Origin of the sequence: Neochlamydia sp. EPS4, assembly GCF_000813665.1 — a bacterium.
Taxonomy (GTDB): Bacteria; Chlamydiota; Chlamydiia; order Chlamydiales; family Parachlamydiaceae; genus Neochlamydia.
In genome coordinates this window covers 1-55,831 of record NZ_JSDQ01000098.1, presented here as the reverse complement: position 1 = coordinate 55,831, position 55,831 = coordinate 1, and the positions used below count along the sequence as shown (strand labels likewise).

Genomic DNA, 55,831 nt, shown 5'->3' with positions numbered 1-55,831 from the left:
TTCAATCTTCCTTGTTTTCCAAAGCTTGTGTTAAAAGAAGAGGAAAAACATTTCCTGCACCTTTTGCAGCTTTTTCTGCTTCTAGCACATGCTTTTCAAATAAGGCGTAAACTTCTTTAAAGCTTGGGATGAAATCTATGCGTTGATCTAATTCATACTCAAGATCGATTTTCTCTACTTCTAGAATATTTAATTGATCCACAGGATTATTAAGGTCAAGATCAATAGCAAGCCTTGTTCTTGGAGAACCCCTTTGATTCTTGATGAAAAAATGTTTATATTTATGGTAATATTCTAAGCATTTATTTTTTAGCTCTGGCCTTTCGTTTATAAAGGTATCCAGGAGAAAGGTTTTTCGCTTTAATTCTTCAATCTCAGGTCTAAGCCTTTCACATTCTATTCTTGCCTCGGTGTCAAGCGGATCTTCTTTTTCCACCCATAAATTAGAAAAATATTTTTTAAAATCATTAGATATATTTTGGAAAAGGGCAAACATATAAGTTCCTCTTCTGGCATAGTTAGGAGAAAGCAAATTTATCTTTTAACTGAAGGAGAAAAGTAGCTATATCTACGCCTTCTATAATAAAAGCTTGTTGTGGAAACAAAGCTTGGTTAACTAAAAAATGCTGCTGTAGCGTTCTAAATAAATCAACCGAACATTCTTCATCTTTTTCTAATTCCTGAAGCTCTTTTAACACCCGTGCGGCGCTCAATTCTAAATGTACTTGCATGTTCTCTAACCTATTTTTTTCAGCTAGGTCTATGGATTGAATCCACTTTAATCGATGTGTACTTCCTTCGCGCAAAATAAAAGTGTCCACTAGCTTTCGTGCAGAAAAGCTACTTCCTAACAACCCGCATGCAAAAGTTATTGTTCCGGCGGGCACTGCACCTATACCTCCTCCCGCCAAAGCTCCTCCCAGTGCTCCTGTACCGCCTAAAACAACAGCTCCTGCGACTGCTATTTTGACCCATGTCCATTGATGTCGGCTTCTTAATTTTTTTAAATTGTTAGTATCTGAGCCGGAAGCATCTTTTAAAGTCTTTATATAGTGATCAATAGCATTTCTATAAATTCGGTCGAGCATTGAAATTTCTGGTGATAATTTTTTTGGATCTAAGCCTGCTAAGGCAGAAGGCAATAGAGAGTCTCCTTGAAGAATTGCCATAATATGCTCAAAGTTTATGGCTCTCTTTTCTTCGGCAGTCATCAAAACGGGATTTTTTTTCCAGTTCAATTTTGAATTTTTTTTAACTAAAGAAAGCTTTTTTCCGTCATATTTAGCACGGATACGAGTGCAAGAAAAAGAAACGGTAAGAGACATAAAATTATTTCCTTATATAATGAGTTAAATTTTTTTTATCCTATATATATGCTTAAGCACCATCTGAACAGTGAATTATACTGGGTCAAACTCTGAAAATTTCTTCAGCCTTTATTTAAATTTGCTTCGCCTATTTTCCTTTCTTTTCTTATAAAAAAGTGTTTTTCTTATTAATTATTTTATGTTTATATAAGCATAAAGAGAGGTAGCTAGGGTAATGTTGAATAGGGTGTTTGTCCTTAAATTATGCAGTGCTATTTCCCTTATATATTTTAACCTAATAGCCTTAACTTACTGATTTCATCTCTCGTCTTTTAACAGCCAATTATCTTGTTGCTTTTGTTTTATCCAAGTGGCCAGCGTGTTATATATTAGCCTAAAATTAAGCCTGGCAATTGTACTTAAGTTTCCTCTTTTAATAGCCTTAGGTTTTTTTAGTTATATTAGAGGTCCTATTTTATGAAGGAATTTTTTGGCCTCATTATTTAATAAATTTAAAAGTTTTTCCTTTCCCTCAAAGTTTATTTTCTCTACCTGTTGGATAATATTTAAGGCCGAAATATCTGGATATAATGCATGAGCTCCTGCCTTAATGAGTAATTTGGCGATATCAAAATGTTGTTTTTGCACACAGGCATACCATAAAGGCGTACGGTAGTGTTTATCACAAATATCCACATCAATATTAACAGGTGATTGAGAGTGCAAAAGGCGGCGCACAGATTCTGTTTGTCCTTTTCTTACAGCTAAATGTAAAGCAGAACTGCCTTCACTGTCTTGTTCGTTGATATATTGTGTACGAGATAAGAGAGGAATAGCTAGCGGGTAATTACTTCTTACGGCTCGATGTAAAAGTGTTTCATTTTTCTTCTTTTTTCTATCCAACTTTTGATATTTTTTGAAGACACGACGTAAGGTATGGTTATCTTCGGCAACCAAATCAATAGGACGTTTGCCTTCAACATTGCAAATTTCTTGATTTGCACCGCAAGTTAATAGTAAGCGAACAATCTCTACCTGGCCTTTTTGAGCTGCACTATGTAAGGGAGTTAATCCGGTATCATCTTGGATGTCTAAGTTGGCATGATTTAAAATTAAAATTACGATATGGTTGAAGTTTCTAGCTGTGGCAGCTAAATGCATCAATGTTTTACCTTCGTGATTAGTTTCATCTAAATCCGGCCGTGCAAATCCAATCAAAAGTCGAAAGTGTGTATAAGAGCCATTTTCTGCCGCTAATTCAAAAGCATTTTTGTTTAGAGGACCATTTGCCCATGGATCCGCACCATTCTGTAAGAGCCATGCTGTGCTTTGCAAGGCTCCTTGCATGCAAGCAATATGCAAGCCTGTATGATAGGGCTTTAATAAAGTATTAGGAGTGATACCATGCTGATAGAGATAAATGACGGCCTCAATATTATCCTGAGAGATTGCTATTCGAGCAGCTTGATTGAGGCTTTCAACATTTTTTGAAATACGATATTTATAGAATATCTCTAAGAGCGGCTTGGCAGCTTTGTTCATAGCAGCAAATGATAAAACATCTAAGCCTTGATCAGTTTTTGATTGGACTTGAACTTGCTGTTTTAGTAGCCATCTGGCAGTTTCTGCTTGGCCATTAAAGATGGCCAAATGAAGGGGAGTGGCTCCTTGAAGAAGGCTGTCATTATCAGGCAAATCATTTAAATTTTCTGATGCTTGTAATTCTACGCGGGTATCTAAAGAAACACCTAATTGTTTTAAGTTGGATAAAATATCTGTTTGGCCATGATAAGCTGCAAGATGGGCAGGTTCTAGGCTTGAGCGAGAGGTATTATTACATGCCTCTTGGCGTGCCATCAATAGCTTGAGCACTCGCTTTGCTCCTGGAAGAGTAATAATGTTAATTTCCTTTTCATCTATAATATGAGGATTGGCCCCCTTGAGAAGGAGATGGCGAGCGATTTCCTCTCTTTCTAAGGCCAAAGAGATAGATAAAGGCGTTACCTTTTCTAACGTTCCTATTTGATTGGGGCAAGCTCCATATTTTAAGAGAGCATTAACGGCAAGGGATTTATTACGCTTGCATGCAAAAATCAGTGGTGTTATCCGCTCAAAGTCATAATGTTCAAGATTGGCTCCAAATTCAGCAAGTATACGAATGTTTTCTTTACTAGTTGGAGTATTGTTCCGTATAGCATAAAAGAGGGGGGTACGCCCCTCATTATCTTTTCTATTTAAATCTTTCTTTTTAAGCTGTTGAATAAGTGTTTTTAACTCTACAAGATTGCAGTATTCCGCTGCTAAATGGAGAGGGGTGCTTCCTTTATGGTTTTTTATAGTTAATTCATTAGCAGGAATGCTCAAAAGAGATAGATTGTTTTTGGCAAGCAGGTGGGCGACTGTATCTCCATTACTATCACTTACTTTATGTATAAGAACGGGATATTTTAATAATTCGCTTATAAGAAAGCGAACATTATCCTTTTTAGAAAATTGAAGAATACAATGTAGATAAGTTCCCCAATAATTAGAAAAGTTATCAGGCGAGAAGATTATCTCCTTAGAATCAAACTGAGGGAAAATTTCTAGTAAACCATTGACATCATCATTATTCAACATTTGATAAAACTTACTAACCCTTAAATCTCTTTCGGCTGTCTTATTGTTTAAAATAGCAACTACACCTGGATGCTTGCAAGCAAGCTCTAGATTAGATTTACCAGATTTGTGGCCTTCATTCAGAAATCCCGCATTTAGAAGAAGCTGAACACTGTGAGGATTTCCCTGTGAACAAGCTAGATGCAAAGCATTATAATCAGAATGAGTAGTTCTCTTATCTAGAAAGCCTGTATGTAAGATGGCTTCAAGAATTTCCTTATCTCCTCGAAATGCAGCTAACATTGTAGGAGTCCATCCATAGGGGTTAGCATAGTTAAAGGAGGCAAAATTCTTGCGTAAGAGAAAAAAAGCTTTCTTAGAATGATGAAGAATGGCCTCATATAAAGCATCGTCTAAAACAGCTTGTGGAGGCTTGGTAAGCATTAATAAATCAAAAATTCTTTCATCATCTTTTCGTGCAGCTTCACATAAATCCTCTCCACTTATAAGGATTTTGTGCTTGAGTAGGAATGTGACTAATTCTAAGCTATTGGATCGAATAGCATAAAATAAGGGAGAATAGTTCTTATCGTCTATTTTTGAAAGGTTGGCACCTTTTTCTACCAATAACTGTACTAATGCCTGTGAACCTGTTTGAGCAGCTAAATGAGAAGCACAGCAATTACGATCATCAAGAGGAATGTTGACTAAATCGATGGTTGTAAAGCTCTTCAACAGCAGTTCAATGCAAGCCTGCTGCCCTGATTTCATAGCTGCATAGAAAAGGTGTTTTTTTCCATAATGATTTTCTAAAGAAATATTGTTTTTCTTTACTATCTGAATAAGGAAATGCAATACACGCAAGCTTCCATTTTCTGCAGCAATATAAGCAAGTGTTTTACCATATTCTTTTTCTAACGGTTGCATTCTATCTTTTACCTTATAAATCAAACTTCTAAAAAGAAAGATACCATCAGCCTTTGCAAGATAATGTAACAGCTTCCATCCGTTAGGTCCTTCGATGGCTTCTAAATTTGCTCCCATAGGTTTGAAAATGAGTGAAATAATCTCATAACTTCCTGCCTGCGCGGCTAATAGCGTATACTTATCTAGCTCCTCGGAAGATATATCTATAGAATTAAATATTTTTTTTATGCAGGCGTTATAGGTGCTTGCTAATAAGGGCCGTGGGTAGATGGAGGCATGTTTTTTGAAAAGTTCTTTGACAATAGACCAAGCTCCTAGGGAAGCAGCTATGCTGAAAGGTGTTTCATTTTCTATATTAACGCTATTTAAATCTTCTGTAAAATTGATTAAGAGCTGTGCTGCAGAAAGATTGCCATAACGGAGTGCAATATGTAAGGGAGTATCGCCACAGCAGCTTTTATATTGGCTAAATTTAGGAGTATTAAGTGCTACAAACTCTATAACTTCAGAGGATCCTTCTTGCGCGGCTGCTTCAATGGCAAGAGAAGAGGGTTGGGTGGCTTGAAAAAGTAATTTAAGGATAGGAAGGCAATTATTCCTTATAGCAATTTCTATAGCTGTAACGCCATCTTGGCGCTTAATAGATGGATCGGCTCCTTTTTCAAGTAAAATGCTTGCTACTTCCACTAAATTATGCTCGCAAGCCATCATCAGGGGAGTTCCTCCTTCAGCAGAGCAAATGTTTATGCAAGAATTGACGATAGATTTACTTTCCAATAGCCTGTGAATGATTGAAAGGTCTCCCTCATGTAAGGCGCAATGCAATTCTGTATATCCGCCAGTGAGAGTAGCTAAGACAGTTTTCCGTTTTAATAAATGATGTATGAACTCTAGCTGTTGATGTTGAATAGCGACAATTAAAGCAGTCGATCCATTATTGCTTGCTGCAGAGAGCAAATTTGCATTCTTTTTTAATAATAACTCTAGGTGTTTTACATTTCCTGCCATAGCAGCATAGTGGATAGGTAAATAGCCGTGCACATCCTTTAACTCACAGGCTAGAGTTTGACTCAATAAAGTGTCCAAATAAAAAGGATTTCTAGCTAAAGCAGCAATATGGAGAAGTGTTCTTTTATATCTATCGACCATTTTATGCAAAGGCGGCTTTGTTGCCATTAATTTCATAAATTCATCTTTTTGGTCTGCCTGGATAGCTTCTTCAAGCTTTTGCCTTTGCTCTACCACTTTCCAGTCACTTCCTTTAGGGACTAGAAGATAGGATTCCATCCAACTGTAGTTTTGAATCCATTCTAGGGGAGCATCTTCATGCATTAAACTAAAAGCAGCTCCTTGGAAATTTTCGCTTTTTATTTTAGTCCATGTCTCGGGAATTAATTCATGTAATTTGCTCCAGTTATCGTGGACAATGGTATTGGCCAGGGGAGAACCTTGTATCTGCTCGGTGGCTAGCTCCATTCCGCAACCTCCTACCACTCTTTTGGACTTTTCTTTGATCTCTTTGCTAACCTGGGGTGAAGTATGAATTTGTTCATATTGAAGTTTATTAAGAGTAACAGAGTTATTGCTAATTTTACTTATATCAAAAATCCACTCAAAAAGTTTGGCATATAAAAGGGCTCTAGCCTTTGGCTCACTAAGTTTCAAGGAGTAATAATTGTTTTTTAAATTTTTTAAAATTTCAACGTAGTCTGATAGAATTTGCTCAAAATAAAGAGAAGCTACTCGTTTATAAGTAGGTTGGAATAGATCATTTTGATTTAAAAAAGTTTGAACCGACAAATTAGCATGTTGAAAAGCATTTTTTTTGACGATTTCTTGTAAGAGATCAAGGAGGACTGTTTTTTGATCTAAAAAAAACTTTTTTTCTAAATTTTCTTCTTCTCTATGAAGTAGCATTAGCTCGCTAAGGTTTTTAAAGTAGTTTTTTAGCTTTCCTTCGTGGCTTTTCAAAAATTGACGCATGATCTCACGTTTATTAACTTCAAGCTTTTCTGTATGGTGTATAGAGATAGGAAGATAAGGAAATAAGGGAGGGCATCCGTGCGCAAGAGATTGCTCACATGATGGTAAGATAGGAATTTTGCCATATTTTTTTAATGTGGAAAAATAACTAGAAAAAAAATTGATGATCCCAAGCATAGAAAAATAATGGCGACAAAGAGGCATCTTGACCATATGATTGTGAATTCTTTCTGACATGAGTTCATAAGCATTTTCCAAATCGGTATAGGCTGCAGGCATACATCCATATTTTCTCACATGCTTTGCGAGCGCTTCATTGTAGGCTGGAGAAGGTTCTATGGTATAGCGAACCTCAAAATCTGTATCTATTAAGAATAAGTTTTCTTCTTTACGATAACTATTTTGTTTGGCAATAATTCTAAATGAATTTTTGAATCCCTCCTGACTTTCAAAAATTTTTTCGTGGGGCTCATCTACAAAAAGAGCATCATGGATTTTATCCCATAATCTTTTACTTTTAATTAAATGAGTTAAGCCATTAACCGCAAAATAATTTTTATCTCCATCTTTTAAATAAGCTTTGCAGTATTCTTCGAAGCTTATAAGCTTTTCTAAAGCAGAAGACGACTTTTTATTCCAGTCTGGATTTTTATACCATTCATCTACGAACTCTTCGGAATAAATGCCCCCATTTAGGTAACCCTTCATCATATAATCTAGCATGCTGATTACACGACCTACGAGAGTATTTTCATAAGCTGGATGAATGACGGGAAATAGATCAGCTGTTCCCTGTTTGAAATGTAAGCTGAAAAAAGGTATAGCATTATCTACATAAATCCCTAAAGCTAGCTCTCGCAAAATGTGCTGAAGCTCTTCATTTGAAAAAGGAAATTCTCCTTCAGGGAGTTGGGGGGTGCAGAAAAAGTGAATGTTCTCAAATAAAGCGTCCGGTGAATCGAATAAGCCTTCAATATATTCCATACTACAGGCTACTCCGCCAATCTCTCCTTCTGCTCCACCTTTAGCAGGAATAGGAGAATGGGGATGGGTAGAGTTATAAGAACTTGTCAGCCGCGTTTGTTGCAAGGTTTGATAGAATTGCTTATGGGCTGGAGTGGCTGCTTTAGTGGTAAATTTGTATGAATCATCTAAAATTCTACTTGTTTTAGCTAAAATACTTTCAAGCTCTTTTCTCTCATCGGCTGTAAGATCATCAAAACGCAAGCGTAACCTGATATCTCTTATAAGGTTTTTTCCACCTTCTTGGTAGCCTTCAACATCTTTTATATGATCATAAGGTTTACCGTTTTTGCGGTTTATGAGAGGTTTGCCTTCTCTGTTTAATAGTACTATGCCTTGTGCTTCTTTTCGATAAGCTGTATAGTGATAACGATTCAAGGCTCCATTCTCAGTCAGGTTTATTAAGCGCTTATACGCATCCTTAATTACTTCCTGAGGAGGGACCTGATCATATTTTTTTCTATCAATCTTTCCCGTTAAAGTATAATTGTGCTTACCTGCTGCTTCAAGATGGGGCCAGATAGAAAGGCTTAGGGTATTAACATCATAGGCGATATCCCACTTACGCAAGCTACAGCTTGTTAAACGAGTAATAAGTTTAGCCGGTGGCTCCTGGGAGTTTAAAGAATTAATGATCTTTTTTTCAGGTACAATCACCAACTGTCCTTCTCTATCTAACACAGCTCCTATCATTTTATCATCCATTTTCCAAAGCTGAATGAGGCGGCCCTCAATATCATAAAAGGGAAGTATTAGGGGAATTAATTTTTGCTTTAAAAAATGCACCTTATCGTAGTTGATAGGTTGAATACGTTTATTTGTAAACCCTTCCCGGATAGAGAGATTCAAAGGAAGATGCAAAGTAGATTGTGAAGGCGAGTTAACCATTTTTTATTCTTCCTTTATTAGAAAGGTAATTAAAATTTTTGCTGGAGCCTTTGGCGAGCTTTTTTTAGCACACTTAAATCTAAAAGCTCCATTTGACCGTTGAGGAGGCAATTTTCTATATCATCAGTATCTAAAATTTCATCGTATTTTTTTCCCGAAGCGATAGCTAAAGCTTTAAAGGCGCAGCTTTGTATGAATTCACGGGCATATTCTCTTTGCTCTTGCAGGCTATCCAATTTTCCTAGCTTCTCAAAGACATCTAATAAAAGCTGTAAAAGCTCTGGATCATAATGTTCTTTAAGAAAATCTCCGGCAATGCTTAACGCCCATAAGCGTATATCATCATGAGGATCCCATTCTACACCTCTAATAAACATTTTAAGTTCTTTTAAGTAATCTTGAGTGTACTCCCAGTAAGTGCACAGGGCTCTTAAAGCTTGTATGCATACCCATGGTTCCATTTGATGATAAAGAAATTTTTCCAGTAAAGGGCGGTGACGTATCAATGCTAATCTGCCTACAATAAATATCCATGTAGGTAAATCCTCATCTTCATCAGCCTTCTTATCTTGAAGTTTTTGTTCCACATAGGCAATTTCTTCAGGTGTTAGTCTACCCCATTTTGCTTCATGGGATAAATCGCTTGCTCTGCGCATTTTTTTTGACATGTCTTTGTTGATCCCCTAATAAGCGTTATAAGATTAAAGTTAGCCTAATTTTCATATAAGATAATACATTATATAAATACGAATCTTATTGTTTTAGGTAAAATAAAACAAGTATTACTTTTACTAATATTTGTTTTTATTAGTTTTCCCTCTGAAAAAAAACTAAACAGCGTGTTTATTTGATAATAGAATGATTTATAGTTTATCAAAGAAGATTGTTAAAAGAGTTGGGTTAATAGGTAGCTGGCAACTAACGTTTTAGATTCTATGGTGCAGCTAAAAAGCGAAGGTGTGCAAGATGAGTAACTTTTAAGCTAGAAAGGTTTAATATGATTTATTAATACGCTTTAAGAAAAACAACTCTATGCTTTCAAGACGGAATTTAAACCTTTTATAGCTAACTCTCTTAAATTAAGGTTATAGTTTTTTTTAAGCACATGATTATATAAAGAGCTGCTTAAAAAAATATAACCGATATGCCAAAGAGCAAAATAAAATGATTAGTGGCCGATTTTAAGAAGCGCTTTCTTAATTTAATCTTATTCTTCTTTCTAACCCGATTATCCTACTTGGATTATAGCTGCATTGCTAGAGAGGCAGTTTAACTTAAGAAAAAAGCTTTAAGCCCTACCTTCTTGTTCACGGGAAAGCACTTTAAGAAATGAGCGGCTTTCAGCGATCACTACTTTTGACAAGGCACAGAGGCCAATTAAGTTTGGAAAAGCCATTAAGCCATTGCATATATCAGAGATTTTCCAAACGACATCAAGCTCTAAGATGGCGCCAGGAATGACTACTAATGTAAAAATAGCCCTATAAAAAGGGACGGATTTAGAGCCTAGTAGATATTCTACACATTTTTCTCCATAATAAGCCCATCCTAAGAGAGTGGTAAAAGCAAAGAGCACAAGGCCTAGAGTTACCACATAAGCTCCTCCCGAAAATGTTTGGTTAAAAGCTGCGACGGTCATCGAAGCTCCATTGAGGAGCTTGCCCTCTGCATCTAAACTACCAAAAACTTCGGTGACCCCTAGGACCAAGGCCGTGGCGCTACACATTACAATGGTGGCTAAAAAGCATCCTGTCATAGAAACTAAAGCTTGGCGTCCTGGTAAATCTGTTTTGGCGGCAGCGGCAGCAATCGATGCTGTTCCTAATCCTGCTTCGCTAGTCATGAGGCCACGGCTGACACCCACCTGAATAGCCATTAACATGGTCGAACCTGCAAATCCCCCAAAGGCGGCTTGCCCTGAAAAGGCATACTGGAAAATGTGTGATAAAGCGGCAGGTAAGCGATCATAATATTTACACAGTATCACGCCTGCACCGCCAATATAAATGATGGCCATGAAAGGAACTAATAAACCGGCCACCTTACCAATCGATTTAATTCCTCCCAAGAGAGTAGCCCCTGTTAAAAGTGCTACAATGAAGCCAGTCACCCAGGGCTCGATGTGAAAGACATTTTTCATTACATCTGCCACAGAGTTGGCTTGAAGCATATTACCGCCTCCAAACGTTCCAATGGCTCCAAAAATTGCAAATAACACCGAAAGCCACTTCCATCCTAATCCATATTCGATGAAATACATGGGCCCGCCACACATTTCGCCTCGTCCATCCACCTTGCGATATTTAACAGCTAAAATGGCTTCAGCATATTTAATGGCCATACCTATCAGTGCGGTGACCCACATCCAGAAAAGTGCCCCTAAGCCGCCTATGGCAATAGCTGTGGCTACACCCGCAATATTTCCTATTCCTATGGTAGCTGCTAAAGCCGTCATTAAAGACTCAAAATGGCTAATATCACCTTGACCTGATACATCTTTTTGTCTGCCAAAAGCTATTTTTAAGGCATAGGGGAGGTAGCGAAATTGTAAGCCTTTTAAGGCTATTGTAAGATAGAGTCCAACTCCTACCAACAAGATCAATAGGGGCGCCCCCCATATCCAACTGTAAATATTATCTAAAGTATGCAGAAGCAAAGAGCTTAATTCTAAATCTGTGGTTGCCATTTCTATGAAGTCCTAGTTATTGCTTCGATTCAAAGGTTTTTTGTAAGGCTAATCTTTCTTTTTGAACTAAAGCTAAGAAACGTTCATTTTCTGCCACAACCACTGCCGATAAACCTATCAAGGAAATTAGATTAGGGATGACCATTAATCCATTGGTAATATCTGCTAAATACCAAGCGATTTCCATCTTGGTTACAGCACTTGGAATAATAATCAAGGTGAATAAAATGCGATAAACATTTACAGAATTAATGCCAAAAATGTATTCAAAGCATTTTTCTCCATAGTAGGCCCAAGCCAGTACGGTAGAAAAAGCAAATAAAATAAGGCCAATAGAAACGATATAACTGCCGCCAGGGATGGTGGATTCAAAGGCTGCAAATGCCATCGCAGCCCCATTTAAAACCTCTCCTGAATCGTTGATAGCTCCTTGCACCTGGGTAACAGCTAATACAAGGCCCGTTACTGTGCAAACAATCACTGTAGAAATTAAAGCGCCTGTCATCGTAATCATGCCTTGACGCCCAGGGCTATCGGTTTTGGCAGCCGCCGCCGCTATAGATGAAATCCCTAAACCTGCTTCATTGGAAAATACGCTACGCGAGACCCCTGATTGTATAGCCATCATAAGAGTAGCTCCTACAAATCCACCGGTTGCCCCTTGCCCTGTAAAAGCAGTTTTAATGATGAGTCCAAAAGCATGGGGAATTTTATCAAAATGAAAAGTAATCACAATAAGACCGCCGATAATATAAAATAAAGCCATAATAGGGACTAATACTCCGGCAACATGGCCAATACTTTTAACTCCTCCAATAATGACTAATCCTGTAATGCCGGCTAGTACAATTCCTGTCCAAAAAGGATCCACCGCTTTAAGATGTTGAATAGCCTCGGTAATAGCATTAACTTGTACTAGATTGCCAGTGGTGATTGCTGCTAAAGCTCCTAAAAGAGCAAACAGGAGAGCCATCCATTTCCAGCCCAACCCTTTCTCAATATACTGCATGGGGCCACCCATCATCTCGCCACGGTCATCTTTTATCCGATATTTTACGGCTAATATAGATTCTGCATATTTAGTAGCCATTCCTACAAATGCTGTTATCCACATCCAAAAAATTGAACCTAAGCCACCGACAGCTAAACCTGTAGCTACTCCCACAATTGCTCCTGTTCCAATAGCGCCTGCTAAAGAGGTCATTAAAGCCTCAAAAGGGCTAATATCTCCTTGAGAATTTTGGCGCGTGCGGGCAAATACTTGTTTGATTGCATAACCGAGATAACGAAACTGCACACCTTTCAAAATAATGGTCAAGTAAGCTCCGGTGCCGATAAGAAAAATAAGAAGAGGTGCACTCCAGATAGCGTTTTTAAAGTTACTCAGAAAAATATCCACATTTTCCATCAGGAAGTCCTTTGTTTGGGGAAGGAAAAGGATATCTTAAAAAAGCTTTTTATTAAAGTCTAAAGCGGTTAGCAGTAGCTAAGCGATTAAACTAAAAATTATATTAAAGGCTTTTCATATGAGTTAATCTCTTTAGATTTTAAGGCCACTTTAGAAGAGTGGGTAAAGAAGTTAAAAAAGAAATTCCTTTCCTTGCTTTTGCTCATGCAGCAGGCGATGTTTTGAGCGCTGCTCTAAAGAGCCTTTCATATCTTTTTCTTTAAGTGAATGAGGAAGTGATAGGTTAAGGTCGGGGAGAATCTGCAAAATAATAAAACGAGCATCTTCAGCGAAAAATTTGAAGTATTCTCCAAGAGGGGTATTTTCACTTTTTTGTAAGCATTTTCTTTCTTCTCTATCCATTCTACTGATAAGGGCATCGATCTGGATAAGAAGAGAATCTATAAATAAGCGGCACTCCTGGCTAGATAGATGACCGGCACTTTGTTGCTTAGCCAAAGAACGCAGTAGGCTTAGCTGTTTTGATAATAAGCCTATTTGGCACAAAAAAGGGGCATAAAAATTGTAATTCCAATCAGGACGATGAGCGGAAAACCATGTTTCTACCCACATAAAGGCAGGTATCTGGGCGTTCCACATCATTTGGGAAGCTGTCCATAGGTTACAGTGGTGAATTCCTTTTTTAGCGGGCAGTTGATTAGCTACGCATAAGACTCCTAAAAAACCTTCATTTTGGCAACGTAACATGTATTCATCAATTAAATCATCAACTAAAAGAGGCCATAAGCCCTTACTTTGAGGCACTTGCCCTACATTGAGGATAGGCATTAAAGGGGAGAAAGATTTCTCAATTTGATGACGGAGTTGATTCCAAAAAGGATGTGGGGATTGATTATTAAGCAAGCAATCTCCAGCAGTCGCAGAATAAGCTAAAATAGTGTTCTGTCGTAAATCGATAGCTAGACGTGACATCCAGATAGCACTTTGCTGAGCAGATTCTTCTTCATCTGCAGGCACATAGAAAATTAAAGTTTTAGATTTTTCTAAAATATTTTCCAATAAGTGGGCTTCTTCTAAGACTACTTCGGGTAGAGTATAAAAATCCACACCTGGGGCTTCTAAAAATTCAGGACGCTGCCATTGACTTTCCCAAAAAAGAAAATCATAATGGGCATTTTGAGAGGAGATTTGGCTAATGTAGCTTTTAACTTTATCGCTATAATCTGGGATTAAAGGTGAGCAAATAGCTTGGTGCTGAGCTTGAAAATGCGAAAGCTTTAGAACAACTTTTAGTCCATAACTTTGCAAAGCTGCACAAAGGCTCGTAAGATTTATTTGATCATTAGACTGATCAACAATAATGGTATTATATCCTAATTCCAACACGGCTGTAGCAAATGCTTCTATTTTATGAGGCTCGCCTAAAAGAGCTTTAACAGAATCTTCTATCCATAAAGGGCGAATATTAAATCGAGGTTTAATATGCCCTAAAAAATCGGCAAGATGGCCGCTGCGTATTCCAGTATGAATTTGTTGGAGAGCATAAATCGCGCCTAGATAGCCTTGAGCTTTTATTGTTATCCTTCCTGCAGCATAATTAGCACTAAAGTTTTCCGAGCCACTACTTTCAATAGGGAGCCAATCAATTTCAGGGTAAGGCTTAAGGGCTTTAATAGAAGAATATTGTTTTCGCAGCTTTTCGAAGACTAACTTAAGTTTTTGCATTTTTAAGAAGTAGGGGGTTTGTTCATTATAAAAAGTTTTAAATTTTTTTATTAGTAAATGTTTTTAAAAATATTATATAGCTTATAAAAAAGAAAAAGTCTGTGATCAGGCTTTGTATCCTAGTTGGTATTTAATCTTGCTTTTTGCTAACCTTCAGCTTTTCAATCTACCTTTAATTTAATAAGAGCTTATGCTTCATTATAAACCACTTCCGTCGCCGAGGGAGTTAAAAACATTATATCCTTTAGATGCTGAAGCCATCCTCTTTATAGAAAATGCACGAAAAGAAATTTCTAATATTTTGGAAGGGAAAGATCGAAGGCATCTGATTATTGTGGGACCTTGTTCTATTCATGATATGAATTCTATACGTGAATATGCTTTTAAATTAAAACTTTTAATGCATGAAGTTGCCGACCAATTTTTACTTGTCATGCGCACCTATTTTGAGAAACCTCGTACTGTTGTGGGCTGGAAAGGTTTTTTACATGATCCTGAACTTAACAATAGCAATAATATCGAACAGGGCCTTAAATTAACAAGGCAACTTTTAATAGATCTTGCCCGTTTAAAAATTCCCACGGCTGCAGAATTTCTTGAGCCTCATTCTTGTGCTTATCTTGAGGATCTAATTGCATGGGGATGTATTGGAGCGCGCACTTCAGCTTCTCAGACACATCGCCAAATGGCTTCTGGCTTGCCTATGCCAGTAGCATTTAAAAATAGTGTAGAAGGAAATGTAGAAGTTGCTATTCATGGTGTTATTTCTTCTGCTCAGCCCCACTCTTATATGGGAATAAATCAGGAGGGCCAAATCTCTGTTATGCATACACAAGGTAATTTTAAAGGGCATGTAGTTTTAAGGGGAAGTGATTCGGGTACCAATTTTGACTCTGCATCTCTTGCGCAGGTTATAAAATCTTTGACAAAATTTAATTTACCTTTAAATTTTCTTATCGATTGCTCACATGGTAACTCTAAGCGTCTGCATGAGCAGCAATGCCAGGTGTTTCATTCAGTCATTGATCAAATTATCGAGGGCAATGCTTCCATCCGTGGTCTAATGTTAGAAAGCCATCTACATGCAGGTAATCAGCCCATGTTGAAAAACCCTCAGCTTCTACGCTATGCGGTTTCTCTTACAGATCCCTGTATAGACTGGGAGACGACTGCCGCGCTTATTCGTGAGGCTTATAATAAAATGCGCTATGCGCTTCCTATGGAGAACAACTTTAATCAGACCTTGCATTCTGCAAGCTGTAATTTTTAAAGAAGCAGGTAATGTGAGAACCATTTGTTTAGTATTATTTTTATATGTTTTGGGAGGATGTTCTAAGAACGCTTATTTATCCGTCCAATCTTACTATTTTACAAAAGAATCTTTAGCAAGCTATCGTGTAGGAACGCCCGATCCTATGCTTGCCAATCCGCCCGTAGAACAACAACTGCTAATCTCTTGGTCTTTTCCTTATCCCTATTTAAAGAATGAGAATTTGCATTTAGATATCTATATTCAATTACGCAATAAAGAGCAGGTGAAATTAACTCTTCCTTTAAAAAAATCCCATGGCTCATACCTATATGTTTTGGCGAATGAGCGTTACTTTAATACTAAAGGAATATTAACTTATAAAGTTGACTTAATAGCTGATGGCAGGGTTGTAGAAGAGTGGCGGCATCATTTATGGCATGAAATTATTCGAGTAGGAGAAGATGAATCAAACTAAGTAAGGGATATTGGTTATTAATAAGCTCGATTCCTTACTTATAGCTCCAGCCACTATCCGCCAAGGTAGCTAAAATTAAGCTGTCTAGTCATTAAGGCTAATCCATTCAAATAAGGGCCCGAGCAGTCCTGCAAAGGTAGCGATAATGCCTATCTTCTGACATAATTAAAATGCTAATTATTTGAAAATTCAATATCCATAAAAATTGGTATTTAAGTAATAATTTTGCAGCTCTTGCGTGGTCTCAAACTTGGGTTGCATAGCTGCATTTTTAGAAATATATTTATCAAAAATTTCTTTAGTAAGGTAGACAAGCTTAAGCTGATGAGTATCTGAAATTGGAACGATGATTTCTGTAGGACAATAAGAAATCATTTCATCTCTAGTACTAGGGCTTGTCTTAAGTTTGCTCCAAAATCCATGGCCTGTATCTTCCCACTCAATTACTTTTCCTTGATTCTTTATTTGTGGACGTATTGCCAAGGGGTTGATGCCACCTTGTTCGCTTTCCAAAACATAATAAACAGCTGAGTAAGTTGGTACACTCATTTCCACCTCTCCATATTAAAGCTATCATTTATGATAATAAGGTCATTAACTTAAAGTAAGTAAAATTTATTTATACTAAAAAGGGTGCATCTACTTATTTATTTTAAGTCAGTTCAAAATTTTATCTACCTAGTAGGTAGATAAAATTTCTTAAACAATTTTTGATAGGCGTGAATCTTAAGTATTCTTGTATTTATGTCAATTGGCTTAATTTTGTAGTAACTTCCTCTAAGCTTTTCTTGGCTTGTGCCAATTGCTCTGTATGTTTTTGAATCAAGGGGGCAGGAGCTTTGGCTACAAAATCATGATTAGCCAATTGTATATTAATTTTATCAATGGCCAAATTTAAACGCTCTTTTTCTTTCAACAGGCGAGCTTTTTCCTGCTTCATGAGTTCTTCGGGTATAGGAATAATGATTTTAAGACTTTGATAGAAGGTAGAGGAGGAAAGTCCAAATTCTTTTTCCACATAGTGAAGATGAAATTCGTTAATTTTTATCAATGCTTTAATAATGCTTGTATTTTCTTTAATTAAAGGAAGAAGTTTATCGTCTTCTTTTCCTACGATGTGCACATTGGTAACTGTATTAAGAGGTAGCTTCATTTCGCCTCGCAAGTTGCGAATGAGGTAAACAACATTTTCAATAATATTAAAAGCATGATCGATTTCAGCATGGCAATCTAGCTTATTAGTCACTTGGGGATAAGGGGCAACAATACAGGCTGGACTCTGTAATGCCTCTATAGCTTCTTGCGTATAAAGATCCACGTCTGTATGTCTTGGGCTAGTCCCTAGCAGACGCTTGAGTTGCTGAAAGAGTTCTTCACTGATAAAAGGTGCCATAGGATGGATAAGACGCATTGACTGGCAAAGTACAATAGCTAACAGCTTTTGTTTGTTTTTTCGGTCTTCGCTTGTTCCTTGTTTACCAAAAAGTATGGGTTTGGCGATCTCAAGATAATAAGAACAAAACTCTTTCCAGAAAAAATCGTAGGCTTCCAAGGCAGCTTGATCAAATTGATAATGAGCTAATTTAGTATTAACCTTATCGACCACGCGATTAAGTACAGAAAGAATCCAGCGATCTTCTAGAGCAAGGATATTTTTATTAAGTCCTTGAGCGAATTCTTCGGGACTTAAAGAATGCTCTCCCTGAAGATTCATAAAAATAAAGCGGGCCCCATTCCAAATTTTGTTAGCAAAATTACGAAATTCTTCAAAACGTCGTCGATCTAAATCGATCTCGCGCGCTTGATTAGCACTAGCGCATAAAGCCATGCGCATCGCATCCGTGCCATACTCATCGATGATTTCTAAAGGATCAATGACGTTGCCTTTAGTTTTGGACATTTTTTCCCAATTTGATTGGACATCGGGAGGGGTCGGCTTACCTAGATCATACTCTAAGCGTTCTTTATCGGTAAGATAGGAGATTCCTCCTTCTGCTGTCTTTCTCCAATAAGATTTGCCGTAAATCAAGCCATGCAGATAAATATCAGGAAAAGGAACTTGTTCCATCGCCTGCTCACCCATAAAAATCATACGGGCTACCCAAAAGAATAAAATATCATGGCCAGTAATTAACACGGAATTAGGATAAAACTTTTTAAGTACAGCGTTCTGTTCTGGCCATCCTAAGGCTGCAAAGGGCCAAAGGCCTGATGAAAACCAGGTATCCAACACATCTTCTTCCTGGACCCAATCGTATGGATTTTTCTCAATTTCCCGAGGCAATCCTTCTCCTTCATAGCAGATAATATTCTCAGGGTTTTTACGATGATACCATACAGGGATGCGGTGTCCCCACCATAGCTGTCGGCTAATGCACCAATCACGTAAATTATCTATCCAATGGAGATAGGTATTTTCCCAATTTTTAGGAATAAAATGGATGCGCTCTTCGGTTAAAGCAGCACGTAATTTTTTAGCAAAGCCCTCCATCTTGATAAACCATTGCTTAGACATGTAGGGCTGAATAATGGCTTTAGAACGGTAGGAAACTCCTACTCGGTGAAGATGAGGAACTACTTGTTTTAAAAGGCCTTGCTGTTGCATCTCCTCTATCACTGCTTGGCGTGCTTCTTCCATAGATAACCCCGCATACTTTCCGCCTTTTTCGTTAATTTTGCCATCGGGTGTCATGATATTAATAAAAGGAAGATGATGGGATAAACCTATTTGATAGTCGATAGGATCGTGTGCAGGTGTAATTTTGACCACTCCCGTTCCAAAGTCAGGATCTACAAGATGATCGGCAATGAGGGGAATATGTTGCTGAGTTAAAGGGTGATAGACAGTTTTACCTATCCACTGTGCATAGCGTGGATCTTTAGGGGATACGGCAAGAGCTGTATCGCCCAACATAGTTTCTGGACGGGTAGTGGCAAAGCTTACAAAACCAGAAGCGTCGCTTAAAGGATATTGGAAAAACCATAGAAAAGATTGCTTTTCTTCATATTCTACCTCGTCATCCGCAAGAGCGGTTTGGGTTACAGGATCCCAATTTACCAGATAATCTCCGCGATAGATCAACCCCATCTCATAAAGTTTTTTAAACATCGTTTTGACTGCGCGGTTGTTTCCTTCATCGAGGGTAAAGCGTTGACGTGCCCAATCACAAGAACAGCCCATTTTTTTTAACTGGTTGATTATACGGCTTTCATTTTCTTCTTTCCATTTCCAAACATGTTGTAGAAATTCTTCTCGGGAAAAATCTTTACGTTTTTTACCAGTAGTTTTAATTAGATGACGCTCTACCACTGTTTGAGTAGAAATACCTGCATGGTCAGTACCTGGAACCCATAGAGTTTCAAATCCAGACATTCGCTTCCAGCGAATAAGAACATCTTGTAAAGTATTAGTAAGTGCATGCCCCATATGAAGCTGGCCAGTCACGTTAGGGGGAGGGATAACAATGCAAAAAGGCTTTTTGGGAGAGTTTGGATTAGCACTAAAATACCCTTTACTTTCCCAAAATCTAAACCACTTGGCATCAACATTTTTGGCCTCATAAGCTTTAGGTAGTTCGGTAGATTCAAAAGGGAATTGGCTCATCATAAACTCTCAATTTTATAGAAGAGCATGATTATAGCTAAGCCGCGATTTTTTAATAGATGCATTTTATAAGATTTTTAAGGAAGCTAAGCTGTTTTTATTTTAATCTAAGCAACTAGGCAATGTAAGTGGTTAACAAACAATTGTTAAAATATTTAAAATTATTTTTCTATAAATAAGAGGGGAAATTAAAAGTGCCTTTCACAGGATGTGTTTAGCAAGCTGGGTACCCAAGGTTTAAAAAGGGGCTATCGCAATAAAATTTAGAGAATAATGAATTTTTTAGATAAACAAAATTTTAAGAAAAAAGGTGGGTAGATTAAGATAATTAACAGGGCTTAAACGATTAGGTTCGATAAAATTTTTTATGAGCGTTTGATTTTAAAATTATTTATGGGTATTAAATCAATAAACTATAAATTTATAGGGGTCCATTTCTGTAAGCTTGGTTAGCTTAATTGACGCCTATCTTCTTTTAAGAATAATTATTGAAAGATGATGGTTTGCCTAGCTAGCTTAAAGATTTTTAGCGATAGATGAAAAAGAGACTAGCTCTAGACTTTGGCATAAACATATTGCTGGGCTTCAAGGCGAGAGTAATAAGCATGTTTTTCTTGATCGCCAATACAATGGAAAAAAAAGGCGGCTTGTGAATAGAGTTGACGCTTTTCCCAAGCAAAAGCTTTATTCAACCAGGCAGGATTTTCATCGATTTTAAAAGTCATCATATGGCTAAATAGAGTCCACGAACGAGGAAAAGGCGCCTCTAATACTTCTGAAAAGTGTAGGTAGGCTCTTTCTTTGCCTTTAGTCATGTATAGCCATATGCCGTAGAATAGGTGGAGAGGATGCCACTCTTGATTAATAATTTCAAGAGGATATTGTTGCAGCAATTCACCCGCTTTTTCCCAATTTTTTTCAGCAAGATGAGCAAAAATCAAGGCACAATTAAGCCCAATAGAGGTTTCGGTATCTAAGGTAAAGGAATGCATTTTTTTTACGGCTTCGAAAATAAAAGGGTAGTTGTGTTTCTTAATGGCAAATCTGATAAGATGGGTTAAAGCTCGAAGCTCGCTTTTTTCAAGGGAGCGCTTAGGTAATAGTGTAAGTAGCTGATCCAAACATTTTTCGATAGGCTGCTGGTAAACTTTTATAGCAATTGTAAGAAGCTCTGTTTCATGTAAAAGCGCTTGAGAAGAAGAAATTTTTTTATTTAACTCGTTCAACTTAACTTTGGCAAGGGCATAACTGCCAAGCTCGATAAGAGCATAAATAGCGTTAGTGCATAAGGTTAAGGGAATAGGCTCAAGCTTAGTAAGATCATCTAGGATTTCACTTAAGGTATAAGGCTTGGCTGTCCAAAAGGCAAGATGGATAGCAAAGTCAAAATTTTTCAATTTTTCAGATTTAGCAATCTCCTTTTCATTTAACATAAAATGTAAGGGCTCCCAATGCCTTTGCAAGCTATGAAATAGCTTTCTAACATTGTTTTGCGAGATGATAGAAGGAAGGTAGCGTAGAACAAATAATATAAATTGATAGGTAGCTTTACGATTATGCCTGGAACTTTCAAGCATGCGATAAAGGATTTGTTCCTCAAGCACTGGAAGAAGAGGATGTTGAGGGTAGCGACGATACGCTAGCTCAAAACATTTGATTTCTTCATCGGGGTCATCTAACGCCTGATAAACGAGAGCTTTACCTAAATATTCTAGGGGGGCACCAGGAGTAGAATGCAATTTCCAGAATTCTTCTAAAGAGTCTTCATAAAGTTGCTGTTTTTTTTCTGCGCTATGATTGTTGCGAGCTTGCTCAAGAAGTGTTATCCCAGCTCTAAACATAGCTTCTCTGCCTTCAGCCGTTCCCGGAAAGGAGTAGCCGATACGTCGATATTCACTTAAAGCTGTGGTATAATCTTTATGAGCAAGAAACGCATCAGGAACTGCCAGGCAATTAACCCGGATATTAAGGCTTCCTACTGAAATACTAAGAGGTGAAATTTCATAATCAGCGTCGCGCGACAGCAGCCCCAGGTGAGTGCCCGCTAAGGGTAAATGACTTATATATGAAAATTGATGAATGTTATTTAAATAAAAGTGAATATTTTGATCGATTTTTTCGATGCGAATATGGTACCACTCCTCTCCTTGCAAAAAAATATCAGGGTGATGCATCACCTCTACTGCCGAGCGCAGCAGCTTCGTGGAACGATGAGATTGAGAACCTAGCCATAAACAATAGCCATCATTTAGGTGCGCGCGCTCAGCAATTTCTGGAATACTAAGAAGAAAGCCAATGCCGTGGCATTTTTTTCCTAGTTTAACATGCGCTTCAATTTTAGTATTTTCTGCGAAAGAATCTTTAGAAATCATCAAGCTGACCCAATCAGAAATTTCCGTCCCGCGCGTAATGGCAGTATATTCAGCAATTAAAACATTTTCTTGAAATTCCCAGTCGTTTTTATTGCTTATTTGTAATTCTGTTATCTGAAACCATTCTGAACGGCCTTCGAGGTAGGTTTCTAGATCATGAATCACATCATCAACCGTTGAATAACGTTGGTCTAAGGCTACAGCTAGACACTTTAAAGAAATTCTAGAGAGGATACGTGGTACATCACGATAAGGAGCTACTTCCAAAGGATCATACAGCTTTTCTTGAGCCATATTTTTTCTAAAGTCTTTTAAAGAACCTCTTTTGAAAGGATGCCTTAAGGTTAACATCTGATATAAAATCACTCCCAGTGAATAAATATCTGTCTGAAAGGTGGCTGGCTGGCCTAAAGCCCTTTCGGGTGCCATATAAGCGATAGTTCCCACAACTTTTCCAAGGCGCGTAATATGATATAAAGAACCCTGTTTAAGATCTGGCGAAGGCTCTTGATAAACTTCCTCTTCTGCACTTTCTGCTCTTAAAAGATGAGCTAGTCCCCAATCAAGGATCACCGTTTCGCCATATTTTCCTACAATGACATTTTCAAGTTTAAGATCTCTATGGAGAATACCTTTGGAATGAGCATACGCCACTGCTTGGCATAGACTAAGAAAAATGCGCATCAATGAGGGTATTGAACTAGTTTGTCCTGATTTTAGACCTAACTTATCTTGCTTCCTAGCATTCTTTAAAACTTGTTTTAGGGTTTCTCCTTCTACAAAAGGCATGGTGTAGTAAGCCTGGTTTTTCTCTGCATAAATAGAATAAATAGGAATAATAGCAGGATGAGTCAGCTGGCTTGTAATGTGTGCTTCTTTTAAAAAACGATGATGAACTTGAGGATGTTGAAGTAGATCTTCACGAATACGTTTAAGGGCTAGGCGGCGTCCACAGGAGGTATCATAAGCTAAAAAAACTTCTCCCATCCCTCCTTTACCGATACTTTCGAGGATTTTGTAATTACCAATAGAAAATTGAACTTGCTTTTCTTCAGGCAGATGGCTGGAAACAAAAGAAGTGGCTGCTTCCGTTGCCATTGTATCGCCTTCCTCATGAGGCAGCTTATTAGGGGGCAGAGATTTAGCTTGAAGCTTTTTATGAAAGGGCGTTGAGCAGTAAGGGCAAAATTTTGGCCGCCCTTTCTCTGAGGGATTTTCAAGAGAAAATTGATGATGACAATATGAACAGTAAAATTCCACAATATTTTTTAAAGCCTTACGTATAAGAAAAATTTATTTTTTTTAGATTTTTTAGAGTTGCTTAAAAGTCCCCTTGACGAGAAGTAGCTTGCCTATGAACTTTCATCAGCCATAGCAGTAGTCGTATAATGGATATAAGCTTCATCCACTAACCTATTTGCTAGATAAAGCTTAAGTAAAATGGAGCTTGCTGCTAAGTATTATTGATGCTAGGGCCTCTTGCTTCTAAATAGGCTTTTAAATAATTATTCGCTAGCTTCATGGAGCAAAAAGCCCCTACTCTTTTTTATTAAGCTTTTGCGGGCCTGCTGCCACCTACACCTTACCCTTTTTGCTTCTTAAGTAATAGCCACGTGCCTATAGGTAATATAGCCAGCTTAAGTATTATGCCTTGAATGACATTCAAAGGAGTTTATTTAATCTTCCTTGTGCTCGTTAGCCCTATCAGAGCGTTCATCTAGGATCTGCTCTTCTATGATTTCATCTGCATAAAAATATTCTCGGAATATTAGATAAGTGCCCCCGATAACAAATAAAATAGGAATGATGACAGACCAATTTATTTTGATAAAGGAGACTAGGAACAAGCCTAACAGGATAATAGTTGAAATAATTGTATCATAAACTCTTCCTGTTAAATACTGCCTTAATAGAACGGCTACCCATAGGACGAGGAGAATACCTGGCCACCAATCATGAGTGTATAATAAGATGCCAAGTCCTACAAGAAAAGCTCCATTTGAGATTGCATCTGCTTTCTTTTTGGTAACGAGAGGTTTTGCCATACTGTCCTTAGTTGTTTATCTACTTTTATGTTAAGGCTAAATTTATTTCTCTTAATCTAAGGGGAGAAATATTTTCTATCAATAAAAAATTAATGGGTCGCCTTTGCCAAAGAAAAAAACATTTTTTTATACTTTTTTTAAGCTTTTTTCCTTAAAACATAGGGTCGCTTCGGTCCTGGTTAAATAAATGATTAACCATTTTTAATTGAAGCGCTTATTTACCTTTCGAAGGGGAAGAAAGCTTTACTATAGAGGCTTGGGAAGAATTTAAATGCCACACGACTTTATCTCCTACGGTTACTCCCTTTTTTTTGAACCATTCTTTATTCATCTCTAAAATATAATAAGTTCCCGTAGGTAGAGCTTTACTTTTTTGCAAAAAGAATAAATATATTTTATCATCAGCAGGATATTTCCACATCTCGCTTAATTTATTTACAGGTCTATGGGGATCCATCATTTCAGGATAAGATTTTAGCTCGGCTATCTCTAAGATGCTACCTTTGTCATCTAAGAAAGCTGCTGAAAGATCTATTAAAGTATTGAACATCCAAAGATTCCCTTTAGGAAAGTAAAACAACATTCCTTGATTCTCTGGTAGATGGGAGCGTTGCATTAAGCCCCAGGCGCGCTCTTCCTCCGTAAAGGCTATCTCTAATTCGATAGGGATTGTTCCAGCCTTTAAAGGTAAAACTGTATGCATTAATAGCAAAAATAAGAGATAAGCTGAATGCATATTGAAATTAATTTTTAAAATAGTGAACAGCTAATTTATAGTCTTAAATGAATAGGAAAGTCTAAGGCCCTGTGAGCAGAGAGTTAAGGGTAATTTTTTTAAATTAAATTTTTTAAATATTTTCCGGTAATAGAGGTGGGGTTTTGAGCAATTTCTTCGGGGGTACCGATTGCTACAATTTCTCCTCCTCTTTCTCCTGCTTCTGGCCCTAAATCAACGATAAAGTCTCCATTTTTAATGACATCTATATTATGTTCAATGACAATCATCGTGTTGCCTTTATCTACTAACTTATGTAAAACTATCAATAATTTTTTAATGTCATCGCTATGTAGCCCTGTCGTAGGTTCATCTAATAGGTAAAGAGTCTTACCTGTAGAGCGTTTGGTAAGCTCACGACTCAACTTAAGACGTTGGGCCTCTCCACCCGATAAACTTACGGTTTCTTGGCCTAATTTCAAATAGCCTAAACCTACCGCAATTAATGTATCTAAAATCTTAGCAATGCGGGGATGACTTTCGAATACATGGCGTGCTTCGTTAATGGTTAAGCTTAGGTATTGGCCAAAATTTTTTCCTTTATAAGTAATTTCTAAGCTAACAGGATTTAAGCGTTGACCCTGACACTCTTCACACGCTACCCGTATAGGGGGTAAAAAATGCATTTCGATACGTTTATAGCCCATTCCCCAACAATGGGTGCACATACCCCTTCGATGATTATAGCTAAAGTGCTTACCTTGTAATCCTTTGGCCTTGGCAGCAGGAAGAGAGGAAAAGAAATCACGTAAGCGTGCCAGTAGGTCGACGTAAGTTCCTACATCTGAGCGCACGGTATGGCCTAAAGGGTTTTGATCAATAGTAATCACTTTATCAAAATTTTCAATTCCTTCCACTTTTGCTATATCGGCAGAAATTTCATAAGAATTATAAAGGCCTTTTTGGACTGCTGGTTGAATAACTTGGTGCATCAACGTAGATTTACCTGAACCGGAAACCCCTGTTAAAATGGTAAGAGCACCGATAGGGATATCTAACTGGATAGATTTTAAATTGTTGACTTTAGCTTCCCTGATTTGTAGCATGCCATTTTTAAGAGAGCGCCTTTTTGCAAGCATTGGAATAGTGAGCTTGCCGGATAAATACTTACCTGTCAGTGAGCGTGGGTTTTTTATAATCTGTTTAAAAGTTCCTTGTGCCGTGACATGGCCGCCTAAGGCTCCTGCCTGAGGACCAAAATCGAGAATATAATCAGCTTTTGCGATCGTTAAAGGATCATGTTCGACCATTAGTAAAGTGTTACCAAGTTCCTTAAGCTGCTCGAGGGCTAGATTTAAGCGCTCATTATCTCTTGGATGTAAGCCAATCGTAGGCTCATCTAAAACATACAATACTCCTGTTAGTCCACTTCCTAATTGGCGCGCCAGGCGAATACGCTGTGCCTCGCCGCCACTTAAAGTGGGTGCACGCCGATCTAAGGCTATATAGCCTAGACCTACTGCCGCTAGAAAACGTAATCTATTGAGAAGTTGAAGGTGAACTTCTTCCAAAATTTTATTGTCTTGTTGGCTAATGACAAGTTTTTCAATGAAATTAAGAGAGTTATCCACAGGCATACTACATAATTTGCTAATAGATAGGCCTTGAATAGTCACATGGCGAGCTAAAGCGTTGAGTCTATCTCCTTGACAGGAAATGCATTTATGCTCTTCCAAAAGAGGTGTAATAAGTTCGCGTAGTGGAGATTGTGCACTGCGCCCAGCCTTTGCTAATACATGGTTGATTCCTGTCCAGCGGAATTTTAAGCCGTTTGTAGCGGTGTACCACTTATCTTCAGGGGAGCCATTTAAAATCAGGTGGAGCTGTTTAGTAGGTAGCATAAAAAGAGGAGCGAGCAGATCAATACCCTCTGCTTCCAAAAATGCTTCTACCCAAGCAAAGGCAGCAGAGTTATAAAGATCCTGCCATAGATAATACATCAGGCCGGCAACCGATTGTTCCATCATCTCAGGCTTTTGTATTAAATTAGCGCCATATTGGTATCCTAAACCCAAGCACTCCGGGCACATTCCTTCAGCATTGTTAAAAGCAAAGGTATGAGGGGTAATTTCTGGATAAGATTTTCCTGTGCTTTCTACAGCAAATGCTAAATTGAAAAAGACATTTTGCTGGTTTTCACGAAGAATAACAATTTTGCCACCGCTTATATGGGTAGCTGTCTCCACGGCTTCTGCTAGGCGGTTTTTAATCGTGGGATTGATCTTTAAGCGGTCGATAACTAATAATAACTCATTTTTGCGTTTACGATCGAAAGCTAAGCTAAGACCTTCTTGCTCTAGATCAAAAAATTCACCATTTAGGCGCACGCGTAGGAAACCTTGCCGTTGAAGACGAGAGATAACTTCTTCAAATCGTTCATTTTTTTTCCCTTCAATAGGAGCTAAAACTTGGATTTTTTCTCCTAAAGGATAGTTCATTACACGATCCACTACATGATCTTTGCTAATTGCTTTAATCACCTCACCTGTTTCTGGGCAGTGAGGCGTTCCCATGCGTGCATAAAGAATGCGCAGATAGTCATACAACTCAGTCATAGTGCCAATTGTGCTGCGAGGATTACCTGCGTGCGCTTTTTGCTCAATAGCAATGGCGGGTGAAAGCCCTCCTACATAACCTACCTTAGGCTTAGGCATCTGTTTAACAAATTGGCGTGCGTAAGGTGAAAGGGAATCGATATAGCGTCTTTGTCCTTCGGCATAGATAGTGTCAAAGGCTAACGAGGTTTTTCCTGACCCCGAAGGGCCTGTACATATAGTGATTTTTTCTCGAGGAATACTCAACGAAATGCTTTTAAGATTATTTTGCTCCGCATCAGTTACAGTAATTTCTTTGATAAAATGTTTTTGACGTTCTTTGTAGTGGATAAGGTTATGCGTAGAGGCTTGCACAGCTTTGGTGATACGTTCTGCTATATCATGATGCAAGATCTCTTGGAGGGCACGACCTGTAGGGCTCTCTAAACGGGCGATTTGCTCAGGTGTGCCTACAGCAAAGATTTTTCCCCCTTGAATTCCTCCTTCAGGGCCTATGTCAATAATCCAATCCGCCGTTTTGACAATATCCATATTATGTTCAATGACTAAAACAGTGTGGCCGCGGTCTACAAGTTCTTGCAGCACTGTCAGCAAATGCTTAATATCATGAAAATGAAGACCGGTCGTGGGCTCATCAAAAATATAGAAAGTGTGTCCTGAGGTAGGCCTAGCAAGCTCTTTAGCTAATTTGATACGTTGTGCTTCTCCACCTGATAAAGTCGTTGATGATTGGCCTAGCTTAATATATTCCATTCCCACTTTTTGAAGTGTTTCTAGTTTATGGTAAATAGAAGGAATATTAGCAAAAAATTCTAATGCTTCGAGGACCTCCATCTCTAGCACATCATAAATACTTTTACCCTTGTAGAGTACTGAAAGGGTTTCTTGATCAAAACGCCTTTTTTTACACAGCGGGCAATCAATCCAAGCATCTTCCATGAAATCCATATCAATTTTCACCATGCCCATGCCTCCACATTGAGGGCAAGAGCCTTCCTTGACATTAAAGCTGAATCTTCCCGGCTTATATCCACGAGCTTGGCTTTCAGGTAATTGAGTGAATAAATCGCGAATATCATCGAAAAGTTTGATATAGGTAGCGGGGTTAGAACGAGGGTTGCGCCCAATAGGCGATTGATCAATAGCAATGACTTTGTCAATTTTATCTATCCCTACGATTTCTTTATGGCGGCCTACAGGATATTCGCTTTCATGGAGTGCATTCGATAGGGCAGGATAGAGAATATCGGTGATGAGTGAAGACTTTCCAGAGCCGGAGACGCCCGTTACAGCAATGAAAACTCCTAAAGGTATTTTAGCATCTACATTCTTTAAATTGTGATGAGTAGCTCCTTTTATTAAGATATGTTCTTTCTTTATCTTGCGGCGCTTTTTAGGAATTGCAATGGCTAATCTTCCCGATAGATATTGTCCCGTAAGGGATTTTTCGCTCTCTAGCAAGCCTTTAACATCTCCTTTGTAGACAATTTCACCTCCTCGGGTACCTGGCCCAGGTCCAAAGTCTACAATATGATCAGCTTCCCAAATGGTTTCCTCGTCATGCTCCACCACGATAACGGTATTACCCATATCGCGTAGGCGTTTAAGCGTAGCTATCAACTTTTTATTATCACGAGGATGCAAGCCGATCGAAGGTTCATCTAAAACATAAGTAATACCTACTAATCCGCAGCCAATTTGAGAGGCTAGACGTACGCGTTGAGCCTCTCCTCCAGAAAGAGTAGGCGCTGTCCTGTCCAAATTCAAATAGTGTAAACCCACTTCAATCAAAAATTGTAAACGCTCACGAATCTCCTTAATTAATTCAGCAGCTATTAGCTCATCCTGAGCAGACAGGGGAAGATTGCTAAAAAATTCGTAACACTCAGCAATAGTCATAGCTGCTAATTGGCTAATACGCTTGCCGTTGAGTAGGGTCGCAGCAGGATAGGGCTTTAAGCGTTCACCATTGCAAGCAGGACATCTTTGCGTATGCATAAGTTTAAGCATTTTGGTGCGATATGAATCGCTCTTGGCTTCAGCAAAGCGGGTATGCGCTTCATGCAAGACGCCTTTCCATTGAATATTATCTACCCACTTTGCCCCTGTAATAGGATGAACAAAATGCATTCGGGTCCACTTCTTTTCCACACCGTAGAGAAAAACTTTTTTAGCTTTTTCAGACAGCTTTTTCCAAGGAGTATGGACGTTAAAGCTATGCATATTCGCTAGATTGTTATAGATATTACCATAACGTACCGTTTGGTAAGAGCTTGCAATGCTACAACAATCTTGGGCGATACTAAGATTTGGATCCATGATTTGTTCTAAGTCAAATTCATTGACAATTCCTAATCCATTACAACTTGGACAAGCTCCGGAAGGGCTGTTAAAAGAAAAATCGTGTGGCTCTAAGGATGAATAAGAGAGCTCTGATTTAGGGGAATAAGCATGCGTAGAAAAAAGTTTTTCCTCGTCTGTTTGTACATCCAATATACTGCAGACTCCATTTCCTAAATCTAAGGCTGTAGTAATAGCCTCAGCAATTCGAGAATTGTTTTCCATATTTATGGCCAGACGGTCAATGACTACGTCGACATCATGAGAAACGCTACCATCTAAGCCTGCTTCATGCTGTAAAGTAACAATTTTTCCATCCACCCGTGCTTTTGTAAATCCTTTTCGCATGAGATCTTGAAAATCTTCTTTAAACTCAGCTTTTTTAGCTTTAGCATAAGGCGCTAAGACAATGAGCTTAGTGTTGGAAGGAAGGCTTTGGATAGATTTAATAATTCTTTCCCTGCTCTGAGGGGCTACAGGCTCTCCACTGACTGGGCAATGGGGGATACCTACGCGAGCATACAATACTCTTAGATAATCGTATATTTCTGTCATAGTCCCCACTGTTGAACGTGGGTTACGGCCTGCGGTTTTCTGTTCTATAGAGATAGTAGGAGAAATTCCCGAGGCATGCTCAAGGTCGGGTTTGGCCATTTCGCCTAATTGGCGTCTTGCAAAAGTAGAAAGGGATTCTACATAGCGTCTTTGTCCTTCCATATAGATGGTATCAAAGGCAAGAGAAGATTTTCCTGATCCAGAAACTCCGCTAAAAACTATCAATTCATTGGTATTAAGCTGTAAGTCCACAGCTTTAAGATTGTGAACTTTGACTTTTTTTAAAATGATTTGCTTATGATCCATACTAACTACCCCAAATTAACTAAAAATATTATACATTGAACAGGGATTTTGGGGTAGATTCGTTTAGGTCTATCCATTAGGACAGCCTTTTAGCAAGCATCTTTATTTTAGTAAAGCTTAGCGGCCGTTGGGCTGCAGACTGTAGCTATCGCCATGTAGGCACCCCTTCTAATTTAAACCTGTTTATTAATAACCCCATGTAAATATTCTTTTTTTAGCTAAAAAGTAACTTTAGCCAGAGGTTCAAGTAAAACTTTTGCTTGCGCATAGCCTATTTTTGCGTTATTTCTTTGAGAGGGTAAAATTGTTATAATAAGATTTAAAAAAAAATATTTAAATAATCTCTTAAACTGGGAAAAAACCTATCATTGCAAGATAAAATTTTTTCAGTTTACTAATTTTTTAATAAGTATAAATTTAAAAGGCTTTTCTAGCTCATCTGTGCTTAAGTTGAGATATAAGATAAATAAGATTGAATCTCTTAGACTTGATATGGTAGCTTTCTTGATTGCCTGCATAGCGTCTTAAAAAAAACAATCTTTTATTTAAAGCAAAGTTTTTGAGTTATTATTGTCAAATTTAGTGAGTAAGATATAATAACTTTTTCTAAGCACCAGGTGCTAAGGCAGGCGTTCTATTTAAATGACTATTAACGTACACCCCTATCAGGTATCTTTCTATGCTGGTCACTAAGACAAAAATCATTTGTACCATTGGCCCTGCTGTAAATACGGTAGAAAAGATGATTCGATTAATGGAAGGCGGAATGAATGCCGCCCGTCTTAATTTCAGCCATGGGAGCTATGAGGACCATGAGATTGTTATTAACAATCTTAAAAAAGCTCGTGCTCAGAAAAAGATGCCTTTAGCTATTATCTTAGATACAAAGGGACCTGAAATTCGAATTGGTAAGATTACTGAGGGACAAATTGACCTCAGACATGGACAATTATTAAATTTATTTAGAAGTCCTCTAGAAGGAAGCGAGCAAGGAGTCTGCGTCCATCCTTCCTATGTTTTAAATGATCTTAGCGTAGGCACTCGGATTCTTTTTGATGACGGTTACATCTCCTCCCATGTCATAGAATCTACAGCTGAAAAGGTGGTCGTTAAGATTGATAATGGAGGTACCCTCAAATCAGGTAAAGGGGTGAATATCCCGAATGCCAGCTTGAATCTACCGACCATTACTGAAAAAGATATAGCAGATATTCATTTTGGCTGTAAGCATGATGTAGATATCATAGCCGCATCTTTTGTACGTTCACCAGAACATGTACTTGCCATCAAAAGACTTTTAACTAAAGAAAAAAAGCCAGATATTCAGATATATGCAAAAATTGAAAATAAGGAAGGGGTTCAGAATTTTGATAGCATCGTTCAGATAGCGGATGGAATTATGATCGCCAGGGGTGACTTAGGGGTTGAAGTTCCTTTAAGTGAAGTTCCTAGGCTCCAAAAAATGATGATAAGAAAAAGCTATTTGGCAGGGAAACCGGTGGTCACAGCTACACAGATGCTAGAATCTATGATCAACAACCCTCGTCCTACGCGTGCGGAAGCATCGGATGTGGCTAATGCAGTATATGATAGCACTTCTTCTGTAATGTTATCAGGGGAAACGGCGATAGGAAAATATCCTTTTGAAACTGTGCAAGTGATGAGAAGTATCGTTCAGGAGGCGGAGGCAGATTTTAATTATCGTGCCTTCTTTGATTTTCATTCGGGTTTGATTCATCATGATGTTCCTTCTGCGGTCACTTTGGCTACGGTAAAGACAGCTTACAGCTCGAGAGCAAAAGCTATATTTGCTTTTACAAGTGGAGGCTCAACAGCATGCCTTTTGTCTCGATTAAGACCTGAAATGCCTATTATAGCTATGACTTCTCATGAGAAATGCTATCATCAGATGGCTTTAAGCTGGGGTGTAAGGCCTTATTTAAGCTCTCAACCTATAAAAACAATTTCAGAGGCTTTTACTAAGATCAGTACCTTTGCTTTGAAAGAAAATTTAGTAAGCAATGGAGATCTGGTAGTCGTGACAGCGGGTTCTCCATTTGGCATTTCTGGGACTACCAATATGATGATGGTAGAGAGTATAGGAGACGTATTGGTGCGGGGACATCATGGGGTAGGCTCCCGCGTGCATGGGAATGTCACCCTGGTTTTATCTTCGGAATCTGCCAAAGATTATGCGGTAAGAGGTCAGCTACTTGTGATGACTAAATGTGACTCTTCCTTCCTTTCTCTCATACAAGAATCAATAGGAATCATTTTACAAAATCATATTGACGATGTGGAATCAGAAAAGTCTGCTATCCATATTGCTCAATTGCTTGATAAGCCTGCCATTGTAAGAGCAGATGAAGCAAGTAGAATACTAAAAGAAGGCCAGCTAGTCACCTTAGATCCGGAAAAAGCGCTGGTTTACAAGGGGGTAATTTTTTAAACTTTAAAAGTAGCCCGGCCCTCGGCTAAATGTACCATAAAAAAAGCGCCTAGCTGCTTAGCGTGCCTAATTAGATAGATAGCTTATACACTTATCTAAGAGCAACAAATATATTCTGCTAACCTATATTATACACTTTTGAGCTGCTCTTTATACAATCGCCTGCTATATAAAAGCCTCTTTTTAAGTAGAGAGATAGCTTTCAGAGGGTGGGTATGCAGGCTTAGCCTTTTTAAAGCATATTAAAATTTGTTTTCCTCTACTCCTGCTTTCTTCACCACCCTATCTTCTAAACCGCTAAAAATTTAGTTTTTAGAGGGAGGTGAGATCTCTTTACTTAAAAAAAATTCCTTTAGAAATTTTTTATTTTTGAATATGTTTATTAATTATGCCTGCTATTTTCATCATGTTTACTCCTTCTTGAGTTCCAAAAACCTTTGCCAAAGACTCATCGGGAACAATTAAGCGCTTATCTTGAGGATCTTGTAGATGATGAACTTTAATGTAGTCCCATAGCTTTTTAATCACTTCTCCTCTAGACATTTCAGAAGCTCCAATAATTGCAGCAAGCTCTTTAGAGACTTTAACTTCTGGCTGCTTACGGGTAGATTCTTTTTTGGTCGTTTTCTTTTTACTGCTCTCTTTTTTAACGGCTTTCTTTTTAGAGGAAGTTTTTTCTTCATTACCTTTGCGAGTCGCTTTAAGTTTTTTTATATAGGCGGTGCGCGGATGATGAGGATATTTAGACTCTAAGAGCTTTAAATCGTTAACAATTACATCGCACTCAGGGTAGGTAGAGCAGCTGTAAAAAGTTTTTCCAAAACGCGATTTTCTTGCAGTTATCTGTCCTGGACACTCTAATGCGGGGCAAGCTGGCATGCCTTTTTGAGAAATAAGAGCCTCGCCTTTTTTGGGGATGTTTACAATACCTTTACATTCAGGATAGTTAGTACACCCTAGAAAAGCTCCGAATCGCCCATGGCGGACTTTCATGCTTTTGCCGCATTGAGGGCATGGTTGCTCCCAGTTAAAATCGGAAGCATACTCTTCTTTATTAAAAGAGAGCTCTTCAGATTGAGCCGTAAAATCACAATCAGGATAGCGGGAGCAGCCATAAAAATATTTAGATTTAAACCAGATTTTTTGAAGCTTGCCACCACATTTGGGACAGTCGATATCTGTTTGAACTTTCGGAATAAAAGCTTCTTTTTCAGCAATTTCGACAGTAGGTAAAAATTCCTTCCAAAAATCTTGTAGAAGCACTTTCCAGTCTTTGCGATCTTCGGCAATTAACTCCAGATCATCTTCCATCTGAGCTGTAAAGCCTATATTCATAATCTTTTGGAAGCTTGTTTCAAGCATTTGTGCTATCACAAAACCTAATTCCGTAGGTTTTAAGCGACCACTTTCTTTAATCGTATAGTCGCGGCTTTGAATCTTATTCATAATAGTAGCATAAGTTGAAGGACGCCCAATCCCTGACCTTTCTAATTCTTTAACCAAAGAAGCTTCTGTGTAACGGGGGGGAGGACGCGTAAAGGCTTGCTCAGAAGTTAATTGGATAAGTTGTAAGCTTTGACCTTCCTGCAGGTTAGGTAACTGGCGGCTCTCTTCATCTTTGTCGTCATCATCTTTCTTTTCTTCATATACAGCTAGAAAACCAGAAAATTTGATGACCGATCCTGTAGCCCTTAAAATTATATCTTTTCCTACCTTTATGTCCGCTGAAACTGTATCGTAGATAGCTGGCATCATCTGGGAAGAAATAAAGCGTCTCCAGATTAATTGATATAATAAGAATTGCTCTCGGCTCAAATAAGGCTGAATTTTCTCTGGCGCATGGTTTAAGTTAGCAGGTCGGATGGCCTCATGAGCATCTTGGGCGCTTTTTTGGGTGGAGTATTGTTTAGCTTCAGCAGGAAGATAATCTTTACCATATTTTTCTAGGATATATTCCCGCGCAGAGCCAAGGGCTTCATTAGAAATACGTACAGAATCCGTACGCATATAGGTAATCAGGCCTTCTGCACCTTCATTTCCTAGGTCAATACCTTCGTAAAGGCCTTGAGCTATGTTCATAGTTTTGGCCGAAGAAAATCCATAATGGCGGCTTGCTTCTTGCTGCAAGGTTGAGGTAATAAAGGGGGGGACAGGATAACGGCGTTTTTCCTTTCTTTCTACGTTAGCTACCTGATAAGGTTTATCTTTCATCCGTGCTAATATATCATCTGCTGTAGCTTTATTATCGATGATTAAGTAATTTTTACCTTCTACTTCCTCTTTTTCAACTCTTCTACCATCTACAGAGTAAAGGTTGGCGCGAAACTGACGTTCTTCTAACTCATTTCTAAGGATAGCTCCAATATTCCAGTATTCAATGGGCTTAAAAGCTGCAATTTCTTTTTCTCGATCGACGACTAACTTTAACGCTACCGATTGCACGCGGCCGGCCGATACAAAGCTATCTTTTCCTCGATGAATGCGTCGATTCAGAAGAGGGGAAATTTTATAGCCTACAATGCGGTCTAAAAGGCGTCTGGCTTGCTGGGCATTGACTAGGGCTTCATCGATAGGTCGAGGCTGGCTAAGTGCCTTAACTACAGCATCTTTAGTAATTGAGTTGAAAGAGACACGTTTGATATTGGTTTGAGGTGGAAGGATTTGGCTAATATGCCAGGCAATGGCTTCTCCTTCCCTATCAGGGTCAGGAGATAGATAAACTGTATCGCAACCTTTAGCAGCTTTTTTTAGTCGTTGAATGACCTGGTCTTTATTAGGCATAATAATATAGGTAGGCTCAAAATTATGCTCAATATCGATACCGAATTCTTTTTCTGGTAAGTCACGTACATGTCCTAGCGAAGATTCGAAAATATAATGAGGTCCTAAAAATTTTTGGAGCGTTTTAATTTTCGCTGGTGACTCGACAATAATTAAAGATTTTGCCATTCTTGCCTCAAACAACCTTTTTATATATTTAACAAAGATACTTTTTACTGCTTTTTACTATTACAGCTTATTAAAAAGATAGACAATTTATAGTTATTGATTTTTTTTCTATCTGGCACGCCGAAGGAAAGCGTGTTTTTTATATTTTTTTATAGTTTAAGTCCCACGAGGCCCATCTTAAAAAAGTGGGGTCTTTCTCTTTTTAAAACCTCAAATAGTTACCCAGGTTTTTTATCCTTATCCTGGGCAGTACGGCCGCTAAATAGAAGATAGTCGCATAAATTTCTACATTTAGCCTTTTGCCAAACTATAATTTGCTATAGAATAGGTTATAATTTTCCCTATGAGCCGAACTCTTAAAAGGGCTGCAAATATATTCTTTAAAGCAGCTTCCCTTATTTCCCATGCTGTTTGCAAAGAAATTATTAATCCAGGGGCCTTGCGTTTCAAAAAGAGATTGAGCGCAGAGAATAACAAGGTTTTTTAACTCATTCAAGTTCTTTTTCTGCTTTCTTTTGCTTTAAAGCTGTTAAGATAAGCTTAGGTTCAACTGCCTCTATACTTTCTACGCTACCGATTTTCTTCACTAAGATTAAATTTAGCTTTCCTTTCACTGTTTTTTTATCGTTATACATATAGCTAATCAAAGTTTCTTCTGACAGCTCTTCTGGTAATGAAAGGGGCAAGTTTAAGCTTTTGAGCAAATTATGCAAGCGAATAATGAGAGCTTGCTCAATAAAACCTAAAATTTTACTGGTATAAAAAGCGCAACTTAATCCTATAGAGACTGCATGGCCATGCGAAATTTGATAGTCCATAGCCGCCTCGATGGCATGTGCAAAGGTATGTCCCAGATTTAAAGTCGCCCGAATGCCATAATCTCTTTCATCTTTTTCTACGATAAAGGCTTTAATTTTGCAACATTCGACGATGAGAAGATGCATAAATTGAGAATCTTTAGCAAGAATGGCTGTTGTATTTTTTTCTAATCGCTCGAACAGCTGAGGACCTTGAATAATCCCATATTTAACTATTTCAGCTAAGCCAGCGCTAAACTCTTCTGCAGGAAGAGATTGAAGGTAAGAAGAAAAGATCCATACCTGGCGGGGAGGATGAATACTACCAATCAGATTTTTACTACCCTTAAAGTTTACCGCTGTTTTTCCTCCTATAGCCGCATCCACCATTCCCATTAAAGTAGTAGGGACATGGATGATATCTAAACCCCGCATATAGCAAGAGGCTACAAAGCCTGCTAAATCAGTAACCACGCCCCCTCCTAGGCTTATAATCAAAGCATGGCGATCTATTTCAAAGCGTTGCAGTTCTTGCCAGCAATAATTAGCAGTTTGCAGGCTTTTAGATCTTTCTCCTGGGGCTATAATAATTTTATTTATTTGACTGCAGGGAAATTGCTGGATAAGGAAAGGTCCGTAAAGGGGATAAACATTAGCATCCGAGATAATAACTAGCTGGGAATAATCTTTTTTAAGCTGCACATTTGTAAAAAGAGGAACGGGATTAATAAGAATGGAGGAATCTTGCGAGGCAAGGTTAATCGAGGTCCATTGACTAAAGCTTAAGGGATCCATATCTCTTGATTTTCTCATGCATAATTTTAATGGATTAATTATTACTCTTTTTAAGTCTTTTGGTTAAAAGCCTGGTTTATAAATATGTAGCTAAAGCCTACAGAGCTAATAAAAGGATAAATTGCTTTATAGTCTTTTTTAGCTAGAAAAAGCACTTTTTTATTTTTGGTTGAAAGGTTGATCAAGTACTAGGAATTTATTTGGGCAGAAGGGATCTATTTTTGGTTTTTATATAGGGTTTACCGAGCTGCAGAAATTAAAAATAGGAAGGCATAAGCCCATTTTAACCAAAAGTAATTTAGCCTATTAGGCTTAATAATTTTCTAATAACTTGCTTCCTAGTTTGGCATAGCCGATAAGCTAGGAGTTTGGCATACCAAAAAATTAAGACGGCTACTGAAAGGTAACCGTCATAGCATGGGGGTATTCTTTTCCCTATTCAGAAAGAAACAGTAAACATTCCTTTTACTTCCACGGCGGTCATTGCTAAGTCCGACGCTGCAGAAAGAGGTGGAGTGTTATTTATTATTGTATGTCGCTTATTAACGATTACGTTCAATGCAGGAAGAAAGCTCTCTTCCTCAGTTTGTTCGAGGATATCGTTAAAAGTAAATGAACTATTTTCAACACTCACCATTGTTTCTCCACCTGCCTTAATAGAGCGATTAAGAGGAAAACCTTTTCAATGATTGAAGGCTCGTTTGTGGTCTCAAAATTTTGATTGAGATTTCAAAGTCGGCGCTTTATATTTTTTGCTTTTTTTTGAGGTTATATTTTGTAAATCCAACCTTTTAGATAAAAAATCTCAAAAAATTTAAATTATGCAACCTATTGATTAATCTTTCCTATTCATTCTTTAACCTACCATTTTTCTTAAAATAAATAGGCATAATTTTTTATTTATAACTTCTTTATACTTCTCATTCTTAAAAAATCAGCTAGAACCTTTATAGTTCTGTACTCTTTTTCGTCTGGTTCTCTAGGGCTCTAGAGGGAATAAAATTTAGGAAATCCTCTAGAGTTCATGCCTATTTAAACTTATGCATGATATAATTTGTTATAGCAGCCTAAAAAAAATCTTAGCAAGTTTTATCCGCTATTTTGTTATCAACTTTTTTCTTGCCTCTATATAATCAGCCAATGAAGCTTTCCCTTCAGATAATAAATTGTTAAAGGATAAAAATAGTTGGCCTTTTAAATAAAAAGGAAGGGTGCCTTCATGGCTTTTTAGTGTTAGCTCTTCCCATTCTTTCCAGGTGGCAAGCTCATCTGTAAAAAGAGACAACTGTTGCTGCAGCATGGCTATTCTTAATAAGTTAAGAGCATACAAAAAAGTTCCATATTGCAGTTTTTCTGGTGTATCTTTGAAGGCTTGTGCCTGTTCTAACATCCGATTTCTTAGGTTAAGTGCTGCTTTTAAGCCTTCTTCATATTTTTCGTTAGCCAGTAAAAGGGTTGCCTGGGCATAGCTGGTATAGAAAGGATCATTCTCATAGGCTGTCCGTTTAATTGCTGAGGTTGCATACAGACTAGCTTCTTCATTTTTTCCTCTTAATAATAATGTTTCAGCAATTAATCCTTCATATTTGGGGTATAATTCGGGATGCGCTGCCATGATTGCATGAAGATTTTTTAGCGCTTCTACTTCTGCAGCAGGATCGCTAATGTCTTTAAAGGAGGTAAAAAGAGAAAATTCTTTCTCAGCGCGTACAAAATCAGCTTCAGAAACGGCATGATGTCGCCATATAAATTGGAAGAGAATAAAGACTAGAATGATAAGCCCCAAAAAAGAATAAAGAAGGATTTTTCCGTTATCAGAGGCCCATTGAGTAAAAGGATGCGCTAGGAGAGCATCTGACCAAGAGAGGGGCGTATCGGAGGAGAGGGATGGGCGGTTTAGGTTTTTTTTCATAGTTGAGGACTTTTTTGCTTGATTTTTGCGCTGTCTCGAACGAATATCATATAACATGTTTATTTATTGTAAAGTTAAAAGTAAAACGTATGAATGTTTCCCAGGAAAAACTTTCTTTGTTCGAAGAATTGCGGAATGTGCCGCTCGATCATATTGATATAAGTCCTTTTCAGCCTAGACGGCAGTTTGCTGAAGCTGAGTTAAAAGAATTGGCCGAATCTATAAAAGCAGTGGGCTTAATTCATCCACCTATTGTTAGACCTTTGGAAAATTCTTTGCATTATGAGTTGGTGGCAGGAGAAAGGCGTTTGCGTGCTGCCAAGCTAGCAGGCTTACTTGAAATTCCTGTGCTTGTGCGATCGTCAAGTCATATACTTTCTGCCCAAGCTGCTTTGATTGAAAATATTCAGCGAGTGGATTTAAATCCTATCGAGATTTCTAAAGCCCTATCCAGCTTGATGGAAGAATTTAAATTTAGCCAAGAAAAGCTAGCCGCATCGGTAGGAAAAAAACGTTCGACGATTGCTAATTATCTACGTTTATTGTCTTTACCTAATCTTATACAAGATAGCTTAAGTAAAAATCTAATTACCATGGGGCATGCTAAAGCTATCTTAGCGGTGGAAGGAGCCGAAAAGCAAGTTTATTTGCATGAACTGATTCTAAGGGAGAGTTTAAGTGTGCGTGAAGCTGAAAAAGCGGTGCAAAAACTTAAGCAAAAAATTAAGCAAAAAAAACTCTCTTATGAAACGCGTGATTTTTATTTAGAGCAGTTAGCAGAAAAACTGCAGTATAAATTAGGCACTAAAGTTTTTATCCGCGCAAGGGGGCGGCAGGGTCGTATTTCTATCGATTATTTTAACCTCGACGATCTTGAGCGTTTGTTAGAGGCTTTGGGAGTCAGGGAATAAAAGTTACGCCACTTTTATTTGAAAATTGATTGCTCTTCTCTTACCTCATCCGTGGGATTTGTTTAATCATCGATGAGGCTTTTATAGGTCATATTTGAGCTTTTACCTCAGCGGGTAGCTGATTATTTTTAGTTTTTTATGGAAAGAAATGCTGAGGATAAACAGGGAGAGCCTTAAAATATTAACTAAACAAGCTAGACTACAGGCTGAGTAGATTAATCTCCTATCAAGGTGGTATAACACTTTCTCATAGGGTGAACATAGCTTTTTTAAATTGAGCTTTTGAGCCTATCTGCTTAGCATACGCATTATCTAGAGGATAAAGCTTTTTAGAAAATTTGATTTTTAGATCCCCGAATAAATTTTTTTTTCAAAAATCTATAAAATAAAATTAGTCCCTCATTCTCATGTCTTTATGGAAGTCTGTATTCACTGGGAATAATTATAGTTTTCTGGTTTTTGAAGATATAGGCGGCTAGGGGAGGGATAACCAGCTTTAGATGCGATTCTGTTGGCATCTGCGAAGCCAGAAATGCTTACAAATAGCTGTTTTTTCTCTATTTACTGTCCTTCTGATTTGTAGTAGGTCCTTAAATCAATGCCTTAAGTAGAGATACCCCCATGACCGCTTACAATGATAGGGCTATCTTTGCTCTCTTAAGAAACGTCATTATCTTATTTATCCTTTATCTATGTTTTGTTATACCCATCTGTAATAAAGTAAGTGTATGCAAAATATTTCTTTTGAAATCGATCCTTGGGGATCCATACTAGCATTGGTTTTGCTTAGCCTATGTTATGGCCTAGCAAGGAAAAAAGAACAAATGAGAAAATCGTCCCTACTATTTTCTCATCTACACCCTTCTTTTCTTAACGCTGGATGGAAAACCACCTTCTCTCAGCTTCCTCGTTGGCTTCATGGGGGCGGATTAATTTTATTTTTAGTCGCTTTAACAAATCCGCATCTTTTTGTGCGCAGGCCTCCTTTAGCTGTGGCTGAAAAAGGCGATAAAAATTTTCTTCCCACGGAGGGAATCGCTATTTACTTATTGCTTGATCAATCTGGCTCTATGGCAGAAGAGGTGACAGCCACCCTTGACAGTAAACGACAAAATATTTCCAAAGAAGCTCTCCTTAAACAAGTCACAAAAGAATTTATCCAAGGAAATCCTTCAGCAGGCTTAAAAGGAAGAGCTAACGATCTTATAGGACTCATCACCTTTGCTAGAGTGCCTCATATTCTTTCTCCTTTGACCCTAGACCATCAACAGATTTTAAAAGCTTTAGCTCATATCCAGGTAGTAAAAAAACAAGAAGATAATGGCACGGCCATGGGTTATGCGATTTACAAAACTGTTAGCATGATTGCTGCTACCAAGTATTATGCTAATCATTTAGCTCAAAAAAACCAGCCTGCTTATAACATAAAAAATTCTATTATTATCTTAGTGACAGATGGCCTGCAAGATCCTAATATTTTAGACAAAAATAGCCTTTGGCGTAATTTAGGACTAAAAGAGGCGGCAGTTTTTGCAAAAGAAAAGGGGGTGCGCCTTTATTTTATCAATATTGATCCTAGGATTTATGCTGATCAGCTATCTTCTCAGCGGCGACAAATGGAAGAAATTACGCAATTGACGGGAGGACGTTTATTTATATTAAATGATCCTGGGGAGATGAAAACGGTATATGCCACGATTGATCGCCTAGAAAAAAGTATTCTTCTTTCGCAAGAGTTTGCGGGAGGAAAGCCTCCTATCTATCAGCAGATTTCATTTTCTCCCTATTTAATAGCTGGCGGAATGTTAATGGTATGGCTTGCTATTGTCTTGCAAACGACTCTTCTAAGGAAGGTTCCATGAACTTTAAGGGGCTTTATTATACTTTTCCCCAAGCAAGCTATTTACTATTTTTTATTGTCCTATTTTTCTTATTATTTTGGAGGCTTTATTGCCACCGTCTAAAAATCTTTGCTCATTATACGAGTAAAGACAAACTGCCCTATGTATTAATGGCCCAGTCTAAGCTTAGCTGGGGCTTAAAGGTAGCGGCAGTATGTGGAGCTTGGATGTTCCTTTGCTTAGCTTTAATGCAGCCTAAAGGCCATCCCCATTATTCTCAAGAGGCGATAGAACACCTTCAACAAACGCATGACGTTAAGCGTATGCAACCTCATGAAGTTGTTTTTTTGATCGACGCTTCTGCATCGATGAGCCTATTAGATGGACGACTAGGCGAAAGTCGTTTAGAGAATGCTAAGAATATTGCTGATCAGGTAATAAGCCGCCTGCAAGGGCAGTCAGCATCGCTTTATGGGTTTACTTCAGAGGTGACCAAGCTATCTCCGCCTTCTATGGATTACCTCTTTATGCGGCTCATGCTACAGCATTTAACGATTAATGAAGGTGATGTAAGTGGAACTGATCTAAAAGATATGCTTCGCTATCTGCATGAACATTATCTAACATCTTCAACCTCTTCTATTAAAACTATTATTATCATTTCTGATGGTGGCGATAATCGCCTGGAAGAGTTAGAGGGAAGAGCTCGTCTAAATTATATCAAGGAGCTAGAGGCTTTATTAGGTTCTCTGCCAAAAACATCCATTCATACGATTGGTGTAGGCACATTGGAAGGTCTAGAAATTCCTCATGTAATGAATAAAAACCAAAGAATCATTTCCCATCTAAACGAAGATATTTTGAAAGCTTTAAGTGAAAAAGGGGAGGGACGCTATTACGCAGGCTATGCTTTTCCTGCTACTGCTATCGCAGAGGATCTTGCTGCTCAAATTTCTAAAGTGGATACTTTTTCTCTTAGTGAGACAAGGCAAGCCTTAAATGTTGAAGAAGATTTAAAATATGATTCCTATTACCAGCTTCCTTTAAGTTTAGCTATCCTCTTGTTGGCTTTTTACCTATTATGGCCCGATACTGCTCTTTCTTCATCTTCTTCTTTTCGTTTAAATAAATTTTCAGCCCTCTTATTCATCTGCTTTTTTTTCTTAAGCAAACTTACTGCTATGGAAAATCTGCAGGAGTCGATGCAACGGGGAGCCGATTATTTTTCAGCTAAAAATTATGTTGAAGCAGCCAATATCTATCAAAAAATGCTAGCAGAAGATCTATCTGCATGGGAAAAAAGTGTGGTGACCTATAATTTAGGGACTGCTTTGGCGGCACAAGGAAAGCAAGAGGAAGCTATCGAGATATTGCAGGCTTTATCGAGGGACAAGACTAGCGCGCCTTTATTAAGGTATCGTGTCCTTAGAAATCTTGCTCTTGCTAACTTCTATCAGGGGGAGAGGTTAAGCCAAGTTCCGCAGGCTTTTTCGTCACCTCTTCAAGATTCTTATTTTAGAGCGCTTTACTTTTTTAAACGTTTTCTAGAAAAAATTCCTTTAGTTCAAGAAGCTGAATGTCAACTATTAAAAGTTAGCGGGCAAGATGAGTGTCAAAAGGCTTATCCTTTAGGCCGAGCAGCTACTTTTTCCAAAATGGTTATGGTGGACATACGCGAAAAAGCTAGAGAGAATCTTATGGTGCAGGCAGCACCCCCACAAAGTCTTCCTTGGTTAGCAACAGGATTGCAGCTGCTCAAGCAAGATCTTAATTTTTTGTTGGAAAACCCTCTGACAGCTTCTTTAGAAAACAAATATCGAGATCTTTTTAAAAGGCATGTAATGAGTTGGCTTCCGCTATGGAAAGCACTTACCCTTCAACTGCAGAGAGATAAAAATTTTTCCTTATTGGAAAGAGCTGCCAGACATTTTAATCAGATAGCTCCCTTAATTTCAAAGAGCGATTTTACTGCCGCTGAAGCTAGCCTAGAAATAGCAATGGAGGGGCTAGAGCATTTTATGCATCTTCTTTTTGCGCAAGATTCTTTTCAAGAGAATATAGCCAGTCTTTTAAATGATTTTTCACTAGCCGCTTTACAAGATCCTTTAGAATTTAATACGCTGCTTTTCTTAAAGCAAAAACTGGATAGGATTTCCTTGCCCTCAGAACATGAAAGGCTTAAAGCTGGTATGGAGGCTATCGAAAACAATTTACAGGCGAGTTTTGACCAGCTTCAACTTTTGCAAGATTTAAAAGCTCAATTGTATTTTAATGAATCTTTTCAGCAGTTAAGGCGTGTGCTTTTAATTCTTCACGCAGATATTCATGCTCGTCCAGATCTAGTCCTTGAAGCTGCTATAGGCGAACAGAGGCATGCATTAGCTCAGGCAAGACTTCTCGCTCGTTTGCAAGAAAGCCAAGCTCAAACCGCGCGTGAGGCAGATTTGTTTATTCTTTCCTCCCAGGAATATTTGCTAACATTTTCTTCCTATTTTCATCAAGCTGCCTATGCCCAGCAACTTGCAAAGTTTAATGCCAGAGCTTCCTCAGCGGGGAGGGAAGAACGTTGTCAATTTTCTCCCTGGAACGAAGTGTTTCCTTTATTTCAGCAAGGAAATACGCTGGCTAAAAAAATCGTAGACCTTGTTCAAGCTTCGTCGTTAGATTTACCTCAACTTGTGAAGGCTCAGGAAGAAGTGTTGGCTATCTGGCAAGAGGCCCTCACAAAGATGAAAGAACCTAATAAAACAGGTAAGTGCTCTATGGAACCCAATTTACAAACTTCATCTCCTCAGCTTTTTCAATCATCTTTTGAAGAGATGGCACGTTTGATTCAGCAGATGAATACGCAAGATCAACCATTGCCTTCTCAACCTGCTCTCATCAAAGAAGGTTTAAAGCCATGGTAGCTTTTCTTTTTTATCGTTTGGAACTGAAGTGGATTCTAGGTTTTTTAGGGTTTATCTTGATTCAATCTTCTGTCTTAGCAAATATCTCTGTAAGTGCTTTTCTTGATCCAGCTACTTTGCATCAAGGGTGGCCCTTAAAAGGCACATTAGAAGTTACGCATAATAGCGATCAGAAAGTAGAGGAATCAAGTGCCCTTTTAAACGATCGATTTTTAAAGATTGATTTGCTACGAAGTGTAAGAATCTCTCCCGACAGTCCATTAACCGTCAGCATTTATCAATTTACTCTGCCTCCTCAAAATCAAGGAACCTACACACTTTCTTCTTTATCTTTAAAAGTGGATGGGAAAACCTTTAAAACTTTGCCTATTACTTATGAAATTCAAGCTCCACTTGCCTCTCCTTTAGTATCATCGGATGAAAACCTTAAGTCTACTCTTCAGCTGCAGGCTTATAGCGAAGGTCTTAAAGAATTATATCCAGGCCAAGAAACAAAATTAGTTTATCGCTATATATATAAAGGCAATATCGCTCTTTTAAAAGAAGTATTGCCTATGTTGGAAGCTGAAGGGTTGCAGAAAGTAGGCCGTCCCGATATCCGCACCTGGACAGAAAAAGATTTAAGCTTTTTTGAAATTTCTCAGCAAGTTCAAGCGGTTAAACCTGGAGACTATGCTTGGGGGCCTTCTAGGATCGAAGGAGTGGTATATGTGGAAGATGCTAGAGGCAATAAACAGTTTACAGCCACTCATCTTAGCTCTCAGGCGCCCATTGTTAAACTCATCGTAAAACCTTTTCCGTTAGAAGATCAGCCAGCTTCTTTTAATGGAGCTTTTGGAGAATTTACGATGGATATAAACTTACTGAGTGTGGCAACCCTTAACGAGGGAGATCCAGTTTTTGTGAGGGTAAGCATTAAAGGCAAAACCTCGAATTGGGATAGCGTTTCCCTTCCTGAAATTTGCTGCCAACCAGGCTTTAGTGGCCTTTTTAAAGAAAATGACCTTCCTGCGGTAGGTAGAAAAGAAGATGATAGCAAATATTTTGAGATAAAGCTTTATCCTCTTTCTGCAGAGATTAAAAGCCTACCTTCTATTCAATTTTCTTATTTTGATCCTAAGAGCGAGCAGTATAAAATTTTGCATAGCCCTCCTATTGCTCTTACTATTTCTCCTAGCCGGAATATTTTGCCTACTGATCGGGTCTCTTCTCCCCCTATAAACTTTCAAAGCCAGGAGACGTTAGCAGAATGGATAAAAAGCTATCAGCCTCTGCCTCCTTTAGCTTTTTATGCCATGCGATCTTTAGAACCTGCAGATTTAAAGAATAAAATTTTGGGTTCTTGGTGGGTAATAGGGTTAATTCCTTTAAGTTTAGGAGTAGTAGGGCTGCAATATAAATTACAAATCTCATGGAAAATTCAAGGAAGGAAAGTAAAAAAGAAAACGAGCCTATGCATATATAAAGAAATGTTGAAGGCTCCTCAAAATTCTCCTCTCTTTTTTGAATTGCTTCATCGATTGTTAATCCAGCAATTATTTGAATGCGGCCTAATTAATCACCAAGAAGCTCTAGGAGTAGATCTGCCTTTGGAGGGGGTTGCGGGCGAAGTACGTGCTTTGCTGTTGTCTATAGATTTTCAGCGTTATAGTGGCGCAGGGTCAGATGAAAAGCTCTATTTCCAAGCTTTAGAAGAATGTCAGCGGTTGTACAAAAAACTCCAAGAGATTAAGTATGGTTAATAAAACTGTTTATTTTTATGTTTTGGTAAGCCTAGCAGCGGGATATGCTCTCTTAAATTTTTTCATCTTTCCTTTTTCCCATCCTTCCGTCCCCCTCTTAGAGCAAGCGCGTGCAGCCTATCAAGAAGCTGCGCAATCTAACAATTTTTTTCATCGCCGCCAAGCCCTCAACAGATTACTGATGATTTATCATTCTTTAGATAAGCTTTATTGCCCTCTGCAGGGCAATGGTGCCCTGTATAGTAACTTGGCCGAAACCTGTTTTAATCTTGAGCAATATCCCTGGGCGGCTTTTTATTTCTATCAGGCTAAGCGCTTAAGGCCACGCGATCTTGAGGTTGAGTTTAAATTAAAAGAAACGCTTGCTAAGTTGAAGATCCCTCCTACTCAGTCACCTTCTTTATTTAAAAAACTTTTTTTCTTTCACTTTTATTTTTCTTTACCCGAGTGTTTAGAAATTTTATGTGTCTTTACTTTTCTTTTATGTAGCCTGGCCTCTTTATTGGTATGGAAAAATTATGTAGGGCTAAAACTTCTGGTGGGTAGCGTAGCGCTTGTAAACGCCTTATTTTTTTGTAGCATCATTTATAGCCAATATTTTGAGCCTATAGAAGGTGTTTTGATTCATGCGACCCACTTATATGGAGAAAAAAATCTTAACTCGGCTTTAGTCACTTTGCAACCTTTAAGAGGAGGATGTAAAGTAGAGGTGTTGGAATCTGGCAAACAAGGAAGGGTGTTAAAAATACGAACCCCCGATCATTTAATAGGTTTCATTTCTCAAGAATCTATTCGCTTTTTAAGGCCTTAAAAATTGGATTGAAAATATTTGTAAGAGGCTAAGCTACCTTAAACTCATGAGCATTTTGCATAGCTTTTACCTATTTGTAGTTCTTAGTTTGCGCTTGTCACTAATATGAATTTTTTGATATTCTAGTCAGCACATTACTTTTGGAGAAAAAGAATGATAGCACAAGACAGTGATAGGCCACCGCTGAGTGAAAGTAATTCAGAGTCATGGAGCTTACCAAGCTCAAACTTTTGCCCTGTTTTAAGCAACTCTTCTCTTACTCTAAAAAACACTCTAGACGGTACTTTAAAAAACACTCTAGAATTTGACAGAAAATGCCGAGCCTTAGAAGGGTTGTTTGTAGAGCTGCAAGATCGGGTCCATCAAATGGAAAAGCACCTTTCCCAAGTTAGAAATTATTAAATGTTGATAGCTCCTTTATTCCTTTAAATTTTCGCCTGTTTTTTAATTTAACTTTAATAGCGCTTTCGCCTCCAAACCTCTTTATCTTTCTTGCTTACTTACCTAGATTTTTTATTATAAATATGATATGATTTTTTATATAAAAAAGGGTGGCATACTCCTATGAATATTGAGCAACGTGCTTTGTTTAATTCTTTGCGTATCAATTGGTTGTTAAATCCTAATACCCAGGTGCAACCTTGGCAAGTTGAAGATTATCGTCTTCTTTCTCATGAAGAGTTATTTGACAGATTACGTCAAAAAGATATGGCTTTAGATAAAATTTCCCTGCTGGCGTTGGCGCAAGATGTGGATTCACCAGAGGAATTGTGCGAGGGTTTAGTCGCAGATTTAAATTTAGAGGCAAGTGAGCAAGATCAAATATATTTAGTGGTTTTCGAATTATGGCGCCGTTTTGTAAATGAAAAACCCTGTTTATCTATTTTTTGCGATGAATTAGATCATCAAATTTTTGCTTATGATCAAGGGAAATGTGCTTATCCAGCAGACATTCAAGATGCAATGGCTAATCTAGAAATGATTCTTGGTAAGCATGCTGATGAGGGAGCTGACCCGTTAAAGATATTCGAAAGCGTATCGCAAGGGTGTGCCCATGATTTAGAAACATTTTTATATGATTATATTGCAGAGCAGATTGATGGCCATCATTATCCTTATGCGGCTGATCTGCTAGAGAGTTTTGGACCTTATTGTAAGGATGTAGCTTGGTTTGATTTTTTACGGGCGCGTCTTTTTTATCATTCTGACCCCGAAAACTCGGATAAAATGATCTTACATATCATTCAAAGCATTAAAAAAGCGCAGGATTTAGATTTGAGCTTAGAAGTCCTTACTTTTTTATCTAATGGAGGCAATCCTGAACTATTTCGTCTACTTGTCCGTCAAACATTTCCTATGCTTGAGACAGAAGAAGACTTTCAAGAGCTTTTGACAATCTGCGCCGACTACTATCATTTATTAGATCAAGAGCAAGAAGAGCAAAAAATTCAAAAAATTTTAAAGCAAAGAGCTTCTCATGCTTTAGAAAATCCAATCCACCTTAAAGATACCAAACTTATAGAGCTTGTGAAAATGTTTAAATAAAAAAGGAAAGTATTTTTATTGAACTTAAGCTCTTTATTCTTAACGCTATAAGTAACTGAAAAAAGGTTTTTTTAATCCGTTTTAGCTCTTTTAGAATCAACAACTTAAAAGCTCTTTTCCCTTTTCTTCTAAGGAGGATTTAAAAAAAAAGTCGATATTGACTTTTAAGGCAAAAAGAGAGATACCTTGGACGTTTAAAAACACAAGCAGTAGTGGTTTTTTGCTTTTATACCACAACATCTTGTGTTTTTAGAAAAGAGAGAAAGAGAGAGCTTTAAAATATTTTATCTATGGAAGGATTAAAGATCATGACAAAACCAACAGCAAGGGCTATGGCCACAGCTTTGAGAACATATCATCGCCCTATTAATGAGGGAGAAACTTTGCTAGAAAGTTGGGATCAAGTTGTTGAACGAGTAATTAGCCATCAGCACTGGCTGTGGGAAAGAGCTTTAGGGCGTGATCTGAGTGATCGCGAGGATGACGAATTGGAAGAGCTACGCGGGCTTATTCTTAATCGTCAAGTAGCACCTGCCGGCAGAACTTTATGGTTGGGTGGAACGGAGTTGAGCCGTAAACGTGAGTCTAGCATGTTTAATTGTTCTTATACCCATGTGGAAACAGTCTATGATATTGTCGATGTGCTTTGGCTCTTGTTACAAGGTTGTGGTGTAGGCTTTAGGCCTATTACTGGCACTCTAAATGGTTTTCGTAGACCTTTGCAAGAGATTCGGGTGATTCGTTCTAATCGAACAGGCAAAGGTGGCGAGCAGAATAATGTAGAAACTTATGATTCTGCAACGAAGACATGGACAATTAAAGTCGGAGATTCAGCGATTGCTTGGGCAAAAGCTGTGGGTAAATTGGTGGCAGGTAAATATCCTGCTAGAACTTTAGTACTTGATTTTTCGGAGATCCGACCTGCAGGGACACGCCTTAAAGGGTATGGCTGGATTTCATCGGGAGATGAGCAAATTGCTAAAGCTTTTAAAGCGATTGCTAAAATTTTATCCGACCGTGCCGATCAGCTTCTGACTCGTATTGATATTTTAGATATCGTCAACTGGCTGGGTACCATTCTTTCTAGCCGCCGCTCAGCCCAGATAGCGCTATTTGAATATGCCCAACCAGAATGGGAAGAGTTTGCGGTAGCAAAAAAAGAATGGTGGCTTAAAGGGAATGCTCATCGTCAGCAATCTAATAATAGCCTTCTTTTTCGCCAGAAACCAACCAAAGCAGAATTAGAAAGCCTCTTTCAACTCATGATGGATTCGGGGGGATCCGAACCTGGTTTTATTAATGCCATGGAAGCTGAAAGACGGGCACCTTGGTTTAAAGGCTGTAATCCTTGTGTAGAAATTCTTCTAGGTAATAAAAGTTTTTGCAACTTAACCGAGGTAAATGTATTAGCTTTTAAAGGGGATAAAATTGGTTTAGAGAGAGCTCTTTATCTAGCCGGCAGAATGAACTACCGTCAAACAATGGTTAACTTAAGAGATGAAATTCTTCAAGAAGCTTGGCATCTCAATAATGATTTTCTTCACTTATGTGGAGTGGGCTTAACAGGCATTCGTGCAAGAAGTGATCTGACTGCCTATGATTACAAGCGTATGCGTAATATCACCGTAAGCGCAGCTTATAGCATGGCTAATGAGCTTAATTCTCCTTTGCCTAAAAACGTCACTTGTGTGAAACCTAGTGGTACTTTAAGCAAAATCATGGGAACAGAAGAATGGGGGGAAGTGCCAGAAGGAGTGCATTTGCCGCTAGGAAAATATATTTTTAATAATATTACTTATTCTAAGCATGATCCTTTAGTGGGACGTTTTCGAGCTGCAGGTTATACGGTGGTAGAAAAACCTTACGAACCAGAATCTGTACTTGTTAAATTTCCTGTAAAATTTGAGAACATTTCGTTTACGCGGATGATGGTCACCAGAAAGAATGGTAAAGTGGAAGAAGTAGAGGTAAACACTGATTCGGCTGTTTATCAGCTCGAGTGGTATAAGCTTTTACAAGAAACCTGGTGTGAGCAGAATGTTTCCAATACTATCTCTTACGATCCTTCCGAGGTTCCTGCTATTATTGACTGGCTGTTAGAAAATTGGGATACTTATGTAGGGGTTTCCTTCTTATTTCGTAATGATCCTACGAAAAATGCCGAAGACCTAGGATATGCTTATTTACCGCAGGAAGTGGTCACTAAGGAAAACTATGATACCTATGTGGCTAAGTTGAAAGATATCGATTATTCAGGCATTGAAATGCGTGATGAAGAGTTAGAAGCTGCTTGTGCAACAGGTGCCTGTCCCGTTCGTTAAAGCTACACGATAATTTAAAAAAGAGACTAAATAGCAAGCATTGGATCTTAGCTTGCTATTTAGTTATCTTTAAATTAGCCATCTACTAGGAATAGCTTTTAAATTAAAAAAAATTAGCTTTGCTTGTTTTAGTTATTAATAAAATGTAAGAATTAGACATTTTAAAATAGAGAGAAATTTTTACCAGAGTTTGATTTTTAATCTTGACTCTTACTAAAGAGATTTTATCAGCTAGCCCTTTAAGGCTTTTCTTATCGACCGCGTAGAAGAAGCTTTAAGAAACCTAGCCATTGTACGTAAGTTGTTCTTAGGTAGCTAGCCTGCGTATGGCACAAGAGGAAAGGAAGTATTACATCGTGGTGTCAAAAACTTTTTATCGGCAAGCAAGATCGATTCTAGCTTTTCTGGCAGAAGCCGTACCTACAATGCGTACTAGGTAAGCTATTATCTATAAAATTTTTTATATGTAAGCGATCTGGGGATAGTATTTCTTAAATTTTTGAGGCGGAGGAATCAATATGAATCAAAAAGGGCAGCCCCTAGAAAAACTAGCAATTTGCAAGCATCTTTAAATTTATAGATGCCTGCAGAATTGCATTTTAAACTCGCTCTACTCTGGCACCTTTTACAAAAACTTGCCCCACGCGCCAAATGATGATATTACCTCTCAATAGGCCCACTCATCTTTACTTATCACTATCCTTAACTTTTATGGATTTTGTTTGTCTACCCATCTATCAACCCTAAATTTTAATCCTAGCTTAACTTGTGACATGTACAATAGTCCGAATATTTTGACATAGGTGAGAAATTTCGGAAAAATTATGATGTTCAATTTTATCTCTTAAAGTAGAAATTCTATCAGCTAGCTCGTTGAGTTTTTGATTCTCTAAAGGCTTATCTTCAACTGGGCAGCTTTTTTCTAATAAGGGTCGATAAATTTCCTCTAGCTTCTGCATGTAGTCATCCAAGTCTTTTAAGTCTAAAGGAATAAAATCTTCAAGCTCATATTTGGCTAATTCTTCCCATGAAAATAAAAGGTCTTGTAGATGCTCACTAGCTTCTTGTAAAGACATGTTTTTAGTTTGAGTGTAAGCCAATAGCCATGGGTCCTGTACATCTACCAATAGATTGTTGCTTAGTAAAGTGAGCTGTTGTTGTTTGATTTTTATATATTTTTCTACATCCTTAATCATTAGCTTATATTTTTCATAATTAACGGGATGGCTCTTTTTTATCAATTGATAATATAGTTTCTCTAAATTAAATAGAAAATGGGTTTTGAAAGCTTTGGGAGCATAATACTTTATACGCGTATAGGTATCTTTATTTAATTTTAAAGGGCTACTAAATGTTAAAGTAAACTTCTTTAAAAAATCTGCTCGAGCTGCCAAGTCATGATATTCTCCTCTAACAGGTACACTCATTTTTTCCCTACTTATATTTTATTAATGAAATTCTTTTTTATGATTTTTAATAGTTCTTTGAATATTTCTACCCTATCAGAAAGCACTGCTTCTTGTGAAGAGAGATCACCAGAGGAAGAAACATTTAATAATGCTGGTAATACTTCAGAGTCTTCGCAAGCTTGTAGTAAACTATGGGCTCCTTTACGAAAACCCTCTTGTAAGAAAAATCTAATTTTATCCTCTTTTTTTAAACTTTTTTGGTAATGTTCAGCTGTTACTGGATCATCTTTAAGTTTAATATTAATAGATGTGCATAAATTATCAATAATTTTTTCAGTTAATTCCCCTTTTGCTAACTTTACAAGAGTCTCAGCGATAGTTGTCCAATTTTCACTATTAACTTTAAAATCATGATCAATTAAAGCTATACTTCTTCTCTCCTCTGAGGCCTCAGGTTGTAATAGTAAATTATCTAAATTATTTGATCTTTCAGGATGCATGCGATCTGTATTATGTAATAATACGTCTAAAAAGATCATTGCTCCTATATCCAATAAAATTTTCTCTTGCGTTAAGGCTTTCATCAATTCATCTACCGGCAGCTCAGCAAAAGTTGTGCCTGGAACATACTTCATTACCATTATATGTTGAGTACTTTTTAGCTGATGTTCTAGTTGCCTAATTTTTCCTCCATAAATTTCTGCTTCTTGGCTATTTTCTGCCATGTGATGCTTTTCTCTTAAATCATTTAACGCCAAATCCTCTAGCTTCTTTAAAGCTAGTTGTCCTAACTCTGATTCTCTAGGAAATGCTGTATAAAGAGGGGTTGAAAAATTTAGCTTTCTATAGAAATGATCAGCAATCAGATGTGTGATAGGATGGGGCATTAATTTTAGAGCAAGAGGAGCCTCACTATAATCGGTATGATGTAGAAAATATATTCCCGTCTGCCCTGCTAAAGAGCGTAGAATTTGAACAGCTTCTGGTAGGGTTCTTGCTAACTCTCCAAGGACAGCTCGATGATTTATAGCTATCTCGATAGGTAGCTTACTTCCAATAGAAGCAGAAGAACTAAAAATGCTAAAAAACTTTTTGGAAAGAGTTGTTGTTTCTTTTGTGCTAAAAATTTTGTTTATATTCTTTTGCGTTTCAATTACTTGATCTTCGCTCAAATATGGAGGTAACTTACTAATAGAAATTCTTATGATTTTTTCATGACTCAGTTTTTTAAAACTCGAGGAAACTTCCTTCTCACGACCTAAGGCAATTTCATTTTCGCGGGGGTTTAAGTAAATATACTTTCTTCCATCTTTTTTGACAGCTTCCTGTTGACTATCTAACATTTGGCCAACAAGGGTATTCCAGCCCTCTAGAGATAAGGTATCAAGGTTGGCTCTGACAAATGGGCTACGCGAACTATCATCCATAGATAACCATATTAAATTAATATTAAGATACTATGTTTACAAAACTATTATAAAATTATTTTTAAATAAAAAGCATTAACTTATTTTATTAATTTGCAATTTCAAAACAGTTTAAAAATAAATACTTAATTATTAATATATTGTTTTATCAGTAGCAAAAGAGTGAAAAAACCAGGGAATATTAGAAAATTACAAAAAGATTTAAGCTGGCAAAGCAAGGGATATGATTATCATTCTTTTCCTTAAGAAGGATGGGTAAATGAATGCCCATAGGCCAAATAGTATTTTTATTGTATTTAAGAAATTAGAAGCTCCAAGGAAACGACCGAACCAAATTTGTAGTTTGTTCGACATCATTACCTTTAGCATCTTAGCGATTTTACGTGGCACCGCTGATAGGCAAGCTTCCTATCGATCATCTTATATGCAGGGTATAGATCTTTTAGTATCTCCAAGGAGAGGAGGAAGGCTAAGCCAAGAAGTGGACAAGCCTTGGATGGAAAAAAAGAAATGATGCTTTAAAAGTCATTCAAGGCCTTGGAGGAGACTTTTGCTCTAGGAAATTAGGCTACCAGTAAGCAGAACTATATGCCAAATTTTTGGCTCTGTGAGTTGTTTTTCATTGATAAGGATACGAATTCGTTTGACTTGCTTTTTAATTTTTTATATTGTCTTAAAAAAATAAAAATGCTGAAAAATTTGTCACTACCCAAGGAAATAAAATGCATCCTATCTCATCGATTTCTATTGAAAGCTTGCCCAATGAATTGCTGCTCCCTATCTTAGAGGCTTGCGTAGTTCCTCCCTTATTTAGCGTCTGTAAAAGATGGCATCATCTGCTGGCTACTGAAGTGATGCCTTCTCTTTATAAAAAAATAGCACAGTTTCATTTTCCCACGAAGAATACCACTACCCAGCGAACTCTTATGCTAGCTAAAGTTTATCAATTCAATCCTGGACTTACCTCTACTGAAAAAGTTTATCAAGCTTTTAAGCAAGTTTTTACCTTAGCTAAATCTATTTCTTCTTTGGAATTTAAATGGAAAACAGAAGAAAAAAGAGGCTTAACTCTGGCTAATTACTCTTCTTATCTCTTAAATATTAATCGCCTTTTACTTTGGGAAAAACTTCCTGGTGGGGAAGAATACTTGAGCCGAGAAGAAATTAAGCACTTGCCTCTACAAAAAAA

At 37.9% G+C, this 55,831-nt stretch carries 31 protein-coding genes; 12 read left to right on the top strand and 19 right to left on the bottom strand.

Annotated features, from left to right (window positions below):
* Position 1 precedes the first annotated feature (1 nt).
* The 7 genes from DB42_RS09715 to DB42_RS09685 form a co-directional block, all read right to left on the bottom strand.
* Entirely contained in the window at positions 2-496 is a 495-nt protein-coding gene (locus tag DB42_RS09715) for a hypothetical protein (protein WP_044882787.1), read from the bottom strand.
* A 22-nt stretch (positions 497-518) separates the two neighbouring features.
* Entirely contained in the window at positions 519-1,325 is an 807-nt protein-coding gene (locus DB42_RS09710) for a hypothetical protein (protein WP_044882786.1), read from the bottom strand.
* A gap of 438 nt (positions 1,326-1,763) precedes the next feature.
* Positions 1,764-8,726, bottom strand: a complete 6,963-nt coding sequence (locus DB42_RS09705; RefSeq protein ID WP_044882785.1) for an ankyrin repeat domain-containing protein — start codon at positions 8,724-8,726, stop codon at positions 1,764-1,766.
* A 29-nt stretch (positions 8,727-8,755) separates the two neighbouring features.
* On the bottom strand, positions 8,756-9,394 hold the full coding sequence (locus tag DB42_RS09700) for a hypothetical protein (protein ID WP_044882784.1): 639 nt from the start codon (positions 9,392-9,394) through the stop codon (positions 8,756-8,758).
* Between the two features lie 620 nt (positions 9,395-10,014).
* Positions 10,015-11,412, bottom strand: a complete 1,398-nt coding sequence (locus tag DB42_RS09695) for a sodium:alanine symporter family protein (RefSeq protein ID WP_044882783.1) — start codon at positions 11,410-11,412, stop codon at positions 10,015-10,017.
* Positions 11,413-11,428: 16 nt separating this feature from the next.
* A complete protein-coding gene (locus DB42_RS09690; RefSeq protein ID WP_044882782.1) occupies positions 11,429-12,820 on the bottom strand; it encodes a sodium:alanine symporter family protein in 1,392 nt (463 codons plus the stop codon).
* A 171-nt stretch (positions 12,821-12,991) separates the two neighbouring features.
* Positions 12,992-14,545 carry a hypothetical protein gene (locus tag DB42_RS09685; RefSeq protein ID WP_044882781.1) on the bottom strand — a complete coding sequence of 518 codons (1,554 nt, stop codon included), beginning with the start codon at positions 14,543-14,545 and terminating at the stop codon, positions 12,992-12,994.
* Positions 14,546-14,735: 190 nt separating this feature from the next.
* Between DB42_RS09685 and DB42_RS09680 the strand changes: the two genes are divergently transcribed.
* Positions 14,736-15,815 carry a 3-deoxy-7-phosphoheptulonate synthase gene (locus tag DB42_RS09680; protein ID WP_044882780.1) on the top strand — a complete coding sequence of 360 codons (1,080 nt, stop codon included), beginning with the start codon at positions 14,736-14,738 and terminating at the stop codon, positions 15,813-15,815.
* A 13-nt stretch (positions 15,816-15,828) separates the two neighbouring features.
* Positions 15,829-16,272, top strand: a complete 444-nt coding sequence (locus tag DB42_RS09675; protein ID WP_052436115.1) for a hypothetical protein — start codon at positions 15,829-15,831, stop codon at positions 16,270-16,272.
* A gap of 189 nt (positions 16,273-16,461) precedes the next feature.
* Here DB42_RS09675 and DB42_RS09670 read toward each other — a convergent pair whose 3' ends face one another.
* The 6 genes from DB42_RS09670 to uvrA all read right to left on the bottom strand — a co-directional run bounded on the left by DB42_RS09670 (position 16,462) and on the right by uvrA (position 30,824).
* Positions 16,462-16,821, bottom strand: a complete 360-nt coding sequence (locus DB42_RS09670) for a hypothetical protein (protein WP_044882779.1) — start codon at positions 16,819-16,821, stop codon at positions 16,462-16,464.
* Between the two features lie 193 nt (positions 16,822-17,014).
* On the bottom strand, positions 17,015-19,879 hold the full coding sequence (locus DB42_RS09665; protein ID WP_155117497.1) for a valine--tRNA ligase: 2,865 nt from the start codon (positions 19,877-19,879) through the stop codon (positions 17,015-17,017).
* 551 nt (positions 19,880-20,430) lie between these two features.
* Positions 20,431-23,346, bottom strand: coding sequence for a serine/threonine-protein kinase PknD (gene pknD / locus DB42_RS09660; protein ID WP_044882790.1), 2,916 nt, complete (start codon positions 23,344-23,346; stop codon positions 20,431-20,433).
* 578 nt (positions 23,347-23,924) lie between these two features.
* A complete protein-coding gene (locus DB42_RS09655; protein ID WP_044882777.1) occupies positions 23,925-24,293 on the bottom strand; it encodes a hypothetical protein in 369 nt (122 codons plus the stop codon).
* 214 nt (positions 24,294-24,507) lie between these two features.
* Positions 24,508-25,029, bottom strand: coding sequence for a DUF192 domain-containing protein (locus DB42_RS09650; RefSeq protein WP_044882776.1), 522 nt, complete (start codon positions 25,027-25,029; stop codon positions 24,508-24,510).
* Positions 25,030-25,127: 98 nt separating this feature from the next.
* Positions 25,128-30,824: an excinuclease ABC subunit UvrA gene (gene uvrA / locus DB42_RS09645; protein WP_044882775.1), complete on the bottom strand. Its 5,697-nt coding sequence runs from the start codon at positions 30,822-30,824 to the stop codon at positions 25,128-25,130.
* A gap of 679 nt (positions 30,825-31,503) precedes the next feature.
* Here uvrA and pyk point away from each other — a divergent pair.
* A complete protein-coding gene (gene pyk / locus DB42_RS09640; protein WP_193365291.1) occupies positions 31,504-33,273 on the top strand; it encodes a pyruvate kinase in 1,770 nt (589 codons plus the stop codon).
* Positions 33,274-33,636: 363 nt separating this feature from the next.
* Here the strand turns inward: pyk and topA are convergent, their stop codons facing one another.
* The 4 genes from topA to DB42_RS09615 all read right to left on the bottom strand — a co-directional run bounded on the left by topA (position 33,637) and on the right by DB42_RS09615 (position 39,726).
* Positions 33,637-36,222, bottom strand: coding sequence for a type I DNA topoisomerase (gene topA / locus DB42_RS09635; protein ID WP_044882774.1), 2,586 nt, complete (start codon positions 36,220-36,222; stop codon positions 33,637-33,639).
* Between the two features lie 488 nt (positions 36,223-36,710).
* Positions 36,711-37,814, bottom strand: a complete 1,104-nt coding sequence (aroB, locus tag DB42_RS09625) for a 3-dehydroquinate synthase (RefSeq protein ID WP_162180780.1) — start codon at positions 37,812-37,814, stop codon at positions 36,711-36,713.
* A gap of 439 nt (positions 37,815-38,253) precedes the next feature.
* On the bottom strand, positions 38,254-38,451 hold the full coding sequence (locus DB42_RS11445) for a hypothetical protein (RefSeq protein WP_039383560.1): 198 nt from the start codon (positions 38,449-38,451) through the stop codon (positions 38,254-38,256).
* Between the two features lie 459 nt (positions 38,452-38,910).
* Positions 38,911-39,726 (bottom strand): hypothetical protein, encoded by an 816-nt coding sequence (locus DB42_RS09615; protein ID WP_044882773.1) that lies wholly within the window; start codon positions 39,724-39,726, stop codon positions 38,911-38,913.
* An 89-nt stretch (positions 39,727-39,815) separates the two neighbouring features.
* Here DB42_RS09615 and DB42_RS09610 point away from each other — a divergent pair, with 89 nt between their 5' ends.
* The 8 genes from DB42_RS09610 (at position 39,816) to nrdJ (ending at position 51,806) form a co-directional block, all read left to right on the top strand.
* Positions 39,816-40,637: a ParB/RepB/Spo0J family partition protein gene (locus DB42_RS09610; protein ID WP_039383563.1), complete on the top strand. Its 822-nt coding sequence runs from the start codon at positions 39,816-39,818 to the stop codon at positions 40,635-40,637.
* A 728-nt stretch (positions 40,638-41,365) separates the two neighbouring features.
* Positions 41,366-42,499, top strand: a complete 1,134-nt coding sequence (locus DB42_RS09605) for a VWA domain-containing protein (RefSeq protein ID WP_044882772.1) — start codon at positions 41,366-41,368, stop codon at positions 42,497-42,499.
* The gene (locus DB42_RS09600) at positions 42,496-45,387 is read left to right on the top strand and encodes a VWA domain-containing protein (protein ID WP_044882771.1); all 2,892 of its coding nucleotides are present in this window, start codon (positions 42,496-42,498) and stop codon (positions 45,385-45,387) included. Before DB42_RS09605 ends, DB42_RS09600 begins: the two co-directional genes overlap by 4 nt.
* Positions 45,381-47,129 (top strand): BatD family protein, encoded by a 1,749-nt coding sequence (locus DB42_RS09595; RefSeq protein ID WP_044882770.1) that lies wholly within the window; start codon positions 45,381-45,383, stop codon positions 47,127-47,129. The genes DB42_RS09600 and DB42_RS09595 overlap by 7 nt, the downstream gene beginning before the upstream one ends.
* On the top strand, positions 47,122-47,940 hold the full coding sequence (locus DB42_RS09590) for a hypothetical protein (protein WP_044882769.1): 819 nt from the start codon (positions 47,122-47,124) through the stop codon (positions 47,938-47,940). Before DB42_RS09595 ends, DB42_RS09590 begins: the two co-directional genes overlap by 8 nt.
* A 153-nt stretch (positions 47,941-48,093) precedes the next feature.
* Positions 48,094-48,342 (top strand): hypothetical protein, encoded by a 249-nt coding sequence (locus tag DB42_RS09585; protein WP_039383577.1) that lies wholly within the window; start codon positions 48,094-48,096, stop codon positions 48,340-48,342.
* 162 nt (positions 48,343-48,504) lie between these two features.
* The gene (locus DB42_RS09580) at positions 48,505-49,485 is read left to right on the top strand and encodes a hypothetical protein (RefSeq protein ID WP_044882768.1); all 981 of its coding nucleotides are present in this window, start codon (positions 48,505-48,507) and stop codon (positions 49,483-49,485) included.
* A 308-nt stretch (positions 49,486-49,793) separates the two neighbouring features.
* Positions 49,794-51,806: a ribonucleoside-triphosphate reductase, adenosylcobalamin-dependent gene (nrdJ, locus tag DB42_RS09575; RefSeq protein WP_044882767.1), complete on the top strand. Its 2,013-nt coding sequence runs from the start codon at positions 49,794-49,796 to the stop codon at positions 51,804-51,806.
* A gap of 761 nt (positions 51,807-52,567) precedes the next feature.
* On the opposite strand, the gene DB42_RS09570 is transcribed toward nrdJ, so the two are convergent.
* Together DB42_RS09570 and DB42_RS09565 are read right to left on the bottom strand one after the other, a co-directional pair.
* Positions 52,568-53,233, bottom strand: a complete 666-nt coding sequence (locus DB42_RS09570; protein WP_044882766.1) for a hypothetical protein — start codon at positions 53,231-53,233, stop codon at positions 52,568-52,570.
* An 11-nt stretch (positions 53,234-53,244) separates the two neighbouring features.
* Positions 53,245-54,642 (bottom strand): hypothetical protein, encoded by a 1,398-nt coding sequence (locus tag DB42_RS09565; RefSeq protein WP_044882765.1) that lies wholly within the window; start codon positions 54,640-54,642, stop codon positions 53,245-53,247.
* 722 nt (positions 54,643-55,364) lie between these two features.
* Here DB42_RS09565 and DB42_RS09555 point away from each other — a divergent pair.
* The coding region (locus DB42_RS09555) for a hypothetical protein (RefSeq protein ID WP_044882763.1) at positions 55,365-55,831 on the top strand (467 nt) is incomplete at its 3' end.

Coding starts and splice junctions, on each gene's coding strand:
- topA (WP_044882774.1), bottom strand. CDS start 36,222: ATGGCAAAATCTTTAATTATTGTCGAGTCACCAGCGAAAATTAAAACG.
- DB42_RS09580 (WP_044882768.1), top strand. CDS start 48,505: ATGAATATTGAGCAACGTGCTTTGTTTAATTCTTTGCGTATCAATTGG.
- DB42_RS09705 (WP_044882785.1), bottom strand. CDS start 8,726: ATGGTTAACTCGCCTTCACAATCTACTTTGCATCTTCCTTTGAATCTC.
- DB42_RS09650 (WP_044882776.1), bottom strand. CDS start 25,029: ATGCATTCAGCTTATCTCTTATTTTTGCTATTAATGCATACAGTTTTA.
- DB42_RS09615 (WP_044882773.1), bottom strand. CDS start 39,726: ATGAAAAAAAACCTAAACCGCCCATCCCTCTCCTCCGATACGCCCCTC.
- DB42_RS09595 (WP_044882770.1), top strand. CDS start 45,381: ATGGTAGCTTTTCTTTTTTATCGTTTGGAACTGAAGTGGATTCTAGGT.
- DB42_RS09695 (WP_044882783.1), bottom strand. CDS start 11,412: ATGGCAACCACAGATTTAGAATTAAGCTCTTTGCTTCTGCATACTTTA.
- nrdJ (WP_044882767.1), top strand. CDS start 49,794: ATGACAAAACCAACAGCAAGGGCTATGGCCACAGCTTTGAGAACATAT.
- DB42_RS09570 (WP_044882766.1), bottom strand. CDS start 53,233: ATGAGTGTACCTGTTAGAGGAGAATATCATGACTTGGCAGCTCGAGCA.
- DB42_RS09680 (WP_044882780.1), top strand. CDS start 14,736: ATGCTTCATTATAAACCACTTCCGTCGCCGAGGGAGTTAAAAACATTA.
- DB42_RS09600 (WP_044882771.1), top strand. CDS start 42,496: ATGAACTTTAAGGGGCTTTATTATACTTTTCCCCAAGCAAGCTATTTA.
- DB42_RS09655 (WP_044882777.1), bottom strand. CDS start 24,293: ATGGCAAAACCTCTCGTTACCAAAAAGAAAGCAGATGCAATCTCAAAT.
- DB42_RS09585 (WP_039383577.1), top strand. CDS start 48,094: ATGATAGCACAAGACAGTGATAGGCCACCGCTGAGTGAAAGTAATTCA.
- DB42_RS09685 (WP_044882781.1), bottom strand. CDS start 14,545: ATGCAAAAACTTAAGTTAGTCTTCGAAAAGCTGCGAAAACAATATTCT.
- DB42_RS11445 (WP_039383560.1), bottom strand. CDS start 38,451: ATGGTGAGTGTTGAAAATAGTTCATTTACTTTTAACGATATCCTCGAA.
- pyk (WP_193365291.1), top strand. CDS start 31,504: ATGCTGGTCACTAAGACAAAAATCATTTGTACCATTGGCCCTGCTGTA.
- DB42_RS09565 (WP_044882765.1), bottom strand. CDS start 54,642: ATGGATGATAGTTCGCGTAGCCCATTTGTCAGAGCCAACCTTGATACC.
- aroB (WP_162180780.1), bottom strand. CDS start 37,814: ATGGATCCCTTAAGCTTTAGTCAATGGACCTCGATTAACCTTGCCTCG.
- DB42_RS09710 (WP_044882786.1), bottom strand. CDS start 1,325: ATGTCTCTTACCGTTTCTTTTTCTTGCACTCGTATCCGTGCTAAATAT.
- DB42_RS09610 (WP_039383563.1), top strand. CDS start 39,816: ATGAATGTTTCCCAGGAAAAACTTTCTTTGTTCGAAGAATTGCGGAAT.
- DB42_RS09605 (WP_044882772.1), top strand. CDS start 41,366: ATGCAAAATATTTCTTTTGAAATCGATCCTTGGGGATCCATACTAGCA.
- pknD (WP_044882790.1), bottom strand. CDS start 23,346: ATGGCAACGGAAGCAGCCACTTCTTTTGTTTCCAGCCATCTGCCTGAA.
- DB42_RS09715 (WP_044882787.1), bottom strand. CDS start 496: ATGTTTGCCCTTTTCCAAAATATATCTAATGATTTTAAAAAATATTTT.
- DB42_RS09590 (WP_044882769.1), top strand. CDS start 47,122: ATGGTTAATAAAACTGTTTATTTTTATGTTTTGGTAAGCCTAGCAGCG.
- DB42_RS09665 (WP_155117497.1), bottom strand. CDS start 19,879: ATGATGAGCCAATTCCCTTTTGAATCTACCGAACTACCTAAAGCTTAT.
- DB42_RS09690 (WP_044882782.1), bottom strand. CDS start 12,820: ATGGAAAATGTGGATATTTTTCTGAGTAACTTTAAAAACGCTATCTGG.
- uvrA (WP_044882775.1), bottom strand. CDS start 30,824: ATGGATCATAAGCAAATCATTTTAAAAAAAGTCAAAGTTCACAATCTT.
- DB42_RS09700 (WP_044882784.1), bottom strand. CDS start 9,394: ATGTCAAAAAAAATGCGCAGAGCAAGCGATTTATCCCATGAAGCAAAA.
- DB42_RS09670 (WP_044882779.1), bottom strand. CDS start 16,821: ATGAGTGTACCAACTTACTCAGCTGTTTATTATGTTTTGGAAAGCGAA.